Source organism: Enterobacteriaceae bacterium ESL0689, assembly GCA_029433525.1.
GTDB lineage: Bacteria > Pseudomonadota > Gammaproteobacteria > Enterobacterales > Enterobacteriaceae > JAQTIF01.
The window spans coordinates 2,018,503-2,076,173 of the sequence record JAQTIF010000001.1 but is presented as its reverse complement, the minus strand read 5'-3'; the positions used below and the strand labels follow the sequence as shown (position 1 = coordinate 2,076,173).

At 44.8% G+C, this 57,671-nt stretch carries 49 protein-coding genes and 3 pseudogenes (2 of these 52 only partly in view); 20 read left to right on the top strand and 32 right to left on the bottom strand.

Going from position 1 to position 57,671, the window contains the following annotated elements:
• From ruvB to aspS, 6 genes are all read right to left on the bottom strand, one after another.
• Nucleotides 1-975, bottom strand: the 5' portion of a protein-coding gene (gene ruvB / locus PT300_09995) for a Holliday junction branch migration DNA helicase RuvB (GenBank protein MDF7680891.1). It extends 36 nt beyond the left edge of the window; the window shows 975 of its 1,011 coding nt (coding positions 1-975); its start codon is at nt 973-975; the stop codon falls past the left edge of the window.
• An 8-nt stretch (nt 976-983) separates the two neighbouring features.
• Nucleotides 984-1,598, bottom strand: coding sequence for a Holliday junction branch migration protein RuvA (ruvA, locus tag PT300_09990; GenBank protein MDF7680890.1), 615 nt, complete (start codon nt 1,596-1,598; stop codon nt 984-986).
• Nucleotides 1,599-1,670: 72 nt separating this feature from the next.
• Nucleotides 1,671-2,192: a crossover junction endodeoxyribonuclease RuvC gene (gene ruvC, locus PT300_09985; protein MDF7680889.1), complete on the bottom strand. Its 522-nt coding sequence runs from the start codon at nt 2,190-2,192 to the stop codon at nt 1,671-1,673.
• A 30-nt stretch (nt 2,193-2,222) separates the two neighbouring features.
• Complete coding sequence (locus tag PT300_09980) at nt 2,223-2,963, bottom strand: YebC/PmpR family DNA-binding transcriptional regulator (GenBank protein ID MDF7680888.1); 741 nt, start codon at nt 2,961-2,963, stop codon at nt 2,223-2,225.
• Nucleotides 2,964-2,989: 26 nt separating this feature from the next.
• Entirely contained in the window at nt 2,990-3,433 is a 444-nt protein-coding gene (gene nudB / locus PT300_09975; GenBank protein MDF7680887.1) for a dihydroneopterin triphosphate diphosphatase, read from the bottom strand.
• A gap of 1 nt (nt 3,434) precedes the next feature.
• On the bottom strand, nt 3,435-5,222 hold the full coding sequence (aspS, locus tag PT300_09970) for an aspartate--tRNA ligase (GenBank protein MDF7680886.1): 1,788 nt from the start codon (nt 5,220-5,222) through the stop codon (nt 3,435-3,437).
• Nucleotides 5,223-5,448: 226 nt separating this feature from the next.
• Here aspS and PT300_09965 point away from each other — a divergent pair.
• The 4 genes and pseudogenes from PT300_09965 to cmoB all read left to right on the top strand — a co-directional run bounded on the left by PT300_09965 (nt 5,449) and on the right by cmoB (nt 10,313).
• Nucleotides 5,449-7,119 (top strand): annotated as a pseudogene (locus tag PT300_09965) (RHS domain-containing protein).
• 306 nt (nt 7,120-7,425) lie between these two features.
• On the top strand, nt 7,426-7,701 hold the full coding sequence (locus PT300_09960; protein ID MDF7680885.1) for an Imm53 family immunity protein: 276 nt from the start codon (nt 7,426-7,428) through the stop codon (nt 7,699-7,701).
• Between the two features lie 849 nt (nt 7,702-8,550).
• Nucleotides 8,551-9,294 carry a carboxy-S-adenosyl-L-methionine synthase CmoA gene (cmoA, locus tag PT300_09955; protein ID MDF7680884.1) on the top strand — a complete coding sequence of 248 codons (744 nt, stop codon included), beginning with the start codon at nt 8,551-8,553 and terminating at the stop codon, nt 9,292-9,294.
• The gene (gene cmoB / locus PT300_09950; GenBank protein MDF7680883.1) at nt 9,291-10,313 is read left to right on the top strand and encodes a tRNA 5-methoxyuridine(34)/uridine 5-oxyacetic acid(34) synthase CmoB; all 1,023 of its coding nucleotides are present in this window, start codon (nt 9,291-9,293) and stop codon (nt 10,311-10,313) included. Before cmoA ends, cmoB begins: the two co-directional genes overlap by 4 nt.
• Nucleotides 10,314-10,693: 380 nt before the next feature.
• Here the strand turns inward: cmoB and PT300_09945 are convergent.
• Nucleotides 10,694-11,731 (bottom strand): annotated as a pseudogene (locus tag PT300_09945) (IS630 family transposase).
• Nucleotides 11,732-11,887: 156 nt separating this feature from the next.
• Nucleotides 11,888-12,460: a VOC family protein gene (locus PT300_09940; GenBank protein ID MDF7680882.1), complete on the bottom strand. Its 573-nt coding sequence runs from the start codon at nt 12,458-12,460 to the stop codon at nt 11,888-11,890.
• Nucleotides 12,461-12,695: 235 nt separating this feature from the next.
• On the opposite strand from PT300_09940, the gene argS reads away from it, so the two are divergent.
• The 6 genes and pseudogenes from argS (at nt 12,696) to ansP (ending at nt 21,165) form a co-directional block, all read left to right on the top strand.
• A complete protein-coding gene (gene argS / locus PT300_09935; protein ID MDF7680881.1) occupies nt 12,696-14,429 on the top strand; it encodes an arginine--tRNA ligase in 1,734 nt (577 codons plus the stop codon).
• A 145-nt stretch (nt 14,430-14,574) separates the two neighbouring features.
• Nucleotides 14,575-14,997 carry a universal stress protein UspC gene (gene uspC, locus PT300_09930; protein MDF7680880.1) on the top strand — a complete coding sequence of 141 codons (423 nt, stop codon included), beginning with the start codon at nt 14,575-14,577 and terminating at the stop codon, nt 14,995-14,997.
• A gap of 394 nt (nt 14,998-15,391) precedes the next feature.
• Nucleotides 15,392-15,889, top strand: coding sequence for a non-heme ferritin (ftnA, locus tag PT300_09925; protein MDF7680879.1), 498 nt, complete (start codon nt 15,392-15,394; stop codon nt 15,887-15,889).
• A 307-nt stretch (nt 15,890-16,196) separates the two neighbouring features.
• A pseudogene (locus tag PT300_09920) lies at nt 16,197-17,069 on the top strand (IS3 family transposase).
• Between the two features lie 196 nt (nt 17,070-17,265).
• Nucleotides 17,266-19,443 carry a catalase/peroxidase HPI gene (katG, locus tag PT300_09915; protein ID MDF7680878.1) on the top strand — a complete coding sequence of 726 codons (2,178 nt, stop codon included), beginning with the start codon at nt 17,266-17,268 and terminating at the stop codon, nt 19,441-19,443.
• 273 nt (nt 19,444-19,716) lie between these two features.
• Nucleotides 19,717-21,165, top strand: a complete 1,449-nt coding sequence (gene ansP / locus PT300_09910; protein ID MDF7680877.1) for an L-asparagine permease — start codon at nt 19,717-19,719, stop codon at nt 21,163-21,165.
• Nucleotides 21,166-21,265: 100 nt separating this feature from the next.
• Here the strand turns inward: ansP and PT300_09905 are convergent, their stop codons facing one another.
• Nucleotides 21,266-22,336 carry a YncE family protein gene (locus PT300_09905; GenBank protein MDF7680876.1) on the bottom strand — a complete coding sequence of 357 codons (1,071 nt, stop codon included), beginning with the start codon at nt 22,334-22,336 and terminating at the stop codon, nt 21,266-21,268.
• Between the two features lie 404 nt (nt 22,337-22,740).
• On the opposite strand from PT300_09905, the gene PT300_09900 reads away from it, so the two are divergent.
• The 3 genes from PT300_09900 to PT300_09890 all read left to right on the top strand — a co-directional run bounded on the left by PT300_09900 (nt 22,741) and on the right by PT300_09890 (nt 25,053).
• Nucleotides 22,741-23,259, top strand: coding sequence for a GNAT family N-acetyltransferase (locus PT300_09900; GenBank protein ID MDF7680875.1), 519 nt, complete (start codon nt 22,741-22,743; stop codon nt 23,257-23,259).
• The gene (locus tag PT300_09895; GenBank protein ID MDF7680874.1) at nt 23,256-23,705 is read left to right on the top strand and encodes a DMT family transporter; all 450 of its coding nucleotides are present in this window, start codon (nt 23,256-23,258) and stop codon (nt 23,703-23,705) included. Before PT300_09900 ends, PT300_09895 begins: the two co-directional genes overlap by 4 nt.
• 178 nt (nt 23,706-23,883) lie before the next feature.
• Nucleotides 23,884-25,053, top strand: coding sequence for a sugar transporter (locus PT300_09890; GenBank protein MDF7680873.1), 1,170 nt, complete (start codon nt 23,884-23,886; stop codon nt 25,051-25,053).
• 29 nt (nt 25,054-25,082) lie between these two features.
• Here the strand turns inward: PT300_09890 and PT300_09885 are convergent, their stop codons facing one another.
• The 19 genes from PT300_09885 to PT300_09795 all read right to left on the bottom strand — a co-directional run bounded on the left by PT300_09885 (nt 25,083) and on the right by PT300_09795 (nt 42,322).
• Nucleotides 25,083-25,745: a lytic transglycosylase domain-containing protein gene (locus PT300_09885; protein ID MDF7680872.1), complete on the bottom strand. Its 663-nt coding sequence runs from the start codon at nt 25,743-25,745 to the stop codon at nt 25,083-25,085.
• 822 nt (nt 25,746-26,567) lie between these two features.
• A complete protein-coding gene (locus PT300_09880) occupies nt 26,568-28,364 on the bottom strand; it encodes a Tad domain-containing protein (GenBank protein ID MDF7680871.1) in 1,797 nt (598 codons plus the stop codon).
• Nucleotides 28,365-29,438: 1,074 nt separating this feature from the next.
• Entirely contained in the window at nt 29,439-30,023 is a 585-nt protein-coding gene (tadF, locus tag PT300_09875; protein MDF7680870.1) for a tight adherence pilus pseudopilin TadF, read from the bottom strand.
• Nucleotides 30,016-30,525: a pilus assembly protein gene (locus PT300_09870; GenBank protein ID MDF7680869.1), complete on the bottom strand. Its 510-nt coding sequence runs from the start codon at nt 30,523-30,525 to the stop codon at nt 30,016-30,018. Before PT300_09870 ends, tadF begins: the two co-directional genes overlap by 8 nt.
• Before the next feature lie 15 nt (nt 30,526-30,540).
• Nucleotides 30,541-30,969, bottom strand: coding sequence for a prepilin peptidase (locus PT300_09865; protein MDF7680868.1), 429 nt, complete (start codon nt 30,967-30,969; stop codon nt 30,541-30,543).
• A 95-nt stretch (nt 30,970-31,064) separates the two neighbouring features.
• Nucleotides 31,065-31,418: a hypothetical protein gene (locus PT300_09860; protein MDF7680867.1), complete on the bottom strand. Its 354-nt coding sequence runs from the start codon at nt 31,416-31,418 to the stop codon at nt 31,065-31,067.
• Nucleotides 31,419-31,428: 10 nt separating this feature from the next.
• Nucleotides 31,429-32,124: a roadblock/LC7 domain-containing protein gene (locus PT300_09855; GenBank protein ID MDF7680866.1), complete on the bottom strand. Its 696-nt coding sequence runs from the start codon at nt 32,122-32,124 to the stop codon at nt 31,429-31,431.
• Entirely contained in the window at nt 32,124-32,687 is a 564-nt protein-coding gene (locus PT300_09850) for an ATP/GTP-binding protein (protein ID MDF7680865.1), read from the bottom strand. Before PT300_09850 ends, PT300_09855 begins: the two co-directional genes overlap by 1 nt.
• Before the next feature lie 44 nt (nt 32,688-32,731).
• The gene (locus PT300_09845) at nt 32,732-33,097 is read right to left on the bottom strand and encodes a hypothetical protein (GenBank protein ID MDF7680864.1); all 366 of its coding nucleotides are present in this window, start codon (nt 33,095-33,097) and stop codon (nt 32,732-32,734) included.
• Between the two features lie 29 nt (nt 33,098-33,126).
• Complete coding sequence (locus tag PT300_09840) at nt 33,127-33,588, bottom strand: hypothetical protein (protein ID MDF7680863.1); 462 nt, start codon at nt 33,586-33,588, stop codon at nt 33,127-33,129.
• A gap of 35 nt (nt 33,589-33,623) precedes the next feature.
• A complete protein-coding gene (locus PT300_09835) occupies nt 33,624-34,964 on the bottom strand; it encodes an AMIN domain-containing protein (protein ID MDF7680862.1) in 1,341 nt (446 codons plus the stop codon).
• Nucleotides 34,952-35,800 carry a type II secretion system F family protein gene (locus PT300_09830; protein ID MDF7680861.1) on the bottom strand — a complete coding sequence of 283 codons (849 nt, stop codon included), beginning with the start codon at nt 35,798-35,800 and terminating at the stop codon, nt 34,952-34,954. The genes PT300_09835 and PT300_09830 overlap by 13 nt, the downstream gene beginning before the upstream one ends.
• 13 nt (nt 35,801-35,813) lie before the next feature.
• On the bottom strand, nt 35,814-36,641 hold the full coding sequence (locus PT300_09825) for a type II secretion system F family protein (GenBank protein ID MDF7680860.1): 828 nt from the start codon (nt 36,639-36,641) through the stop codon (nt 35,814-35,816).
• A 71-nt stretch (nt 36,642-36,712) separates the two neighbouring features.
• Nucleotides 36,713-38,002: a CpaF family protein gene (locus tag PT300_09820; protein MDF7680859.1), complete on the bottom strand. Its 1,290-nt coding sequence runs from the start codon at nt 38,000-38,002 to the stop codon at nt 36,713-36,715.
• 57 nt (nt 38,003-38,059) lie between these two features.
• On the bottom strand, nt 38,060-39,214 hold the full coding sequence (locus PT300_09815; GenBank protein ID MDF7680858.1) for a hypothetical protein: 1,155 nt from the start codon (nt 39,212-39,214) through the stop codon (nt 38,060-38,062).
• A 77-nt stretch (nt 39,215-39,291) separates the two neighbouring features.
• Nucleotides 39,292-40,704, bottom strand: a complete 1,413-nt coding sequence (locus PT300_09810) for a pilus assembly protein N-terminal domain-containing protein (GenBank protein ID MDF7680857.1) — start codon at nt 40,702-40,704, stop codon at nt 39,292-39,294.
• A gap of 54 nt (nt 40,705-40,758) precedes the next feature.
• Nucleotides 40,759-41,616 (bottom strand): SAF domain-containing protein, encoded by an 858-nt coding sequence (locus PT300_09805; protein MDF7680856.1) that lies wholly within the window; start codon nt 41,614-41,616, stop codon nt 40,759-40,761.
• Nucleotides 41,617-41,749: 133 nt separating this feature from the next.
• Nucleotides 41,750-41,980: a Flp family type IVb pilin gene (locus tag PT300_09800; protein MDF7680855.1), complete on the bottom strand. Its 231-nt coding sequence runs from the start codon at nt 41,978-41,980 to the stop codon at nt 41,750-41,752.
• 114 nt (nt 41,981-42,094) lie between these two features.
• Nucleotides 42,095-42,322 carry a Flp family type IVb pilin gene (locus tag PT300_09795; GenBank protein ID MDF7680854.1) on the bottom strand — a complete coding sequence of 76 codons (228 nt, stop codon included), beginning with the start codon at nt 42,320-42,322 and terminating at the stop codon, nt 42,095-42,097.
• Between the two features lie 1,294 nt (nt 42,323-43,616).
• Between PT300_09795 and fnr the strand changes: the two genes are divergently transcribed.
• Nucleotides 43,617-44,369, top strand: coding sequence for a fumarate/nitrate reduction transcriptional regulator Fnr (gene fnr / locus PT300_09790; protein MDF7680853.1), 753 nt, complete (start codon nt 43,617-43,619; stop codon nt 44,367-44,369).
• A gap of 130 nt (nt 44,370-44,499) precedes the next feature.
• Nucleotides 44,500-45,450: a universal stress protein UspE gene (uspE, locus tag PT300_09785; protein ID MDF7680852.1), complete on the top strand. Its 951-nt coding sequence runs from the start codon at nt 44,500-44,502 to the stop codon at nt 45,448-45,450.
• Between the two features lie 108 nt (nt 45,451-45,558).
• Here the strand turns inward: uspE and pntB are convergent, their stop codons facing one another.
• Entirely contained in the window at nt 45,559-46,947 is a 1,389-nt protein-coding gene (gene pntB, locus PT300_09780; protein MDF7680851.1) for a Re/Si-specific NAD(P)(+) transhydrogenase subunit beta, read from the bottom strand.
• A 10-nt stretch (nt 46,948-46,957) separates the two neighbouring features.
• Nucleotides 46,958-48,487, bottom strand: coding sequence for a Re/Si-specific NAD(P)(+) transhydrogenase subunit alpha (gene pntA / locus PT300_09775; GenBank protein ID MDF7680850.1), 1,530 nt, complete (start codon nt 48,485-48,487; stop codon nt 46,958-46,960).
• 355 nt (nt 48,488-48,842) lie between these two features.
• Between pntA and ydgH the strand changes: the two genes are divergently transcribed.
• Both ydgH and tus read left to right on the top strand, forming a co-directional pair.
• Nucleotides 48,843-49,793: a DUF1471 family protein YdgH gene (gene ydgH / locus PT300_09770; GenBank protein MDF7680849.1), complete on the top strand. Its 951-nt coding sequence runs from the start codon at nt 48,843-48,845 to the stop codon at nt 49,791-49,793.
• A gap of 181 nt (nt 49,794-49,974) precedes the next feature.
• Nucleotides 49,975-50,907, top strand: a complete 933-nt coding sequence (gene tus / locus PT300_09765; protein ID MDF7680848.1) for a DNA replication terminus site-binding protein — start codon at nt 49,975-49,977, stop codon at nt 50,905-50,907.
• 116 nt (nt 50,908-51,023) lie between these two features.
• On the opposite strand, the gene fumA is transcribed toward tus, so the two are convergent.
• Complete coding sequence (gene fumA / locus PT300_09760) at nt 51,024-52,679, bottom strand: class I fumarate hydratase FumA (protein MDF7680847.1); 1,656 nt, start codon at nt 52,677-52,679, stop codon at nt 51,024-51,026.
• Nucleotides 52,680-52,871: 192 nt separating this feature from the next.
• Here fumA and manA point away from each other — a divergent pair, with 192 nt between their 5' ends.
• Entirely contained in the window at nt 52,872-54,053 is a 1,182-nt protein-coding gene (gene manA / locus PT300_09755) for a mannose-6-phosphate isomerase (protein MDF7680846.1), read from the top strand.
• 201 nt (nt 54,054-54,254) lie between these two features.
• Nucleotides 54,255-55,733, top strand: a complete 1,479-nt coding sequence (locus PT300_09750; GenBank protein ID MDF7680845.1) for a YdgA family protein — start codon at nt 54,255-54,257, stop codon at nt 55,731-55,733.
• Between the two features lie 24 nt (nt 55,734-55,757).
• Here the strand turns inward: PT300_09750 and PT300_09745 are convergent, their stop codons facing one another.
• Entirely contained in the window at nt 55,758-56,792 is a 1,035-nt protein-coding gene (locus PT300_09745; GenBank protein MDF7680844.1) for a Mal regulon transcriptional regulator MalI, read from the bottom strand.
• Nucleotides 56,793-56,965: 173 nt separating this feature from the next.
• On the opposite strand from PT300_09745, the gene malX reads away from it, so the two are divergent.
• Nucleotides 56,966-57,671: the beginning of a maltose/glucose-specific PTS transporter subunit IIBC gene (gene malX / locus PT300_09740; protein ID MDF7680843.1), read on the top strand. 887 nt of this gene lie beyond the right edge of the window; 706 of the gene's 1,593 nt are visible here — the first part of the coding sequence; its start codon is at nt 56,966-56,968; the stop codon falls past the right edge of the window.

The window sequence follows — 57,671 nt, the reverse complement described above, 5'->3', positions numbered from 1 at the left end:
CCAGGCACGCACTGTCGCCATACGACCTCGTGGTGTACGCTGTAAAAAACCCTGCTGGATCAGATAGGGTTCCAGCACATCCTCGATGGTTTCCCGCTCTTCACCGATAGCCGCAGCCAGATTATCGAGCCCTACTGGCCCACCAAAGAATTTGTCAATCACCGCCAGTAACAGCTTGCGATCCATATAATCAAATCCTTCTACATCAACATTTAGCATATCCAGCGCCTGCGCCGCGATTTCTCGCGAAATCCGTCCATCGTGACGTACTTCTGCGAAATCACGCACCCGACGCAGTAAGCGATTCGCAATCCGCGGCGTTCCCCTCGCACGGCGGGCGACCTCCAGCGCGCCTTCATCGCTCATCTCCAGTCCCATAAAACTGGCGCTACGACTAACGATATATTGCAGATCAGCAACCTGATAAAACTCCAGCCGCTGGACAATACCAAAACGATCACGCAGCGGTGACGTTAACGAACCCGCGCGCGTAGTTGCGCCAATCAACGTAAAGGGCGGTAGATCAATTTTGATGGATCGAGCCGCCGGCCCTTCACCAATCATAATATCCAGCTGATAATCTTCCATTGCCGGGTAGAGCACCTCTTCCACTACTGGTGAAAGACGATGAATTTCATCAATAAACAACACATCATGCGGTTCGAGATTCGTCAGCATCGCCGCGAGATCACCCGCTTTTTCCAGCACCGGGCCAGAAGTGGTACGCAGATTGACGCCCATTTCATTGGCCACGATATTCGCCAGCGTTGTTTTCCCCAGCCCCGGCGGCCCGAAAATCAACAGATGATCCAGTGCATCGCCGCGTCGTTTCGCCGCCTGGATAAAAATTTCCATTTGTGAACGAACCTGTGGCTGGCCAATGTATTCCGCCAGCCATTTAGGACGAATAGCGCGATCTGCCGTTTCTTCCGGTTCGACGCTATCAGCCGATACCAGCCTGTCTGCTTCAATCATCCTTTACCTCACAATGCCGCTCGCAACGCATCACGAATCAGCGTTTCACTGCTTGCCCCTGGATGAACAACTTTGCTTATCATCCGGCTCGCTTCCTGCGGTTTATAACCCAATGCCGTCAGCGCAGCCACAGCTTCCTGTTCAGCATCATCATTGGCTAAACCTGAGGATAATGATGTTGGTATCGGTTGATCTGCCGATGTAAACAAATCACCATGCAATCCTTTAAAACGATCTTTCATTTCGACAATCAGGCGCTCGGCGGTTTTTTTACCAATCCCTGGCAATTTCACCAGTGCTGACAACGCTTCATGCTCAACCGCCTCAACAAACTGCTGAGCTGACATCCCCGACAGGATCGCCAGCGCCAGTTTTGGCCCGACCCCATTGGTTTTAATCAACTCTTTAAACAACGTGCGCTCTTGTTTATTGTTAAAACCATAGAGCAGTTGTGCATCTTCACGCACCACTAAATGTGTGAAAACAGTCGCTTCCTGCCCTGCTTCCGGCAGCTCATAAAAACAGGTCATTGGCATATAAACTTCATAGCCTACACCTGCGGTTTCCAGCAATACCAGTGGTGGTTGCTTTTCGAGAATGATACCTCTGAGTCGGCCTATCACGTACTTCTCCTGAATTGATGCATCCGCTGTATCATAAAAAAAGGCTGGATAAATATCCAGCCTGATTTATGGTTAACGCAGACGTCCACGCGCCAGATTAAGTCGTTTATCAGCAAGCTGTGCGACATTCTGGCTGATATGGCAGTGCGTGATCGCAATAGCCAACGCATCTGCGGCATCGGCCTGAGGATTGGCAGGGAGTTTAAGCAACGTGCGAACCATATGCTGTACCTGACTCTTATCGGCGCTACCGATGCCCACCACTGTTTGCTTGACCTGCCTTGCTGCATACTCAAAAACCGGCAGGTTCTGATTGGTTGCCGCCACAATCGCCACCCCTCGTGCCTGACCCAGTTTGAGCGCAGAACTGGCATTTTTAGCCATAAAAACCTGCTCGATTGCACAATAGTCTGGCTGAAATTGGGTGATAATTTCCGTCACCCCCGCATAGACCTGTTTCAGGCGTGATGGCAAATCATCCACTTTCATACGAATGCAGCCGCTGCCAAGATAACTCAACTGCCGTCCAAGCTGGCGAATAACACCATAACCGGTAATGCGTGACCCCGGATCAATCCCGAGAATAATCGCCATCGCGCATCTCCCGATAGAAAATCACAGCAATCACAGTGTAGCGGCGATCTCATCAGATATTTCACCATTATGGTAAACTTCCTGTACGTCGTCGCAATCTTCCAGCATATCGATGAGACGTAACAGTTTCGGTGCCGTTTCTGCATCCATATCTGCTTTGGTTGACGGGATCATCGAAACTTCTGCGTTGTCCGCTTTCAGCCCCGCTGCTTCCAGTGCATCATGTACCGCGCCCATCTCTTCCCATGCGGTATAGACATCTACTGCGCCATCATCATAGGCAATAACATCTTCCGCGCCCGCTTCCAGTGCGGCCTCCATAATGACATCTTCATCTCCCGCTTCAAAAGAGATCACCCCTTTTTTGCTGAAAATGTAGGCTACGGAACCATCGGTACCGAGATTGCCCCCGGTTTTACTGAAAGCGTGGCGAACCTCGGCAACAGTGCGGTTACGGTTGTCGCTTAGACATTCGACCATCACTGCCGTCCCCCCTGGGCCATAACCTTCATAGATGATGGTTTCCATATTGGCACCTTCATCCCCACCGACACCACGGGCAATCGCACGATTCAGGGTATCACGGGTCATATTATTAGACAGTGCCTTATCCACTGCAGCACGCAGACGGGGGTTGGAGGCGACATCCCCCCCGCCCAGGCGAGCGGCAGTCACCAGCTCACGAATGATTTTAGTAAAAATCTTACCGCGTTTAGCATCCTGTGCTGCTTTGCGGTGTTTAGTGTTGGCCCATTTACTATGACCTGCCATAAAAAACTCTCCAGAAGCGCGCCCTTTCAGACGACGTTAATTACAAATTCTTCAATCGCTTGTCGGTTATTCCACGATTTGGTCAATGCCGCAGCCTCCTCCGCATTAATCCAACGGTATGACAGATGCTCTGTCAGAGCAATTTGCCGCTGGTGAGGAAGCGCAAGGCAGAACCAATACTCGGTATTGCGTTCAACACCGGGCGCATAGCGATGACGAAACTGAGGAAATATATCAAACTCCACTTTGCGCTGGCAGTCGGTTAAGATCAGTTTCTCGCTGGCAATATCAATTGCCACCTCTTCCTTTACTTCGCGCATCGCGGCTTGTCTGGCGCTTTCTCCTGCCTCCTGGCTACCTGTTACCGATTGCCAGAAAGCAGGATCATCGCGCCGTTGCAGCATAAGCACCCGTTTGGTATCGGCGGCATAAATCACCACCAGCACAGAGACCGGGCGCTTAAATGTCATCTCATTCTTCACCGGCAGAAGTCGGCTTCTCTTTCACCGCCACCTGAATTCCCAGTTCAGTCAACATCACTGGATTGGCAACACTGGGCGCTTCAGTCATCAGACAAGCCGCAGCGGTCGTTTTCGGAAAAGCAATCACATCACGGATATTATCGGTCCCGGTCAGCAACATCGTCAGACGATCCAGACCAAATGCCAGGCCCGCGTGTGGCGGCGTGCCATATTTCAGGGCATCAAGCAGGAAACCAAATTTTTCACGTTGTTCCTGCTCCTCGATCCCCAGAATGCCAAAGACCGTCTGCTGCATATCACCATTATGGATACGAACCGAGCCACCGCCGACTTCATAACCGTTGATAACCATATCGTAAGCATTCGCGACTGCCTCTTCTGGCGCTGCCTGCAACTCGTCCGCAGTCATATCTTTCGGCGAAGTAAACGGATGATGCATTGCGCTCAGCCCACCGGCCCCATCGTCTTCGAACATCGGGAAATCGATGACCCACAACGGTGCCCAACGCGATTCGTCGGTCAGTTTCAGATCATTGCCCACTTTCAGGCGCAGCGCACCCAAAGCATCGGCAACCACTTTCTTATCGCCTGCCGCAAAGAAAATCAGATCGCCATCTTCGGCAGCCGTTCGTGCAAGGATAGCTTCGGTGATATTGGCAGTGAGGAATTTCGCCACCGGACTGTTAACACCTTCGATTCCTTTGCTCCGCTCATTGACCTTCATCCATGCCAGCCCTTTGGCGCCATAAACCTGAACAAACTTACCGTATTCATCAATTTGCTTGCGGGTCAGTGCGCTGCCGCCAGGTACACGCAGCGCAGCCACACGCCCTTTCGCATCATTTGCCGGGCCAGAGAATACAGCAAATTCCACCGTCTTAACCAGGTCAGCAATATCGATAAGCTCCAGCGGGTTACGCAGATCGGGTTTATCTGAACCATAACGACGTTCAGCTTCCGCAAAAGTCATTACCGGAAATGGCCCCAGATCAACCCCTTTTATTTCCAGCCACAACTGGCGGATAAGATCTTCCATCACTTCGCGTACCTGTGACGCGGTCATAAAGGAAGTTTCCACATCGATCTGGGTAAATTCTGGCTGGCGGTCAGCACGCAAATCCTCGTCGCGGAAACATTTGACTATCTGATAATAGCGATCGAATCCGGACATCATCAGCAGCTGCTTAAAAAGCTGGGGAGATTGCGGCAGAGCGTAGAACTTACCTTTATAAATGCGGCTCGGCACCAGATAATCGCGAGCACCTTCTGGCGTCGCTTTCGTCAGCATCGGGGTTTCAATATCAAGGAAACCATGATCATCCATAAAACGACGCACAAAACTAGTGATTTTCGCGCGTGTTTTCAAACGTTGTGCCATTTCAGGGCGACGCAGATCAAGGTAGCGATATTTCAGTCGGGCTTCTTCTGTATTGACGTGATTACTATCGAGTGGCAACGCTTCAGCACGATTAATAATCGTCAGGGAAGATGCCAGAATTTCAATCTCCCCGGTCGCCATATCTCTGTTGACGTTTTTGTCATCACGCGCACGTACCGTACCGGTGATTTGAATGCAGAACTCATTGCGCAGTTCAGATGCCAGCTTTAACACCTCTGCCCGATCCGGATCGAAAAAGACCTGGACAATACCTTCACGGTCACGCATATCAATAAAGATAAGGCTACCAAGATCACGGCGACGGTTGACCCAACCACACAGCGTCACCTGTTGCCCGACGTGAGACAGACCGAGCTGCCCACAATATTCTGTACGCATGAGATATCCCTTAACTTAGCCGTCGGTGGTAAATCACCGCGTTAGCCGAGTGTCACAACTGAATGAAAAAGACGATCATTATAATAGAATTTCCGTCACACGATAAGCCCGACCGCCTGATTACGCCGCTTGCATGAACAGTTCTTGTACATTAATGGATGGCTGATGTTACCCACCGCAGGTACGATGGCCAAAGCGTCAAAATATCGCTACACCCCGCTTAACCGCCGGACCGCTGACCCGCTGTTATTATGATGAACGCGGCAACCTGATGAAAATCATCGCCCCGGACGGTGAAACCACCGACTTCGACTGGCACCCGCGCTGGAACCTGCCGCGCAGTATTACTGACATGCACGGCAGCAGACAGGAGTTCACCTATGATGTTGTGGGCAATCTTATCCGCATGATGGACGAAGCGGGACGGATAACCGAATACAACCACGATGACCAGGGCAACCTGACCAGGATTTGCGATGCTGCTTCCGGTATTCAGCGTCCCACTTACAACAGTGCCGGGCTGGTCACCCGCCACACTGACTGCAGTGGTCGCACCACCACGTATGACTATGACCGTTATGGCTGGCTGAGGGAGCAGACTGACGCCGCAGGCAACCGCACACAGATGCTTCACCGTCAGGATGGCCTGCTGGTGAAAATCACTCACCCTGACGGCGGCACGGAAACCTTCAGTTATGACCGCTGGCAAAGGCTCACCGCCTGGCGCGACCCGCAGGGCCAGGTCACCCGCTGGCAGTATGCCGGCGATGGTCAGCCCCTGAGCCGCACCGATGCTGCCGGGCATCAGGTCAGGTATGAATATGACATCGCCCGCCGCCTGAGTGCGCTGGTCAGTGAAAACGGCGCCCGCTACACCCGCCAGTATGACCACAATGATAATCCTGTCTGCGAATGCGGCTTTGACGGCATCACCCGCCGTTACCGCTATGACCTGATGGGGCGACTGATAACCGCCATCACCCCCGGCGGACGGACAGAGTTTGAGTGGGACGCCACCAGCCAGCTTATCACTGAACGCCAGATGATTCGTAGCCACGATTATCTGTTACGCCATCACTATGACGAAACCGGCCACCGCACCCACACCATCCTGCCGGACGGCAGCTGAAAAACAGTTATTACGGAAACGGCCACCGTATTCAGGTCAACCTTGACCAGCGGATTATCTGCGAAAGTGAACGTGATGCCCTGCACCGGGAGGTGCGCCGCAGCCAGGGGGCGATTTACAGCCGCTATCAGTATGACCAGGCCGGACGACTGAGCCGCCAGATACAGTGACAGCAATCGCAACACCCGTCAGCAACTGCGCTGGAACGCCGAACATCAGCTGGAGCAAGTGGTCAGTATCCGCAACGGCAAAACCCAATGCTGCCGCTACGGCTATGATGGTTTTGGCCGCCGGACGTGGAAGCAGGACGCCAGCGGGGTCACGGTTTTCATCTGGGACAGCGACCAGCGCAGCCACTTATGGATTTATGAAGACGAGCACGGCTTCGCCCCGCTGGCCCTGGTCACCCACCGGGCGGGCAAGAACATAAAAGAGGCACGGATATACGGGTATCACAACGACGCCTCCGGCCTGCCGCGCGAACTGACCGATGCCCAGGGCAATATCGTCTGGTGGGCCGACTACCACGGCTGGGGCCACACTGCACAGGTGAGAGCCTGCAACGAAGAGGAAATCCACCAGCCGCTGCGTTATCAGGGACAATACCATGGCGCAGAAACAGGATTACACTATAATCGTTTTCGCTACTACGATCCGGAGTGCGGCCGCTTTATCAGCCAGGGCCCGACTGGTCTTACTGGCGGCCTGAATCCGTATCAGTATGCGCCAGAGCCGCTGACGTGGATTGATCCGTTGGGGCTGGCAAAGTGTCAGCCTGATCGTCGTCCTAAAGATGCTCAGGAGATGGCTGAGGAGTTATCAGATAGAATTAATAAGAACTCTGTTGATTTTTCGACTCCAGCAACAATTGGACATATTGATTTAAGAGGCCGCTCTCATTTCGATAAACTATCTCAAATGGATATTCCAACGCCACACGTACAATCATCGCAAGTAAATATCACACCAGATGGGCAACGATTTCCTTTAAAGAAAACGGAAATCGTACATGGGGCAACTAAGCAAGATATACGCGTTGCCAGGAAGTTGGCAAAATTAAAAAAGTTATTATAGATGCATCAGGATATATTGATTTTTTTGCAAAACTGGTATCAATCCAAATGCAATGGCAAATGGGAACATGAATATGGTTTTGACATCAGTACGATAGACAATCCAGGCTGGAAGGTTTCTATAAGTGGTGAGTATGGAAGAAAATCAAAGACAATTAATATAGACGAAGATGACGCCTGGATAGTTATAAATGCAAATGATAATCATTTTGATGGATATGGAAGTCCTGATAATCTTGTCGCAATTTTAAAATATGCTCAGGAATGGTTGACATAAAAGTGAGAACAGAAGAAAAAACTAAATATCTTTTCAGATATACCGTTCCTGTTGGTGGGATTGAGCGTTTTTCATCTATATGATAGTAAATTGCTATATCATTAATAATGATTGTTATATTAAATATCAAGGCAATATAGGCTTTGTTGAATAAATCGGATAACTGAATGTCAAACGACATTTTCTCGGTAGAAAAATTTGCACATCGTTGTTGGTCATCACATTCTGATATCTAACTGTTTGATTTTACATTATGCGAGAAACGATCTACCGAGAGGTGACAGCATAAAATCTATTTATTTAACAAAGCTGACAATATATACAATATAGCGCAATCAGGAAACAGGTATCTGGATGCATACTCTAAAAAACTGCCACAGCCACTTGTAGATGTACGAAGACGAGCACGGCTTCGCCCCGCTGGCGCAGGCCACCCACCGGGCAGGCAAGGACAAACAAGAGGCACGGATATACAGGCATCACAACGACGCCTCGTTAATAATAGCCTTCGGTTGCATAGTGTTATGCATATTTGATCACGATCGCTGATTATCGCCTGGCCGTCATGAAATCATGAGCATTTATTGGCTTGATTTTTCATCATTTTCCGAAATCATATGCTGATATTCATGATTATAAATGACGATCTTCATCGTGTCGATCTCCTGATGACTGTGCAAGGAGAGTCATTTTTTCGCTCATCGGTTATCCGGAAATAGTTCAGATAATAGCCTCCCCTCTTTCAGCCATTGGTCTGTGGTGTTATTTTTCACAACGTCATTAACGATGGTTGGCTTTCCCGCTGCATTAGCGCACAATACGCCGTTTTTATTTTTTCGGATCCCGATTATGCCTCACCGTGATACGCTCTTTGCCACACCGATTGCCAGCCTCGGCGACTGGACTTTTGATGAACGGGTTGCTGAAGTTTTTCCTGATATGATCCAGCGTTCCATTCCAGGTTATTCCAGTATTATTTCGATGATCGGCATGCTGGCTAAACGTTTTGTCCGACCCACCACCCGGATTTACGATCTCGGTTGCTCACTCGGTGCCGCAACGCTCTCTATCCGACGGAATATTATCCATACTGACTGTCAGATTATCGCTGTCGATAATTCCACCGCCATGATTGAGCGTTGTCGTCGTCATATTGATGCTTATAAAGCGCCCACACCTGTCACGGTTGTAGAAAGCGATATTCGTGATATTCGCATTGAAAATGCTTCACTGGTGGTGTTGAATTTTACCTTGCAGTTTCTTGCCCCCGCGGAACGTCAGGCTATTGTTGATAAAGTCTACAGCGGGCTGAATCCCGGTGGCGCGCTGGTACTGTCAGAGAAGTTCAGTTTTACCGATGCCCGGCTGGATGAATTGCTTTTCGATATGCACCATGATTTTAAGCGCGCTAATGGCTACAGCGAGCTGGAAATCAGCCAGAAGCGGAGTATGCTGGAAAACGTCATGTTGACGGACTCCGTGGATACCCATAAAGCTCGATTATATAAAGCGGGATTTACACATGCCGAATTATGGTTTCAATGCTTTAATTTTGGTTCACTGCTGGCGATAAAATCCGAAGAACAAGCATGATCGATTTCAGTCATTTCTATCAGCAAATCGCGAAAGGCCGGTTAACACACTGGCTGGAAACACTCCCCGCCCAGCTTGCCTGCTGGCAACGTGAAGCACAACACGGCCAGTTTGCGACGTGGTCACGCGCTGTCGACTTTCTGCCTGCCCTGACACCCTGTCAGCTGGATCTTCGTCATAGTGTGACAGCCGAAAGCCAGACGCCGTTAAGCGAAGGTCAGCGCCTGCGTATTGAGAATTTACTCAAAAATCTGATGCCGTGGCGCAAAGGGCCTTATTCGCTTTATGGCGTGGATATCGATACCGAGTGGCGTTCAGACTGGAAATGGCAGCGTGTATTACCGCACCTTTCCGATCTCCGGGGGCGGATCATTCTGGATGTCGGTTGTGGCAGTGGTTATCACTTATGGCGGATGATTGGCGCAGGTGCGCGCATGGCGGTGGGTATCGATCCGACCCCACTCTTTTTATGTCAGTTTGAAGCGGTACGAAAGTTACTGGGCAGTGATCAGCGTGCGCATTTGCTGCCTTTAGGCATTGAACAACTGCCTGCACTGAATGCTTTTGATACTGTGTTTTCTATGGGGGTACTTTATCACCGTCGCTCACCGCTCGATCATCTGTTACAGCTCAAAGATCAGCTCATTGAAGGTGGCGAACTGGTACTGGAAACCCTGGTGATTGAGGGGGATGAACAGTGTGTGCTGGTGCCCGGCGATCGTTACGCTCAAATGCGCAATGTTTACTTTATCCCGTCCACTGCGGCATTAAAAATATGGCTGGAAAAATGTGGTTTTATTGATGTCCGCATCGTTGATACCTGCGTGACAAGCTGTGAAGAACAGCGCCGGACAGCATGGATGAGCAGCGAGTCGCTGGCTGATTTTCTCGATCCTAACGATAAGCATAAAACCCTTGAGGGATATCCGGCGCCACAACGCGCCGTACTGATTGCCCATAAACCAGAAACCCAGCTATCGCTGGCAAAAAAAAGAGGTGAAAAAAAGACCCCTGTTTAAATGGCAGGGGTCTGGTACTGGCAAGCATCATATTGGGCAATATGATGCGCTGCAAAAAAATCCGGTTCATCCTATACAGCGAGTATTTTCTTCATAGCTGTCGCACTACCGTCAGTGGCGTTACATGAAGACTCATTTGGGTCGCGATATGCTGATATCGACAGAGCAAGACGGTAGTCGCTTTTCTCCCCGCCTGAAGAAACTTCACCACATTTGTGACTCTTATTCCTGTACCCGTCATGGTAATTGGAGTATCACTGGCAGTAATAAGTTCCGTAATTAATGCAAGTCCTTTTTCTGCTGACCGGATGCTGCTATTCGTGCCATACCGATGGCAATCCGTGAAGAGCCCTCTTCCTGGCACTAAATAACTTCTCATATTAACGCTCCACTTTCGCCAGCCCCAGACAGCTACCGGGAAATGGGGAGGCAACTTTCATAAACTGCTTTACCTGTTTCAGTAGTTGCCACATGTACCGGCACGAATGATTCCGTGTGACCGTTTCATGTAAGGACAGCCACAACCGTTCTACTGGATTCAGCCATGGTAAATATACCGGCAGGAACAACACCCTGAATTTTTTATTCCCGTCCAGCCAGTGCTCCACTTTCCGGCTTTTATGAATAACGTAGTTATCTGCTATCACCGTGATGGTCTTTGCCCGACGGTATGTGCGGCGGAGTGTTTCCAGCAAACGGATAAATAAATCAGAGTTCTTATTGCTGCCACTGACGTAATGAACTTTTCCTGTATCTGCATGCAGCGCCCCGGCCAGGTAATGCTTCTGATTCTGTCCCGGCGTGGCAACTCGTTTCTGTTGTCCTCTGAGCATCCAGTCAGCGCCGATTTTTGGGTTCAGGTCAATATCAACTTCATCCTGATAAAACACCGGATTTTCTGCCTGATCCTGAGCCAGAGCCTGCTCTATAGCGGACTGTTTTTCATCATAATGCGGGTCTCTGATTTTCAGCGTGGGCGCTGCTCTTCTCCAGACTATTCCCGCCTGTTTCAGGTAGCGGTGCAGCGTTGAACGATGAAGCGTTATATTAAAAACCTGGTTGACGATACGGGCCAGCAATTCTGTACTCCACCGTGAACGTAACCAGCCATAATCTTTCGGGGTACGCTGAATCAGCAATGGCAGAACCCGTAAGATATCGGTAACAGGCCAGTGCTGCTCTCGTCCGGGTCTGAGGCTTCTGAGGCCTTCAGTACCCTATAACGTGAACCCGTTTATCCAGCGGCCCACAGATGAACGGGCGGCACAGAGCAGCCGGGCGACATCGGTAACAGTCATTCCCTGATGCAACATAAGCATAGCGATTATCCGCCGTGCATCGTTTTTATCGCGAGTCTGCTGTGCTTCTTTACGCATAAAACGTCGTTCTTCAGGAGAAATAGCTGCTATGATCGGCATCGCTCAGTCCGGTTTGTGATTTGTGATGTCTGGCGATTGATCAGATCGCAAAATCCGGGCTGAGTTCCCTCAAAGTGATCTATTATTTTGCGAAGTTATTTAGTCAGGCGACTCAGGCGACAGTAACAGATTTCAAATCATGCGATGCCTTTTTATTTATTCTTCCGCAGGTTGCTCACTGGTAACAATTTGCATCAGTGACCAGGGATGAAATTTAATCGTTACATCGCCATTGGTCACTGCCAGTGTCGGATTGGCAAGGCTTTCGTTCTCAGCCCGCGGCATACTGGTTTTTATGTTAATTCCCGGTTGTTTCAGACCTTCATCCGCGAGCAACGCCAGCGCTCGCGCACTCAGTAAATCAGGCTCTCCAGGTAGCACAATTTCTATATGTTCCCAGCCTTCATGGGGATAGTGTTTTTCGCCAGGCCACGGTAATTCAACGATATAAAAACGCCAGTGTGCAACACAGATGGGTTTGTTAAGAATAAATAAGCAGATCGGACGACCATTGATGGTTTTTTCCGCAAGCAGCATACCACACTGTTCGAATCCCCGCCGCCAGCGTTCTGCGGTACTGATCTGGTGACAGCGAAGCGATATATGATCGGCATCAAGCGGCGCAATATTGAGCCCCACTCCCCCGGCGAGATCGTTTAGCGCTTTGCTAAAACGCGGCAAATCCGCGGCAATGTCATACAGTTCATCAATTTGCTGCCAATTTGCCATGTTTAACCTCAAACCAATAATATAAGGAATATTAATTTATCGCTTTTATCCACGATAACCAACAGCCGATCAAGGTCGACTTGAGTGTAATGATATTTACGCCAGGTCGCTTGTTCAATAACATGAGTAATACTGACGCCGGAAAGCAAATACAGTATACTCCGGGCAAACACTATCTCTCTTTCTGCGTCACTCTCTTTGCCGGGTGGTCGCATTTTCAATGTAAGGTATTTTGGTGAATATTCAGGCTCTTCTCTCAGAAAAAGTCAGCCAGGCACTGATTGCGGCAGGTGCGCCTGCCGATTGCGAACCTCAGGTGCGTCAGTCAGCAAAAGTCCAGTTCGGTGATTATCAGGCCAATGGGGTGATGGCCGTGGCGAAAAAACTGGCAATGGCACCACGGCAGTTTGCTGAGCAGGTATTATCTCATCTCGATCTTACGGGTATCGCAACGCGGGTAGAAATTGCCGGACCGGGTTTTATTAACATTTTTCTTGATCCCCAGTTTTTAGCCAAAAACATTAATGATGCACTGCAGTCTGAACGCCTTGGCGTCACTTCGCCCTCCCCACAAACTATCGTGGTTGATTACTCTGCGCCCAATGTCGCGAAGGAAATGCATGTCGGCCATCTGCGTTCCACTATCATTGGTGATGCTGCTGTACGTACTCTTGAGTTTCTTGGTCATAAAGTTATCCGCGCTAACCATGTTGGTGACTGGGGAACGCAATTCGGGATGCTGATCGCCTATCTGGAAAAACAGCAACAAGAGAATGCCGATGATATGGCGCTGGCAGATCTGGAAAGTTTTTATCGTGCGGCAAAGAAACACTACGATGAAGATGACGCTTTTGCCGAACGTGCCCGGAGCTACGTCGTCAAACTACAAAGTGGTGATGAATATTGCCGTCAAATGTGGCGTAAGCTTATCGATATTACCATGTCACAAAATCAGGCCACTTATAACCGTCTGAATGTCACTCTCACGCGCGATGATGTCATGGGAGAGAGCCTGTATAACCCCATGCTCGCTGAGATCGTCGCTGATCTGAAAAGCAAAGGTCTGGCTGTCGAGAGTGAAGGGGCAACCGTGGTGTTCCTCGATGAGTACAAAAATAAAGAAGGGGAAGCGATGGGGGTCATCATCCAGAAAAAGGATGGCGGCTATCTTTACACCACGACAGATATCGCCTGTGCGAAATATCGTTATGAAACCCTGCATGCTGACCGCATTCTTTATTATACCGACTCCCGTCAACATCAGCATTTGATGCAGGCATGGGCGATTGTGCGTAAAGCGGGCTACGTACCTGAGTTTGTATCGCTGGAACATCATATGTTCGGTATGATGCTCGGTAAAGATGGTAAGCCCTTTAAAACCCGCGCTGGCGGTACGGTAAAACTGACTGAACTGCTGGATGAGACCCTTGAGCGCGCACGTCGGCTGGTCGCAGCGAAAAACCCGGAGATGGCCGCCGATGAGCTGGAAAAACTGGCTAATGCGGTGGGTATTGGGGCGGTGAAATATGCCGATCTGTCGAAAAATCGTACTACCGATTATATCTTCGACTGGGATAATATGCTGACATTTGAGGGCAATACAGCTCCTTATATGCAATATGCTTATACCCGTGTGTTATCGATATTCCGCAAAGCCGATGTGGATGAAACCATCCTGAACACAGCGCCAGTGCTGATAACGGAAGATCGTGAAATGCAGCTTGCTGTACGTTTGCTACAATTTGAAGAAACCCTGACACTTGTTGCTCGTGAAGGAACACCTCATGTTATGTGTTCTTATTTGTATGATCTGGCTGGGTTATTCTCCGGATTTTACGAACACTGCCCCATTCTTACTGCGGAAAGTGAGGATATACGTAACAGCCGTCTGAAACTGGCACAGCTGACCGCTAGAACACTGAAATTGGGTCTTGATACCCTGGGTATTGAAACGGTCGAGCGCATGTAAAACCGACCGCTTCACCCCGGCGACAGAGTGCTAACAGGCCGGGGTGAGTCGCTCGCCAGAAAAGGACACCGGATAGCTGGCAAGACGCGGTGGTTGTGTGGTAGCGTAAAATTCAACGTCATGAGATATCACTTGAGGAGCTATGATGCCTTACTCACACCTGCTGGTTACCGTTGCCCCGACGCTGGAAAGCAGTCTGCTGGTCAGTAAAGCTGTCTCTATCGCACGACCTTATGCCGCCAGAATAAGCCTGATAACACTCAATACTGACCCTGAGTTATATAATCAGTTCGCCGCGCCGATGCTGGACAATCTGCGCGATTTAATGCAGGAAGAAACCCACCATTTCCTTTGCCGACTAGTGGAAGAGGCAAAGTATCCGATCGATAACGCGATCATTGCCAGTGGTGATCTCTGCGATTCTGTTAAAGACTTCTGCCTGCAGCAGCAGGTTGATCTGGTTGTTTGTGGCAATCATAATCACAGCCTGTTTTCCCGGGCCACGAGCGCGGCAAAAAGCATTGTCAGTCACTGTGGGGTCGATGTTTTGCTGGTTTCCCTCGAGTAAAACCAGCGGTTTTGTCCCGCATTGTGACGGTCTATAACCGCGTTTCGAGCCTGCTCTTTTATGTGCTGTTTTTCTCACAGCTGACCTGCCGAATTTTCACCCACGTTATGGATATTTCGCTTTCCCGCATTATTTATCAGCAATGAATTCTGGCGGTTCAGGCGCTTTATTTTCTGTGATCATCGGTATGATTTCTACCGGTTAACTATTTTCCATTGCCAGACTGAATTTTTTACTGATCATAATTGATTACTCTTATTACAATTGCCAATGCTTTTTATTCCTATTTACATTTCTGATATTTATTTTATGCTCTGAGTTATTTTGCAAATAAGCTAATAACAATTTATAATGCTGCGGAAAACTTTGTGACATTTATTTAGGGAGTAAATATATGCTAAAAGCAGAAATGATCGACAAATTAAATGAACAAATGAATCTTGAGCTTTATTCATCCCTGCTTTATCAACAAATGAGTGCGTGGTGTCATTACCATAGTTTCGAAGGGGCGGCCGCTTTTCTTCGTCGCCATGCGCAAGAAGAGATGAGCCATATGCAGCGCCTGTTTGACTATCTCATTGATACCGGTAACCTGCCACGGATTAATACGGTCCCCTCGCCTTTTGCTGAATATGCATCACTGGATGAACTCTTCCGGATCACCTATGATCATGAATTATTAATTTCACAGAAAATTAATGAGCTGGCTCACGCAGCGATGTCAAATCAGGACTACCCCAGTTTTAATTTTCTGCAATGGTATGTCGCAGAACAACATGAAGAAGAGAAACTGTTTAAATCCATTATTGATAAACTGAAGCTGGTCGGTAAAAGTGGCGAAGGGCTCTATTTTATTGATAAAGAACTGGCGACACTGGATACTCAAGACTAATCACCTGTCCCATCAGGCTATTTTACCTGCCATTTTGTTCCCCGGCAGCGCCTGAAATTTTCAGATACTACCTTCTCCGCGCTGTCCGTCTCCAGACGGTCAGCGCCGACAACATCTCATGGAATGGACGCTAAGAGAGAGAAAAATGCCGTTATTTCTTCCTTTGTCAGCCACCATTGCAACCTAATAATAGAATTATTGTGCTTTGCAAATAGCCCTCAGTGTCAGGATAGTTGTCACCTCCTCTGAAAAATCAGTCTGAGGGCATGGAGAAGATGGCAAAAAAGTCCGGAAGATGGCCGTCTGACCGGTACCGGTTAACCGCCTGAGTCCTGAGGAAGAGCAGCAGATACGGGAGATATGTCATCAGCCTGAATATGCCAGTCTGCCGCCGTCGCAAATCGTGCCGCGTCTGGCAGACAAAGGCGTTTATCTGGCGAGTGAATCGACCTTTTACCGCATACTGCGTCGTTCCGGCGAGGTTCACCGGCGGGGACGTCAGGCCCGGCGGCAGAAGGTGGCCGCCCCGACGACCTTTACGGCGACAGGTCCCTGCCAGGTGTGGACATGGGACATCACCTGGCTGCCCTCTGTGGTGAGTGGCCGCTGGTATTATCTGTATCTGATAACCGACCTGTACAGCCGAAAAATCACGGGTTACGAAGTGCATGAGACAGAAAGCGGTGAACAGGCAGCCGCCCTGATGCAGCGCAGTGTGATGCGGGAAGGCTGCTGGCGACAGCCGCTGGTCCTGCACGCCGATAACGGTCCGGCGATGAAATCGCAGACGCTGCAGGTGAAACTGCATGAGCTGAATATCACGCCATCCCACAGTCGGCCACGGGTGAGTAATGATAATGCGTATGTGGAATCGCTGTTCCGGACGCTGAAGTATGTGCCGCAGTGGCCATCATCGGGGTTCAGGACGCTGGAGGATGCCCGTACCTGGGTGGAGAAATTTACCCGGTGGTATAACGAAGAGCACCGTCACAGTGGAATACGCTATGTCACGCCAGCAGAACGGCATCGTGGTGAAGACAGGGCCCTGCTGAAACAGCGTGATGAACTGTATCGTCAGGCACAGAAAGCGCATCCGGAGCGCGGGTCAGGGAGGACAAGAAACTGGCAGCCGGAGGGCTCGGTAACATTAAATCCGGAACGGGAAAAACAGGCAGTTTAAATTAAACAGGGGTGACAACTGTCTTGACACTTACCGATAACGGCCTGATTTATCAATTATCAGTCATCCGGCACAAGGCGATCTTTTTGGCAGAATGGAAGATTATGACTATTGATTCTGTAGATTTATACGAATATTTATCACAAAAAACAGTGGATATGATAGTGACATTCACACCAACAAGCGGAGTTTTGATATGAGCATGCATGACGATTCATCAAATCCCTCTTCGACCGGAAAATGCCCTTTTCATACGGCGAAGCCAACCCAAAGCGCAGGTAGCGGTACAACTAATCGTGACTGGTGGCCCAATCAGCTCCGTGTCGATCTGCTCAACCAGCACTCCAGTCGCTCCAATCCACTCGGCGAACAATTTAACTATCGTGAAGCGTTTAAAACGCTCGATTATGCGGCACTGAAAGCGGATCTGAAAGCCTTGCTGACTGATTCACAAGAGTGGTGGCCAGCAGACTGGGGAAGTTACATTGGCTTGTTTATTCGTATGGCCTGGCATGGGGCCGGAACCTACCGTACGGTCGATGGCCGGGGCGGTGCCGGACGTGGTCAGCAACGTTTTGCCCCATTGAACTCATGGCCAGATAATGTGAGTCTGGATAAAGCCCGTCGTTTACTGTGGCCGATAAAACAAAAATATGGGCAGAAAATTTCATGGGCAGATCTGTATATGCTGGCCGGAAATGTTGCTCTCGAAAATGCCGGTTTCCGGACTTTTGGTTTTGCTGCCGGACGAGAAGATGTCTGGGAGCCTGATCTGGACGTTGACTGGGGGAATGAAAAAACCTGGCTTGAACATCGCCATCCAGAGAGCCTGGCCTATCAGGCCATGGGGGCGACCGAAATGGGGCTGATCTATGTCAACCCGGAAGGCCCTAATTCCTGTGGCGAGCCCCTCTCTGCCGCAGCGGCCATACGTGCCACATTTGGCAATATGGCCATGAATGATGAAGAAATCGTTGCGCTCATCGCGGGGGGCCATACATTAGGGAAGACACACGGCGCAGCACCCGCCAGCCACGTTGGCCCGGAGCCCGAAGCCGCGCCACTGGAAGCGCAAGGTCTCGGCTGGGCAAATGATTATGCCAGTGGTTCAGGCCATGATGCCATCACGTCAGGGCTGGAAGTGGTCTGGTCACAAACACCAACACAATGGAGTAATAATTTCTTTGAGAACCTGTTTAAGTATGAGTGGGTTCAGACACGGAGTCCTGCTGGTGCCATTCAGTTCGAAGCCAAAGATGCCCCTGATTTGATTCCTGATCCTTTCGATCCTGAGAAAAAACGCAAACCCACCATGTTAGTGACAGATCTGACACTACGGCTGGACCCTGAATTTAATAAAATTTCCCGCCATTTTCTTAATGATCCGCAGGCTTTCAATGAAGCCTTTGCCCGCGCGTGGTTCAAATTAATCCACCGTGATATGGGGCCGAAATCCCGTTATCTTGGCCCGGAAGTGCCAAAAGAAGATCTGCTCTGGCAGGACCCTTTACCTCCTGCCATCCATCATCCCGACGCAGATGATATTGCAGCACTGAAACGCGCGATCGCTGATGCAGGCCTTTCTGTCAGTGAACTGGTCTCCGTTGCGTGGGCTTCAGCTTCCACCTTCCGTGGCGGTGATAAACGTGGTGGCGCAAATGGTGCACGCCTGGCGCTGGCACCACAAAAAGAGTGGCCAGTCAATGCCATTGCTGCCAGGGTACTACCCGCTTTGCAGGCTATACAGCGCGCGTCAGGTAAAGCGTCGCTGGCTGATATTATTGTTCTCGCTGGGGCAGTCGGTATTGAGCAGGCAGCAGCAGCAGCCGGGGTACCGGTGAGTGTTCCTTTCGTTGCCGGCCGCGTTGATGCTCGTCAGGATCAGACCGATGTCCATTCGTTCAATAACCTTGAGCCAATGGCCGATGGCTTCCGTAACTATCGTCGCATTGCCGGTGGTATTACAACAGAAACATTGTTGATTGATAAAGCCCAGCAACTGACACTGACCGCACCAGAAATGACTGTATTGATCGGCGGCCTACGGGTTCTGGGTGCTAACTATGATGGCAGTCAGCATGGCGTATTCACCGATCGTGTAGGCGTTCTGAGTAATGATTTCTTCGTTAACTTACTGAGTATGGATACCGTATGGCAGGCGACTGATGAGCACAAAGAGCTGTTTGAAGGGCGGGATCGAAAAAGTGGTGAGTTAAAATATACCGCAACCCGCGTTGACCTGGTGTTCGGCTCCAATTCAGTTCTGCGCGCTCTGGCAGAAGTGTATGCCTGTCAGGATGCAAAACAGAAGATAGTGCATGATTTTGTTGCCGCCTGGACAAAAGTTATGAATCTTGATCGCTACGATCTGTAATGTCTGCTCCCGGTGGTTATGATGATCACCGGGAATTTATCCACTTTGACAATATAATATGAAGCTTTAGCATCCTGTGTAGTCATGCCCGCTGAATGGCGCTTCCTTCCTGCAATCCCTTTATTATAAAGCCATTGATATTTAAATAAGCCTCATGCATAAATGTCAGGTACAGGTGATACAACCTATTGCACCCTGCCCGGCTTATCTCTGACATCAGAGAGCAGTGAGATCAACAGCTGGCAGATATTGACTGGAAAACAGGTGGCCTTAATGAATACAAATGAAAATACCACAGCAGAACATCATGCTGCGAAGCGGCGCTGGCTTAACTCTCAGGAATCCGGTTACCACAAGGCGATGGGAAACCGTCAGATGCAGATGATTGCTATTGGTGGTGCTATTGGTACAGGTCTGTTTCTTGGTGCGGGTACGCGATTACAGATAGCCGGGCCATCACTGGCTCTGGTTTATCTGGTCTGCGGCATTTTCTCCTTTTTTATTTTACGTGCTCTTGGCGAACTGGTATTACATCGTCCCTCCAGCGGTAGCTTCGTCTCCTATGCACGTGAGTTTTTAGGTGAAAAAGCCGCTTATGTTGCGGGCTGGATGTATTTTATCAATTGGGCAACGACCGGTATTGTCGATATCACGGCCGTGGCTTTGTATATGCAGTACTGGGGCGCTTTCGGCGATATTCCCCAGTGGGTGTTTGCCTTCGCCGCACTGGCGATTGTCGGCACCATGAACATGATTGGCGTGAAATGGTTCGCTGAAATGGAATTCTGGTTTGCCTTAATTAAGGTACTGGCGATCGTTATCTTTATGCTTGTCGGCGTGCTATTCCTTGGCAGTGGTAAGCCACTGGACGGTAATGATACCGGCTTACATCTGATTATTGATAACGGTGGTCTGTTCCCGCATGGATTGATCGCCGCACTGGTACTTATTCAAGGGGTAGTGTTCGCCTTTGCTTCTATCGAATTTATTGGTACCGCTGCCGGTGAATGTAAAGATCCGCAGAAAATCGTGCCGCGTGCGATCAACAGTGTTATCTGGCGTATTGGTCTGTTTTATGTCGGCTCTGTTTTGTTACTGGTTCTGTTACTACCGTGGAATGCTTATCAAGCCGGGCAAAGTCCCTTTGTGACTTTTTTTTCAAAACTTGGCGTACCTTATATGGATAGCGTGATGAATATTGTGGTGTTAACTGCCGCGCTCTCCAGTCTGAATTCGGGTCTGTACTGCACAGGACGTATCCTGCGTTCAATGTCAATGGGCGGATCGGCACCCGCGTTTATGTCAAAGATGAGCCGCCATCATGTGCCCTATGCCGGAATTATCGCCACGCTGGCGGTATACGTTGTCGGGGTGTTTCTGAATTACCTGGTACCGAAACAGGTTTTTGAAATCGTCCTTAATTTTGCCTCACTGGGAATTATTGCCTCCTGGGGTTTTATCGTAGTCTGTCAGATGCGGCTACGTCAGGCCATTAAAGAAGGAAAAGTGGCTGATGTCAGTTTTAAGATGCCGGGCGCCCCTTTCACCGCGTGGCTGACACTGCTGTTTTTGCTTAGCGTGCTGGTGCTGATGGCCTGGGATTTCCCGAATGGCACGTATACTATCGCGTCTATTCCGTTACTTGCCGTGCTGCTATACGCAGGCTGGTTTGGTGTCCGTAAGCGTGTCACGGAAATACACCGCTCTTCACCCGACGCATAATTTCAAGACATCCGATCAACAAGCCGGAGGAAAAGTATCATTTTCCTCCGGCTTTATGAAAAGTTAACCAATTAGCTGTTTTACAACCGCCTTTGACGACTTATAGCGCAATACGGATAACGTCATCGGGTTGAGTTGCTTCTTGCTCCATTGAGGATGCCTGTTTTATCGTCACATACAGTGTATTGCCATCAGCGGAAAGTGCCAGGCTATTCGGGTGAGTCGGCGTTTTTAATGTTTTTATTACCTGCAAGGTTTGGCCATCAATCACGCTCACTTCCCCTGTCTGACGATGTGTGACATAAATTTGATTATGCACTGGGTTAAATAACACCGCCAGCGATTCGGGGACAGCAATTTTATGCAAAATTTTATTATCGCGAAGATCGATAACCAGCATCTCCGGCTGTTGACTGTCTGTAATAAAAGCACGGTGCTTAGCTGTATCGAGGCTCAGATTAAGATAGAAATGCTCTTTATCATCATCCTGTAGCTTCTTACGACTCAACACTTTGTGGTTCTCACTATCAATCGTCACCAGTTCACCAGCAAAATTGGTGCTATACAGGCGCTTCGCATTAACATCGATCGCCATGCCCGTCGCGATTAACCCCACACCAGTAATCGTGTTTTTCAGCCTGAGCTTTTCACCGTCAACGACCCAGATCACGCTTTCTTCACCACTACCGGAAATTCCGGCGATATATAGGGTATTCGTTTTTTCATTGACCACCAGCTCACGTGGTGCCAGCGGATGGACCGTTTCACTGCGCTTACGCTTATCAAGTATCAGATGACCTGTTACGTTACCCGTTTTCGCGTCAATTGCTGTTACTGCACTACTGGTAGTATTACTAAACCATAGCGTTTGCGTGGCATTGTTGATGGCTGCGCCATAAGGTTTGAGATCATTATGGATAATCTGTGTGATCGCCAGTGTGGCTGGGTCAAGACGATACACAATCCCCCCTTTGTCCAGCAAACGACTTTGTGCTGTTGCGACCCACAGTGCATTTTCCTGCTGGCTGTAAGCCATTTCGAATGCATTCATCCCCACCGCTTTACGCAACATTTCATCCGACGCATAGCTATTGAAACTGCCTGACAGTAACAAAATACTAACTAACAGTAATCGATACCGACAGGATGCGTACACATAACGTAATGACATAGCAATTCCCCTGAATAATTATCTTGATTTAGAGCCTATCCCACCAGGCGTTATTGACGCAGCCAGTCTGGACACGGACAGTGCGGAGAAACCGCAGCGTACAGGTCGTACGTGAGGATTTCGAGCACTGCCCAGGGCCAAAATGGCAAGTAAAATAGCCTAATGGGATAGGCTCTTATTTTTACCTGACATCGCCTGCACGACATACAGTGATGTTCGCGCAACGCGAATGAGAATAATAATTATTATTTTGTATAAAAGAGAGTCTTTTTTTGGTCATTGCGAGCAGAAAATGCGATTGTCATACCATCCTGTCATTCTGCCCTTAATGAAAGGTCGATTGCTTTAGCCTGGCGACTCGATTATTGTCATAACACTATGTTGTGCAACATTGAGATTTGCTTATGTCAATTCGTTATGCCTGCAAAGAAGACTGTGCAACTATTGCTGAAATTTACAATCATGCCGTGTTACATACTGCCACTCTCTGGAGTGAGATAACTGTTGACAGCGAAAACCGCATCGCGTGGCTTGAAGCACGTCAGCAAGCTGGTTTTCCTGTGCTGGTCAGTGAACAAAACGGCGTCGTCACTGGTTACGCCTCATTTGGCCCCTGGCGTGCATTTGATGGCTTTCGTCATACCGTGGAGCATTCTGTTTATGTGCATCCCGATTTCCAGGGCAAAGGCACGGGACGCGCTTTACTGATGGCGCTTATTGACGAGGCGCGTCAACAAAATAAGCATGTTATGGTTGCCGCTATCGAAGCACAAAATCACGCATCTTTACATCTGCATCAGACACTGGGGTTTGTGGTTAGCGGGCAAATGTCGCAGGTGGGGACTAAGTTTGGCCGCTGGCTCGATTTGACCTTTATGCAACGACGACTTGATCATTATCCCTCGCCGGATGCTGTTGTATGAATCAACCACTGACATTGATTTGCCTTATTGCCGCTGGAGTGGGACTGGTAATACAAAACATGCTGATGGTGCGCATTACGCAGTCTGCATCAACGATACTGATCGCTATGCTGCTTAACTCGTTAGTCGGTATAGTGATTTTTATTACTTTCTTATTAGTGTACCGTGGTATCGCCGGGATTCAGGAACTGGCAGACCATATCAAATGGTGGACGTTACTTCCGGGTTTACTGGGTTCTTTTTTTGTCTTTGCCAGTATTAGCGGCTATCAGAATATGGGTGCCGCAACGACCATTGCTTTATTGATTGCCAGTCAGCTTATCGGTGGTCTGGCGATAGATTTAGTACGTGCGCATAATCTGTCGTGGCGGGAGCTGTCAGGGCCACTGTGTGGTGCAGTAATGCTGGTGGCAGGTGCCTGGCTGATCGCCAGACGCCATTTTTAGCCAACAAACAGGCCTGAAGATACGTCAAAGACATTTTCTGCTCCGCAAAGGGATCTGTTGCTGAATAACAAGCCTGTCTTTTCATGAAGTCATCACGATACGATTGCACTATGCTACTCTATACAACATTCTATGTCTCCAGACTTATTGACTATGCCACCCCCTCAGTTCAGGAGCGATAATGACAAATATGGTTTCACGACGGGTCGCCTGGTTGCGGGTGTTTACGCTTGCGGTCGCTGCGTTTATTTTTAATACCACTGAATTTGCACCGGTTGGTCTGTTATCTGATATCGCTGATAGCTTTGACATGAAAAGCGAACAGGTAGGTATCATGCTAACTATCTATGCGTGGGTCGTTGCTTTAATGTCTCTGCCACTCATGCTACTGACCAGTCACATAGAACGACGTCGTTTACTGATTGGTCTGTTTATCCTGTTTACGGCCAGCCATATATTATCGGTGTTCGCCTGGAACTTTCATGTCCTGGTTATTAGCCGTATCGGCATTGCCTTTGCTCATTCGGTCTTCTGGTCAATCACTGCCGCCCTGGCTATTCGTATGGCACCAGCGGGTAAACGTGCCCAGGCGCTGAGTTTTATCGCGACAGGAACAGCGCTGGCAATGGTGTTTGGCATTCCGATCGGGCGAGTCATCGGACAATATTTCGGCTGGCGAACTACCTTTCTGGTCATTGCTCTTGGCGCATTAATTACACTTATCTGCCTGCATAAACTGCTGCCTACACTACCAAGCGAGCATTCAGGATCATTAAAAAGTGTCCCCGTGTTATTTCACCGGCCTAATCTGCTGAGTATCTACCTGTTAACTGTCATCGTGGTGACGGCACATTATACGGCCTACAGCTATATCGAACCCTTTGTCCAGACGGTAGCTGATTTGAACAGCCATTTTGCTACCCTGCTACTGCTATTACTGGGTACTGCCGGGATTATCGGCAGTATTCTGTTCAGTAAATTAGGCAATCATCATGCTTCTGGATTAATAAATATCGCTATTGCGCTGTTATTGATCTGCTTGTTGCTGTTGTTATCAGCATCGCGGAACGCTGATCATCTGATGTACCTGAGTATCATATGGGGCATCGCGATTATGATTATTGGCCTGGGATTACAGGTCAAAGTCCTGGCACTGGCATCAGATGCTACCGATGTCGCGATGTCGATATACTCAGGGATTTTTAATATTGGTATTGGTGCAGGCGCATTACTAGGAAGTGAAATTAGTATTCATTTATCAATGGATTATATTGGATATGCTGGTGCGATCCCGGCATTTGTTGCGCTTATCTGGACCATATTTATCTCCCGTCGCTGGCCAGGTTAATCGCCAGATTAAAACGGAATAGCACTATTTTAGTCACCCCGCAGCGATCTCACGCCATTACTTACCGGGGCGCCAGAAATCCGGGATATTCTGGCCCCATCCTGTTGGGATGACCCGCCTTTAGCAGCAGAGCTGGCCGTCTTTGAGGAGGATCCAGGCGATTTTACTACCGGACGTGATACGCCATTTGGGATCACCTCAATAGGAACAGCGCCTCCTGCCGTAAGCATGGGCTTAACCGCCATAATACGATCCACATAGCTGGTCTGTGATGCGCCTTCCGGAACAAATCCACGACTAAAATTACCACTGTAGTAGCAGGAAAATGCTGCCAACTGTGCCTGTTCAGCATTAAACTTTGCTGAAGCACGTTGCAAACATTCATTAAAAATACCTGCAGCTGCACGAGCGTTATGACAAGGTTCGAAAACAGTTTCGTAATCAAGGCCATATTTAGCAAGATTATAGCGATTTACCTGGGCCAATCCCATTGAAAAATTCCAGCCTGCCTGATGCAATGATCGTGCTGTAGCAACAGCCTCTTCTTTATCGCGGGGTTGACGCACCAGACGCCCTCCTACCACACCAATCGCATAAGGATTAAATGAAGACTCTACCTTCATTAAACGCTCCAGCACTTGTGGTGCGACATCCGGTGCACATTGATTAGCTAAATTAGCCAGATCTAACATTTTTCTTCCTGCATTATATTTAGCGCCTGACTCATGAGAACGATTTTATCCACAGGCCAAACAGATAAAGCTACGACGTATGATAGGTCAGGCTTTTTATGATTATTCTTTTTTATAGATATATCCGTTAAAGTAACTTTCTTACGGATGATACAGTTAGTTATATTATCAGAATCCTTCCTGTTTGCTCTCCTGGAATAATCTTAACGAGGCGGGATATAACCCTGCATATCTGCACAACCTTCACGTTACAGACTATATTTTATGACCAGTAGAAGTGAAAAAGTTTGCTTCTTCCACATTCAAACTGACTATATCTGACATGGAAAATATCAATCTCCCTATTCTATTACAAATGTTATAACTCGTAAATAACGCCTTAACGGGATAAAGTAAATCATCAATGCACCATTCTAATTAATATACAATGATAATTTAGAGGCCATGCCACCAGGTGTTCCTGACACAGTCAGTCTGGACACGGACAGCGTAGGGAAACCGCAGTGTACAGGCAGAATGAGGGTTTCTGGCGCTACCCAGGAGCAAAATGGCAACTAAAATAGCCTAACAGGCAGGCTATTAATCTCCATATGAATTGACATCACTCTCCTTAAAAGCGTACTCAGCCAATTTCCCTTAAGTAAACTGGCTGAGTAGATACTGACATCAGAGAGTTACTGTTTACTCTTTCTGCATTTCACTAATCCTGCAATATTTTATTTCCTTCTTCACCAAATATTCCTTCACCGTTTCCATAACAAATAAATAACACATTAATAATAAGATATATAAATTAATTAAATTAAAAAAATAATAACCACATTATTCATCACCATTGATAAAATTGACAGTATATTTATTTTTGATTGCCAGTAACACATTAAGTAGATCCTGATAATTAGTCGCAAGGTAAGTATTTTCTCTACCTGTACATTTTTCACGCCATAATCTAAGAGCAGACTCTGTATCTTTATCATTCACAGTGAAAATAAAGAACATATCAACATCTTTAGTCGGTGTTCCTGCTGGATAATGTTTCAACCCTTCTTTTATTCTATTACAGAGATCATAATTAACAAACAATCTTTCAGTCAGGTTACCTACATTATTAACAACGTCTGAGTCAAGACCATCAGAGATAACAATTATTGCTTTGCGTGGATTTTTTCCTTTAGCAATAACAGGTAATGACCGTAATAATCCTAAACTAACAGCTGTAGCACCAACTGTTATCTGCATATCATTGATCTGATTAATAATATTACGATTATTTGTCAGTTCAATAAGATAAGAAGGTGGCATAGCAGACTTATCTTTTAAATAATTAATAGCCCCTGCTGTATCATGTATATACTCGCTAAGAGCACGACAATCATAAGTAAACGCTGACTTAGATGATGGAATATCAAGTAAATATTTAAAAGTCACAATCGAGCTATCTGAAAACATATCGTCGCCATTGACTAAGCCAGCAATATCCATCGATTCCATATTAAAAATTGACAGGTATTTCCATGCATTTTCCATAAAGTCTTTAGCAACAAATAAATTATTATCATACTCAGTTTTATGCTTGAACAGACTGGAGCGAGGATCAGCATCACAACTATATGGTGCAAGACCTACAGATGATCCCGATGAACTGTTTTTTACACACCATCCTCTATCAACCATCTGATCCAGAGTATATCCAGTCGCCGGACTGACAATATTTCTATAAAAACTATAAAGTTTATTATCATCATCATAGGTATAATATGTATTGGTATTAAGACGTGAAGAAGAGTCATATTTCTTATTATACCAAAAATCAAGATCTAAATTAGCATATTTTCTAACAAACTTACCGACATAAGAACAACCAAAGTTTTTTCCACCAGCGATACTCTCTCCAGGCAGAATCTCTATTACACCCGATGTAAAAGGAACAATACCAACAGTACTAGTATTAGTTCCCCCATTCTCATCAAAAATAGCTTTTATAAATTCTGTCGATACTTTTTTCAATAATTCAATACGGCTCAGTCCTGGTTGATCTGATGCCCATCTCATTGAACCTGAAAAATCAAGAACCATAACATAATCAGTTGGGTTACTTTTCTCTTCTATCGTTCGTCTTATTGTTCCGCCCGAGCCGTCAGAATTGATGTGCACGATTCTATCAAACCCCTTAGGTGGAGCAGCAAAATCCGCGTCAACATTCACATTATTATGCTCGCTAAGCATTGGCCGCATATTGATCTGACCTTGAGCCAGATAATCAACGGAAACAAGCTTACTATTATCGGTTTTACTATAATTATTTCTTACTTTTACTATCAGCTTATTATCATCAATCGTTGCCTCTGGCACATAGTAAGCAAGATAGTTATGGAGCAGGGCAATATTATCCCTGTAATCTTCCCTGCTAACATTACGATTATCCATCATTGCTATAGCTAATGCCCCTTGATTAGTCCCATCCACCAGACGAGCTTTGCTACTTTGAAAGCTTGCACCATCAAATGCAACAGAATAAAAAAGCAATAATGCAGGAAACATGATGGCAAACATGGCAGATACCCCACCATACTCCTGATATCTGGCAATGGTGATAAAATTATATTTTAGATCCTTCATTATCTTACCTCTTCTTTCTTGATAAATAAAAACATCCTGTTCCTGGCAATATATAATGTTGAAAATCTTAATTTTTCATTATGCTATTTCTTACTTCAGGTTTGCACCTTTATTCTATTAATAAATTTAATATAGTAATATAAATTCTGATGACAATGCGATATATGTATATTTTTTATTATTTATAATCATCTTTCATCATAATAACATGACTATAATTGATTAAACTATATTCATCTCACCATCAAAAAACTTTGATTTATGACATTAAATTGTCAAAAATTCCCGCATATAAAAATACTCACTTTGGCAAAATAACAGAAGGCATTTCCACATATTAAAGCTTATTCATTCTGCCTGAATAAAATGATGATATTATAAAAAAATTTTATTACAGAAATTAAAAGGCCAGACTATGAATCACATAATCAGGACTTTTTAAAATCTGTAATATATATAGTATATAACATATTTTCAGAAAATTCGTATTTTTTCTTATCAGAAAGAAAAGTATATGATGATAAAAGCTAATCTGTTTTTTGTTAATGATGGAATAATATATTTTAAAATCAGGATGTTACATTGACTGGTATATCGAGCTATATATAACAGAATACACATACCATCCTGGTGTCTGAAACCTTCAGGTGGCTAATGTACTTGTTTGATATTATTAATATTATTCGGCAGACTGAAGATTATTGACAGGATTGCCATTTCACGATCATCTATAAATCAAGTAGTTATAAAAACTTACTCAATATATCCTTTTCATAGTTTCTGAATCAGAAAAGGTAATAAAAGATCTTTAAGGGGATATATCATAAAAAATCCACTAATAGATATTTAAATATCCATTAGTGGATTGTCATATTTATAATATGTCAAGAAATACTATTCTAAAAATAACAACAACCTAACTCTGATAATACATTCATATGACTATCATGATTGGTTAAAAATCAATAAGATAACTATCCTCGTGAGTTATAATTATCCTGTTTTTCAAACTTCATAAATAACTTCACTATCAATTTTATTTACAAAAGATCCTGATTTTTATCAAAAAAATATTTACCGAGGAATAACAGCATTACTAATCACCAGATTACCAAGTGGTACCCCCATATTCCCTATCGCCCGCTGAAATGCACTCGTGCCTTCGGGAAGACAAATAGTTATCTGATAAACTGGCATCCAGCGTTTCCCGTCTTTATCCCACGGTGATAACCTCTGTACCGCATCACTATTTATCGCCGATTGACTATGGCAGCTTACACTACCAGAAGTGAACGACTGCGTTTCTTTCACTATCTTTTCATCCCCTGGCTGAAAGAAAATACCATCAACAGCTATGCCATAACTGGCTCCTGCAAGCCGGCTATCTTTAAATAATACACCAGCAATTTTATAGAGTTTATCAACATCCTGTTGCTCCAGGCTTTCTCTGTGTTGATAAAAAGCATTTCTTTCTCGTAGTACAAGCGCCAGTGAATTATTGACACGTTCAAGATAGCTCTTATTTAAAAAGATAGTACTAAAATCCATTAATAAAGTACAAAGAATAGCGAATATAAGGAAATAAAATGCAGCTTCTATTGCTACAGCCCCTCGCTGTGCATACAAAAAACATTTTAAATATTTTATTATTTTAGTCATTATTATCTCTCGCCAATTCATGTTCCTGAACTAATAAAATGCGACGATTCAGCATTTTATCGATAGACTGCTGAGGAAAGAAAAAGAATAATGGTTTATACTCAGCTTCCATATTATAGAATGCCAGTGGCTCTGAATTGCCTGCAACGCTACTCTGGCTACAGGAGTCATTAATAACGGCATCAATATCATTACACCACTGCAAAGAAACTTTAACATGTGTATCTCTTGATATAAGCGGCCAGCTTTTCATGCGTTTATCTATTTCACTATTGAAATAAGTTTGATATCTGTCTGGCACAGTGGTGACTGCTGCAACATTACCTGACTCAGCAATAATCAAATCAACCGCTGATGAAATAAACACAATACGACACAATTCAATAATAAAAAATATTGATAATAAAAATGGAATAAGCACCAGAGAAAATTCTACAGCCGCAGTTCCACGCTCAATATAAAATTGATGACGCAGAGTAGTTTTAAGTTTTTTCAATAACATAATTTTCACCAATTCTCACTGAATTATAGCCTGCAACCAATAGCCACAGCTAATAGCGAGTGCATAAGGTACTGTTGCAGAACGATGGCGGGCGAAAAAATAAAAATATAACAAACAAATAATGGACACAGGAATGCCAGCCAATGCAGTCAATAATAAAAAGTTTCCTGTTTCAGACACACTCAGACCAACCGCCAATGCGCAAATTAACTTAACATCACCAGCACCAATCACTCTTAACGTAGCAGCAATAAATCCAAGTATCAACATAGCACCAGGCAATATTAATGACACAGTGTGCATACGATAAAAGCCTGATACTATAGAGAGTAACAAAACGATAAGTGCTACTCGATTAGGTATCCGGCGATAACGAATATCCATATAACAGATATAGATAAGAATTATAGATATTCCAGCGGTCAATCCCCATCCAATTCCCACAATACCTCCACTCTCCCTGCATTATATAAAGCTTATTTTTTATTTTATTCATTTGACCCATACTGAGCCGGAATAAGTTCTATATCACTATTCTATTAACCATCACAATTAATATCTGATTGCAACCAGGAAAAGTAAGTATTTACATTTTCTATTATTTTTTCATCACGATCGTAAAGTACTGGTGCTAGTGCAATTGCATCGCAGATAATATCTGCAGCCGTTAATTCAACTGCTTGCATCAATAAGTGTGAAAAAATTTCATCTGCAATTTGAGTTTCTTGCTGTAAACCGGCAAACCGTGAGTGAAACGAATCACGATACCACTTCAAACGTTGCTGAATTAATTCACTTCTGTTATCCAGAACAGGTGAAACAGAAATAAATCCACAGATCATATCTGCGCTACATAATTTAACGGAAAGAGCAGTAACTAATGACTCATCCATAAAGCATTTCCTATGATAACTGTTGCTCAGGCTGTGTATTACAAATTTCACTAATACTGGTTGCTAGTTGACGTAATAGCCAGAAAAGCTGCCCAAGTGGCTCATGAGTAGAGGCTATAACAGTCAAGCATAAAGGTAAGTGATGAGTCGCAATCTGCCATAGCAGGATATTATCCTTTTCACCTTCAACAGTAATAGCTTTTTGCTCTCCAGCATCAATTTCATTTAATATAGCCGAGCCAATACCTAATAAAGAACTGGTCATTGCGGCAATTTTACGCAGGCGACCAGAATCCTCCGTTTTAAGAACTGCTGCGACTTCATAGCCATCGCTAGTCGCAACCAACAATTCACTCATCACTGGATAATTCTGAGCAAACTCTGACAATAACTGTTGAATCTGTTGATTCATTTCAGTTGAGGTCACGATCGTATTTTGCTGAATTTCGCACTGACTAGACTCAGTTAAAACAGTGCTATTGCTCTGTTGAACCCCATTCTGACTAAATTCAGTAGTAACATCTACAACATCTTGCTGAGTCATATTATGACTGAATTCAGTAGCAATGTCTGCAGCATCTTGTTGCGTCATATCATAGCCAAACTCAGTAGCAATGTCTGCAGTATCTTGTTGCGTCATATCATGGTTGGATTCAACAGGGATACTCTCTGTATCATCAATAGCAAAAGGAAGTATACTTGTCATCAGGAATAAACCTCTTCATTTCTGGCATGCTTAAGTCGATAAAACAGAACTTTTAGCAATAATAAAACACTTTCCGGGTTACGTGCGTCCAGCGTCGCGACAGGAAAGCACTCACCTTCCTCACTCAACAACTGCTGATATTGTTTAATATCGGGAAACGGGGACAGATCACATTTAACAATGCCTAACATTATCACTACATTCTTATTTGCGAGTGAACCAGATTTCAATGTATGTAGCCAGTTACGCGCTTCAGTCAGTGGTTCCGGGCAGTGGTTATCGACTAATAATAAAATACCAACACTGCCACATTTCAGAATATCACGCATAAATGCGAAGCGTTCCTGTCCTGGAGTTCCATAAAGACGCATACGATATTGTTCGCCAGGAATAGTCAGCTCACCATAATCAAAGCCTACCGTCGTTGTCTCTTTTCCTATAATTAGGTGATCCGTTGCCTGTACGTCTGTTGAAATCGCTTTGATTTCACTGACGCTACGAATAGCGGTAGTCTTACCACTACCACTATTGCCTACCAGGATCACTTTATAGTCTCTCATCATCCCAACCCTTATGCCTATCATTCCATGTCATGGATGTTAGACATTTATAATACGACGATAGATTCTTCAACATCCGTTACTTTACGTCTGGCTAATGCTAAGTTTCCATTATGACGATCAAGAATAGTGTAAACAAAAATACCATCAATTGCTTTGACTGGTCTGACGATATGATATTGTTTTCCTAATGTAATCAGAATATCTTCTACCTCGTCAGTACTCGCCATTAATTTTAGCATTTTTATATTAGCACGAAGAACATCGGTGATTGAAGCTGCAGCGATTTCAATATCTAACCCCACAGAGCCTACACCATATAGCATCATACCATTACGTGCGTCGACTAATGCTGCACCTAAAGCGCCATCAAGATTCACCAGACTATCCAGTAACTTCTCGAATTCTGCCATTATTTTCTCCTGTGGCTTCCTGATTGTAATTAATTATTGGTCTGTAAGTCAAAAATTACTTCTTTGACACTTGCCAGCAAGATATTATCGATAGAAAGCCCATCAACTTTTAATTTTAATACCTGGCACCACGGTTTCATACCTGGAGTATAACAGCTCACCACTGCGTGAACCTCAGAAGTCAGGCAGAGCTCTTCATTGATTGTCGCTTTCAATGTATATTTATCACCGACATGGAAAGGCATTGTTCCTGGGGGTGCGAATTCATGGATAACAATGGGAGAATATTCCCGTAGCCCGCTAATATCACAAAGCGATTTATCCCAGTTAAGAACAACAGGCAGAACACTTTCGTATTTTTCCCAGGGTTTAGGTAATGATGTATCTGGTTTAGTACGATAACCGCGTAGTACGCCATCTGCCCCAATCATCAAATGAGTGATACCTTCTGGTACCTGAACAAGCTGGTCTTTATATTCATAGATCTTCATTGTACAATTTCCATCGTATAAACAAGTTGAATTAGCTAGCCATTGTAAATATCAAATACTAATTTCTTCCCTTGTGTTTTATTATTCGTTACTCTGAATACATTCTTTTTTGCCAGCGGATGAGTGAATTCAAACTCAACTAAAACAGTATCTGACTGACTCTGAAGAAATGTTAACTTACTAATATTTGAATGTTTTCTTGGAATATCATTAGCTGCACGGAGCAGTTCTTGATTTAACTTAACATTTTGCAACTCAAAAACACATTTGTTTTTTTCAGTACTGGGAATTTCACGGAAATTAATCATCTGTTGGGATTCCAGTGTCATACGAAAATATCCAGGATGTCGTCCAGAGCGTACCTCAGATATTTCTTTTAGTCCCCCCGTCTGTGATAAAGAAACTGTCTCCGGTGATCCCTGCATTTCATTCCCAGAACTCCGTGCAGATATAAGCGATTGAGTGCCTTTGTTCTGAGAAGGAGATACTGGCATATTTGCCACAGTTTGAGCCGTTGTTGCAGATGTACCGCTAATAATACCTTTTACTGCATCTGATGTTTGAGGTTTATCCTGCATACCCTGCTTTGCAGATGTCGTCATTGGCGCCACTGCCCCGGAAGCAAGAGAAAGTTGATCATAAGGACGTGGATTTACTTTTGCTAATGCCTCCATCAACTCATCAGTATGATCAGCCATTTTTTCCTGCTGCAGAATATTCGCTGCGGAGTTAACATCACCAAGTTTCACCAACACATAAACCAGATTATGTAACGCTTTTTGACTTGCGTGTCCCCTGTTATATAAGGGGAGAAGATAGTCTCTGGCTCTGGGGTAATCATTTTGCATGATAGCCAGCATCGCGAGATTATTCAGCACAACGTCATCATCAACAAAGTATTTTCTGGCATTATCAAATGAACGGTAAGCTCCGGTAAAATCACCACTCTGAGTCAACAGAATACCCTGCATGTTCCAGGCTTCACCATTTTTAACATTTTGTTTTAGTATCTCTGCAACTGTCTTCTGCGCTTCAGAATTATTCCCAAGCTCCATTAAGTTTTTACTTTCTAACAACAAAACCTTCTCATTAGGCTTACCTGCAACAAGTGGTTGTAGATACTGACGAGAAGAGTCAAAATCTTCCGCAAGATAATAATATTCAGCTAAGCGATAACGTGTATCCTTATCTTCTTTACGACTCAGTTTTTCACGATAAAGTTTAATTAAACCATTATAATTATTAACTTTACTGAGAATATACTCTCGCTGGCTATCATTAAGCTCCTCATTATTACTAAACGATCCACTACAGCCACTTAAAAAAAGTAGTGTCAGCAGTACTGTTGTGAACTTAAATCTGATTACACGCTCCATTGTGAGGCCATCCTTATTAACCCTGGGCCAGCAACAATAACAAGTAAAGGGAACATGATCAATATAATCATTGGCAATGACATTTTTGCTGACAAACTTGCAACTTTTTCTTCCGTATTCAGCAACTGTATCTCACGCATTTCCTGGGAGAGATCAATAAGAACCTGATAAACTGAAGAGCCGTATTTGATACTTTGTTGTAGCGTTGAACAAAGCATTCTGACTTCTTTTGACGGTACTTCTTCATAGAGTTGTTCCAGCGCAGCATTAATACCGTTTACTTCCGTTTTTAACACTGCTCTCTCAAACAGGGTCGCAATTGCAGGATTGATCATATAAAAATTTTCTGCAATGTGATGAATCGCCTTCTCAATTGACATTCCCGATTGCACACAAACAGCCATTAAATCAATGACAAATGGCAAATCCAAAGAAACAGATTTCATTTTTCTCTTTATAGCAGATTCCTTAATTCTGCTAGGTAATAAAATCACCAACGCTATGATGATCAATGCATAAACAGCTAACATATCACGAGCGATAGTATAGATGCCTGATAAATTAATAAATAGCAATATTACTATTAAAACCAGTGCAATTAGTACTTTAGCAAGAAAGTTTTTATCCAGCATGGCACTAACAGAAACGAGACGGCTGGATTTACGCATTATCCTTTCAATAGGCGTTACAATTTCCGTTGATGTATCATTTCTTTGCTGACTACTTTGCTGTATTAAAAAAGCAATTTGATCACGACGTTTCTTTTTCATGGCAAGATGCGATAAGCCACCTGCGCCTATCATCAAAAATATCAATGCAATCATATAAAACAGCATAATAGCTCACCTGTTACACTTTATTCATCATTGACCAGACTATTAACAATCCCAGTAAAATACTACCAGCCGCATAATATAACAATATCTGTCCTATCGGGTGATGAAGCAGTATTTCCATACTTTCTGGCGCCTGAAATTTTAGAAAAAGCAAAAAAAGCAATGGTATACAAGCCAGAATTTTAACTGACATACGTGCCTCAGACGTCATAGCGTATTTTTTCTTTTCCATTATTCTCGCATTTGAAATCAATTTACCAAGACGCGACATCACTTCTCTAACCTGACCACCACCTTTCATGTTAATCTGAACTGTAATAATAAAAAAGTAATATTCATGAAAGGGAAGTTTTTCCCAGGAATCCATAAAAACACGAGATATATCTTCACCAATCTCCAGTCGCTGCGATATGTTTTTGAACTCTTTACCCAACGTACCGTGTATCTTTTCACCACATTGCTCTATGCCCTGGATTACCGAATTACCAGCACGGATTGAACTATTAATAATATTTAAAGCTTCCGAAAACTGCTCTTCAAATTCCTGACGTAACTTTTTTTTACTTTTTAAATAAAGTACATATAGCGTTAACACAAAAACTATTGGCTGTACAAAAAGCGGGCTCATTGCGAGATAATTTTTATTAATATAGAGTCCGGCTATCTGAATACAAATTACAATAAAAACATGGCGAAGTAATCTGTTCTTATCATCACCAATAAAGTGAAAGTGTAATGTCGCAATATTATTCGATACCGCTTGTCCAAAAGGATTACGCTGGATTTTATTCCTGAATTCGGCCTTTTCACGTGCCGCTTCAGCAACCTGTAAGCGTTCCATGCGCTTTTGCTGGCGCGACCATAAAAACAGGTTAACTAACCCAGTCAGAAATAAAATACTAAATATAATTATCATAGCGCCCGATTTCCAAACAGCTGTTGTAAAGGTTCAAGTAAACCTTGTGTTATCGCCTGCCGATAAACAGCCGAGCGTTGCAACAAACCAAAACAGGTAAAAGTACCCTGTATTTTACCATATTCATTACGCTCAGAATCTGGTGTAAAGCTAAATATATCCTGCAGAATAATATTTTCACCTTCCATGCCCATAACTTCAGAAATATTGATCACTTTACGCGAGCCATCAGGCAAACGCGATACCTGAACAATGATGTTAACTGCCGAAGCAATATTACGACGTATTGCAACCAATGGTAATGTTGCACTGGACATCATGATCATACTTTCCAGACGAGATAGCGCATCACGTGGCGAGTTGGCATGCAAAGTAGACATGGAACCATCATGACCCGTATTCATTGCCTGTAACATTTCAAATGCTTCTTCGCCACGACATTCCCCCACAATAATCCTGTCCGGGCGCATACGTAATGCGTTAACTACCAGATTACGCATACTCACTACCCCTTTATTCTCCGAACCGGCCATTCGTGTTTCAAGGCGTACAACATGTGGTTGCTGTAAACGCAACTCTGCAGCATCCTCCAGCGTTAACACTCGCTCGTCTTCATTGATATATTGTGACATCGCGTTAAGTAATGTGGTTTTCCCTGAACCTGTACCCCCTGACACAATAATATTGACACGACAGCGGCTGGCAATGACCAGAAAATTAGCCATCATCTCATTAATACTGCCATATTCCACCAGGTCAGCCAGCGTTTTCTTTCCTTTACCAAATTTACGAATGGAGATCGCTGCACCATCCAAAGCAACAGGCGAAATAACTACATTTAAACGACTGCCATCGGGCATTCTGGCATCGACCAAAGGTTGCGAGTCATCTACACGACGTCCTACCCTTGATACTAATCGTCGGGCAATATCAGTAAGCTGCTCATTATTAAGAAAACTCTTATCAACCTGTTCAAGTTTACCAAATCGCTCAACAAAAATATGCTCAGGTCCATTAACTAAAATATCGCTAACGGTATCATCTTCCATTAATTCACGTAATGGTCCATAACCGGTTATTTCATCAGTAACCAGTTTACATAATTCCTCGCTATCTTTGGCTGATAAGTACTGACCAGTACTGGCTATCTGACGAGCAATGACACTACCGACTTCACGCAACAGAGCCTGATAATCATTACGCAATTGATCAATGCGTTCTAAATCAATACCCTTAAGCACCTGTTCACGAAGATAGAAAAAAGTTTCAAAATTCTCAGCATCCATCGCTACGATTACCCCTAAAAATTAATACCCAGCTGCTCTGTAGTAAAATACAAAATATTATCGTTTATTACCAGCACGTGATACTAAAAACGATGAAAGCAATGTTTTCTTCTCCGAATGATGATGTTCCGTCTTTCCTAATAAATTTTGCTCAGTAAAACGCCACAGTGGAGATGCCGTTAACCCCTGATTTTTATCTTTCTTCATATTCCAGGGATTGACCACTGCTATCGGAGAACCAAGATATTCTTCAATATCATCATTATATAACTCACCTTTTTGTACCGGGTGATTTTCATTCAAACAAATAAAAATACGCTGCGTTTTATTATTACGTGATATATCAAAACGCTGTTTTGCATCTAACAGATACTTTGCTAATCGTAGAGTACTTAGATCCCGATTGATAACAAGAATCAATGTATTTGATTCTGTGAACACAGGTTCAAGAGTCTCATAAGACTGAGCATGTGCATCATGATCGAAAATAACTAAATTAAAATGATTAAAACGATTATCTTCATAATTCCAGATATCATTCAATGTTTCAATGCGTACAGACTGGTTAGACTCTATTTCAACAATACCACCATCACGAGGTAATGGCTGAGCGGTGATCAAATCTAAATCACGACTACCACTTGCCCCCTGAACCAACAGAGAAGAAATCGACGACTGCATACCAATTGACTTAAAAATCTGCCATGCTACCGTCGAAGTACCTGCTCCCCCCTTACAACCCAATATACTAATTTTCATGATACTGCGCGACGCTGAAATGACAGTATCCGGTTGTTGCAGGTGCCCTATCAGCTGTGGTAGTTGCGATTTGATATGCAGATAATCGATACCTGCACTAATCAATGCCTGAGCAAAAGCAATAGAATCATTATTGCCTAAAAAAACCTGACGTGCACTGGCAGGAATTAATAAGGTAGCCGTTTCACAAATCTTAGGTATATCGATAAGATCGCCAATATCAATAATGACAACTGCAGCACCACGTAAAGCATTATCATCCTGTAAATTAAGAAAACTAACAGGGCGAGTAATTATATTATTGAAGTTATTAATCGATAGCAGATTAGTAATATTAGAAAGCAACTCTTCATTTGAAGATACAACGACAATGGATTGTCCACCAGCTCCCTTTTTGGGTTTTTGTGTGGCATCAGGTTCACTTTTCTTTTTTGTATCTGAAAATAGCTTCATTAAAATTTACTCCAGAAATAATTGACCACACCAATTAAATAATAAAAACATAATTGTTACAGCCAATTAAATAACAATTAGCGGGCAAAACCACCCTGTTCAAGAAAACGTCCCGCATTACCTTCTAAGCGATTTTCTCGTACCTTACTATCAACACCGACATTAAAAAACAGTTTATCTGACGAGGTACGACGAAATGCAGGCAATCTTATATTCGCTGATGATTTAGGATGTGGTTTAACCAGATTAACCGTCGCAAAAACCACCAGTTCAGTTTTATTTCTATCTGTTCCAGAATGACGTGCTAATGCCCCTAATATAGGAATATCACCAATAAATGGAACTTTAGTTAACGATTCCCGATCAGATTCACTTAACAAACCACCAATAACAAAGCTATCTCCATCGGCCAGTTCAATGGTTGAAACCGAACGACGAGTACGCAGCATGGGAACCTGGTATTCATTGTAAGAGTAGGAACCTGTAACACTGCTTAACTCATTGGCAACCATCAATCTTATCTTCTGACGTTTTTCTACTTTAGCGGTGACATTTAAACGAATACCATACTCTTTATATTCTACTGATGTTGTATCCTTATCTTTAACTAAAATAGGAATTTCTCCGCCAACAAGGAAACTTGCCGATTCACCAGATAGCACTGTTAAATTAGGTTGTGCCAGCACCCGTGCAATTTCATCGTTTTTAACTGCATTAATTAATGTACTGATATTATTAGCATCAAAACCATGACGAAAACCTAACAAATTAAAGGTACCTGGCGAGTTAACTGCATCATTACCGCTGACACCATTGATAATACTATCCAGTTTAAGGCTACTCCATTCGATCCCCAGATTATCTGTAAACTGTTTACTAACTTCCACCACTGTCAACTGCACATTGACTTGATTCGATGAGGGTATTTGCAAGTGATTAATGACGTTGTCGTAATATTTGTCATATGAAACAGGGATTTTATCAATACCTAACGCCTGATCTTTATATTCTTTTCTTTCCTCACGACCATCAGTTCCTACAAGGCTACCAACGAGTTGATAAATACCATCTCGCGTTTCTTCATCTGGGACTGTTCCCGTTAAAAGCCACGAAGCTTTTTCACCATTCTGGAACCGTTTTACCTCCACCGCACTGCCTGGATACTCATGTGCAATACGAGTACGAATATCACTCAGCAAAGGGTCAACATCAATACTGATATTCATTAATACTTTAGACTGGGAACCGTATACAATAAGTTGTGAAGTCCCCATTTTACGGGCATATAACACAAGATCTTTACTATTAACAATCTTATAATCAGCTACCGTAGGATCTGATACAAACACTGTACTGACTGGGCTATCAAAATGCAGGGTTTTGGTCTGCCCTGGCTTAAGATCAACAGCTTCCGCCCTGGTCACAAAGGAAACAACACAAAAAAACAATAATATAAATATCCTTTGCATACAGAATAATTTTTTAGTCATATTTTTAACATTCCTGTTTCCGTATGGAGCACAACACATATTATGCTGACCAGATTAACCACGTAACTCATCAATAGCAATAACAGATCCAGTAAATTTGTTAAAGATAGCATCACCACTGACTGGCCATGTTGATTCTTCTGCAGAAAGTTTAATGTTTGACTTACCATCCGCAGAAAGCACCGCAGGAAACAACACAAGGTTAGCATCGTCGTTCCCTATTCCTTTCAATATCTTTACTTCATTATCCTGCAACTCTATGATTATCTCGCTACCCCCTTGAGCAACTTCTACGCCTTTATCGTCTTTCACTACTTTCTTACCTGAACGAATAGCCAGCACGCGTTTATTGCCCATGAGTGGTTTTAAACGATTATAAAGTTTATTTTCCAGATCAATTTCGCCATCCATCGCTCTTATACGGGTATTGTCAGGCTGACGCAAATGGTAAGAAACATAAATATCCACTCCCTGGCCAGCCTTAAGATTATCCAGAAGATAATCATCAGATTTTTTCAATACTATTTTATAAAGAATATTCCCTGGCTTCAGAGACATAGCTATATATTCGTTAGTACCTGGTTCAACCAATATACTCGGAGGGATCCACGAACCAGCCTGAACAGGGTTTCTTAATATCCATTCGTTAAGATTTCTGCCAGTGAGATTAAATTTCACATCCGTACTATCAGCATCAACCTGAATACTCTTAATCTGGAAATCATCAGCTTTCAACAAAGTTTTAGGTTCTAGATCATGGTTGGCGACAGCAACACTGATAGTTTGTTTAGGTTTCACTTCTGCTTGTTGCTGGGATGGCGCTTTCGAAGGCTGACTGGAAGTGTAAAAATACAGGCCTAAAAGACCCACAACGATCATTACAATATAAACAACAAGGCCGCCCTTTTTCATATTGAGTTTATCCGTTTTGTTCCATTAATAAAAGATATTCAGGCGTCACTACGATCCTACAATAAAGGCGTTATGCCTCTCATTATAAGCAAAGAGACATAACACCTATTCTGATTACACTACATCATTCGACTTATGCTACCAGAGTAATAATCTTATCTTTGATCTTAGTAAAAATGTCGTTCAGCATAGTTTCTACAGTACCACCGCTACCAAAGATAACCATAACGACAGCGGCAACACCAGCAACAACGATTGCATATTCAATCGCAGTTACACCCTGTTCGTTCTTTTTGAATTCATTAACATTTGTTGCAACGTTAGCACAAGCTGCCAGATATTTGTTATAAACACGAGTTAACATATACTTATTTCTCCTTACTTAAAAAAGTAGTACCGCTAAGTACCGATACTACGGTTCCAGGTTACATTACCTGATTTATATTTAATAAAACCGTCGATAGTTATTACTCATAAACTACAATAAAGCAATAATTTTATCTCTTGTTTTGTCAAAAATGCCAGTCAACATTGTCATTACTTGTCCGTTATCACTGAAAATAGCTACAGTCGAAACCGCTACACAACCAACTACTATTGCATACTCGATTGCAGTGACACCTTTTTGACTATATTTAAAACTATAAATAATATCAATGATAAGACTAATATAGACTACCAGATACCGATTATAAATACGATTCAAGACAGCCCCTCCGCATTATCAGTAAGACAGCTTACAACAACACACTATCAGTAATTACGAAAACCGCTATTACTAATGAAGGCTCTCTTGCGTACCGTGGTGAAAATGATAAACCAATCGCCTTTTAACAAGCTAATATTTATAAACAATTGTTTATCGATACGCAATAGCCAAAAACTATCATTTAACATTTAAAACTATTTTTAATAACCTCCATTACCAGAATCTCTCCCAGGCAGCATGTAAACATATGTAAATTTAATATTTTTTATATACTAATTTTAGTTTTTTATAATTTATTCATTCAATGAGTAGCTATAAATTCAACTAAAAATTAACAAAATATAAACATTCAAAATTTACTGCTGATAGAAACCATAAATACGATATAAAAAACACATAACCGTTCATGTCATTAGTTATCATATTTATGATTATTTTTAATAAAAAAGATAACACACTATAAATTCTGCTACCTTTAGTTAAAGGTAAAAACATGCAAGCAACCTGAATGTGATAATTTTATTTAAAAAAGCAAATCTTTTGTCGGAAGTCTATTGTCAGACAGTGCATACGTTTTTTGACATCAGGTATTCGCACACTATCTGGCATCCAAATGGCAAGTAACCCAATATTTACCAATCACTCTTCGGCACAGTCTCATATCATGCCTGACGCCTGGCCGACAGATGCACCAGACCCACCTGTCTGGATACGCCCAGAGCAGAAAAACCACAGCATACAAGTCGTACGTGAGGATTCCGGACACTACCGGGAACCGGAATGGCAAACAAAATAGCACTAAAAACCAGCCTGCTGATATCATGATAACTATAGCTATGTCTGTCACTACCCTCTACGGCCTTCGGTGCACTCATTTAACAACACATCTCTTCGCTCTTGCACATCACTCTTTATGGCCCATTTATTTTCAGCAGCAATAGCAGATAGTGAATATGCAGCAAGCAACGCTAACAATGCTATTTCAACTACTAACGTTATACATTGCCATTGTGACACTGGCACGATGCCGATGCGGATAGGTACCAGCCCGTCGATACTATACATAGCTATCATACTATATGAAGAAATACAATATATATATGACAGTAATAGATTTTTACACAACCGCAAGCGCTATCGCCTCTGTCAGGCAGCACATGCATTTCTCAGGGTCACCATTTAAAAATCGATTTAACCTTTTAATCTGATATGTTTCATTGGTTCAATACTTACCTACCGAATAAAAAAATGTTAACATTGACTAATGTCAATTTATGGTTTGAGCTGACTTATGATCCCGGAAAAGAGAATTATTCGACGCATTCAATCTGGTGGCTGCGCAATTCACTGTCAGGATTGCAGTATTAACCAGCTTTGTATCCCTTTTACCTTGAACGAACATGAGCTTGATCAGCTGGATAACATCATTGAACGTAAAAAACCCATCCAGAAAGGACAAAATCTGTTCAAGGCTGGGGATGAGCTGAAATCACTGTATGCTATTCGCTCTGGTACGATCAAAAGCTATACGATAACCGAACAGGGCGATGAGCAGATTACAGGCTTCCATCTGGCAGGAGATTTAGTTGGTTTCGATGCGATTGGCACTGCTTCCCATCCCAGTTTTGCACAGGCGCTGGAAACTTCAATGGTTTGTGAGATCCCTTTTGAAACGCTGGATGACCTTTCCGGTAAAATGCCTAATTTGCGTCAGCAGATGATGCGCCTGATGAGCGGTGAAATTAAAGGCGATCAGGATATGATCCTGTTACTCTCTAAAAAGAATGCCGAAGAGCGCCTGGCGGCTTTTATCTATAATTTATCCCGTCGTTTCGCTCAGCGTGGTTTTTCACCCCGTGAATTTCGCCTGACAATGACCCGTGGCGATATTGGTAACTATCTGGGGCTGACCGTGGAAACGATCAGTCGCTTACTGGGTCGCTTCCAGAAAAGCAGAATGCTGGCGGTGAAAGGCAAGTATATCACTATTGAAAATAATGACTTACTAGCAGAACTGGCCGGACAAGGATGCCACAGTAGCTGAATAGAGTATTTCTTCTTTTCCTTGCCAGATTGTTTCTTTATTACCTTAATTCAGGCTCTCCTGTTTCATTTCATTAAGTTGGACTATCTTCTTAGAGGCGGACAGATGTTACTGTTTAAGGAGTCGCTATATGGCAAAGTATCAAAATATGCTGGTAGTTATCGACCCCAGCCAGAACGATCAGCCAGCATTACAGCGTGCGGTATATCTCCATCAGCAAGTTGGCGGGCGTATCAAAGCTTTTTTACCGATCCATGATTTTGCCTGTGAGATGCCCAACTTGCTGTCGCCTGATGAGCGGACAGCAATGCAACAAAACGCTATCCATCAGCGCAGTAACTGGGTTCAGGAGCAGGCACGATGTTATATTGAATCTGGCATCGCTGTAGATATTAAAGTGGTGTGGCATAATCGCCCTTTTGAGGCCATTATTCAGGAGGTGATTAACGGCAATCATGACTTACTACTGAAAATGGCACATCAGCATGATAAGCTGGAAGCGGCTATTTTTACGCCCACTGACTGGCATCTGTTACGCAAATGTCCCTGTCCAGTATGGATGGTAAAAAGCCAGCCGTGGCTGGAGGGAGGAAAAACACTGGTTGCTGTTAACCTTGCCAGCGAAGAAAATTATCATCATGCGTTAAATGAAAAGCTGGTAAGAGAAGCTATCGAACTGGCTGAACAGTTCAATAATACCGATGTCCATCTGGTTGACGCTTATCCTGTGACATCAATCAATATTGCCATTGATTTGCCCGATTTTGACCCTGCTATCTATAATGATGCCATTCGTGGTCAGCATCTGCTGGCGATGAAATCACTACGGCAAAAATTTGGCATTGATGAAAATCGAACCCATGTTGAGCAAGGTCTGCCAGATGAAGTGATTACTGGCTTATCAGAACATTTACAGGCTGCGATTGTCATTTTAGGTACATCCGGACGTACCGGGTTATCAGCGGCCTTCCTCGGCAATACGGCCGAACAGGTTATCGATCGCCTGTGTTGTGATCTCATGGTGGTCAAGTCAGAAGAACATCAGATACCGGAGATGATCAGTCAGCCAGATGCGATATAGTGGCTATCATCTTTACTTTCCCGCGCTGACAAATATCGATGTCGAATCCGGTTTCAGAAAATAAAAAAGCCGTCCCGACAGAGACGGCTGAAAAAACGAAATTCAATCTTACAACGCTTTCAGAATGGCATCGACACTTGCTTTGGCATCACCAAATAACATGAAGGTGTTATCTTTGAAGAACAAGGGGTTCTGAACACCTGCATAGCCTGTATTCATGGAACGTTTAAAAACGATAACATTTTGTGCTTTCCAGACTTCCAGCACCGGCATGCCGGCAATCGGGCTTTGCGGATCATCCTGTGCTGCCGGATTAACTGTGTCGTTAGCGCCGATAACCAGTACAGTATCTGTATCGCTAAAATCGTCGTTGATTTCATCCATTTCCAGTACGATATCATAAGGTACTTTCGCTTCTGCCAGTAAGACATTCATATGTCCAGGCAGACGTCCTGCTACCGGATGAATACCAAAACGCACCTTAATACCATGCGCACGTAGTTTTTCAGTGATCTCTGCAACCGGATATTGCGCCTGAGCGACCGCCATTCCGTAACCTGGCGTAATGATGACTGAATGTGAGTTTTTCAGCATTTCCGCTGTATCTTCGACGCTGATTTCACGATATTCTCCTGCCGGTTCATCACCGCCTGCTGCTGAACCATCGGTACCGAAGCCCCCCGCAATGACGCTTAAAAATGAGCGATTCATCGCTTTACACATAATATAAGAGAGGATTGCGCCAGAAGATCCAACCAATGCACCAGTAACAATTAACAAGTCATTACTGAGCATAAAACCAGCAGCAGCAGCGGCCCATCCGGAATAGGAGTTCAGCATGGATACCACCACCGGCATATCTGCGCCACCAATCGAGGCGACCAGGTGCCAGCCAAAGGCTAGCGCGATAACCGTCATCAGCAATAATGCCAGAACCTGAGTTGTCATGCTGTCAGTACGGACAAATATCACCAGCAACAGAAAGGCAACCACCAAAGCCGCAAGGTTCAGTTTATGACGGTGTGGCAACATTAACGGTTTGGATGAAATCTTACCACACAGTTTACCGAATGCGACGATCGATCCGGTAAAAGTCACTGCCCCGATGAAGATACCGAGAAACACTTCTGTCAGATGGATATTGACCAGAATTTGTTCCATCGCGGTTTCGTGATACAGGTAACTGTTAAAACCCACCAGTACCGCAGCCAGTCCAACAAAGCTATGTAATACCGCTACCAATTCTGGCATTTCAGTCATTTCGACTTTTTTTGCCAGATGAATGCCAATAGCACCACCGATTACCATCGCTAAAATGATCCACCCGGTATTGCCTGAATCTGGTCCCAGAATAGTTGCTATCAATGCGATAGCCATTCCGACTATGCCGTACAAATTTCCTTGTTTTGAGGTTTCGTGTTTTGACAGCCCTGCCAGACTAAAAATAAATAAAATAGCGGCAACAATATATGCTGCTGTTACTAATCCTTCAGACATATGCTACCCCTTAGTTTTTACGGAACATTTTCAGCATGCGCTGAGTGACAGTGAAACCACCAAAAATATTAATACTGGCGATCAGCACTGCAATAAAGCTGAGAAAACTCACCCAGCCGCCGTGTCCGATTTGTAATAGTGCCCCTACCACAATAATTCCGGAAATAGCATTAGTGACCGACATCAAAGGGGTATGTAACGCATGAGAAACATTCCATACGACGTAGTAACCCACAACGCAGGCGAGCGCGAACACCGTAAAGTGGCCCAAAAATTCTTTTGGTGACACACTGGCAAGCCAGGCAAACAGAATAATCGCTAATGCCATCCATCCATATTTACGCCACGGCGAAACAGGCGCATCTACTGCCTTTGGCACTTCAGCAGGTTTAGCTGTCGCGTTCGGTTGCGCAGAAACCTGAATCGGTGGCGCAGGCCAGGTCACTTCACCGTCACGAATAACTGTCACACCACGAACAACAACATCGTCAAAATCAATCGTGATATTGCCATCTTTTTCTTTACATAATAGCTTTATCAGGTTTACGAGATTGGTTCCATAGAGCTGTGAAGACTGGGTAGGTAAGCGGCACGGTAGATCGGTATAACCAATAATCTTCACACCATTCGCCGTAGTGACTACCTGGCCAGGCACGGTATACTCACAGTTACCGCCATTCTGTGCAGCCAAATCGACTACCACACTGCCGGGCGTCATAGTGTCAACCATTTCGCGCGTAATGAGTTTGGGCGCAGGTTTCCCGGGGATCAGTGCCGTTGTAACAATAATATCCACTTCTTTCGCTTGTGCGGCAAACAGCGCCATCTCGGCCTTGATAAAGGCTTCGGACATCACTTTGGCATAACCGTCGCCACTTCCGGCCTCTTCTTTGAAGTCCAGCTCAAGAAATTCAGCCCCCATGCTTTGAACCTGCTCTTTCACCTCAGGACGGGTATCAAACGCACGAACAATAGCACCAAGGCTATTCGCTGCTCCAATTGCAGCCAACCCAGCGACACCCGCACCAATGATCATCACTTTCGCTGGCGGAACTTTTCCCGCTGCGGTGATCTGTCCGGTAAAGAAACGACCAAATTCGTGAGCTGCTTCGACAATCGCACGATAACCAGCGATATTAGCCATAGAGCTCAATGCATCCAGCGGCTGTGCACGTGAAATGCGCGGGACCGAATCCATCGCCATAACATTAATATTACGTGCCGCTAATTTGGCCATTAACTGAGGATTTTGTGCTGGCCAGACAAAGCTTATCAGCGTGGTACCTGGGTTAAGTAAGGCGATTTCATCTTCTTCTGGCGCATTCACTTTAAGAATAATAGGTGACTGCCAGACGTCTGTACCCCCTACCACTTCAGCTCCGGCGCGGATAAAGGCTTCGTCATCAAAACTCGCCAGCTGGCCTGCACCGCTTTCAACGGCCACAGAAAATCCCAGTTTACGTAGCTGCTCCACCGTTTTTGGCGTGGCTGCTACGCGGGTCTCATGGATAAGTCGTTCTTTTGGTATCCCGATACGCATAATTTTCCCTCACATCAATTTTTGATGATGGTTTTCTGACAGAAAATACTTTAAAGAGACAAAAACTCTCTCTCCTGTTAGCTAAAACAAGTGAAGCTGCAATAGTCTTGCTATAACCTACTGAAAATGCCAGGCGTAATCTACTGTGATAACAAATAAATTTTCCTTCATCGGGGAAAACTTGCTGTAAATCATATCAGAGTGCAAACTGGCCTGTTTTTTCTGGCATATGGGATATAACCTGCGGAGCATCAGGCCAAAATGACGCAGACAACCCTATTCTTTAGATGTAATAATTGAACATTATCAGTTAATAAAACCACTGTATCGTTTGCGCACTACAAGGATCATAATTATGAAGCTTAAAAATTCACTGTTGACATCTGTTCTGCTGGCGACAGCAACATTATCAACCCATGCCGCCACTGAACTGACGCCTGAGCAGGCAGAAGCACTGAAACCCTATAATCGCATTGTGATCACAGGTCGTTTTAGTGCCATCAGTGATGCCGTTAAAGCTGTATCCCGTAAGGCTGATCGCGATGGCGCAGCCTCATTTTACGTTGTTGATACCTCTGATTATGGCAATAGTGGCAACTGGCGCGTTATCGCTGATCTATACAAAAATGATGCCCCACCCGCAGATGTACAGAAAAATCGATTATTCAATGGTGTCATGGAGTTGCCTAAAAATCAGGCTGTCATGCTGGAGCCTTATGATACCGTCACTGTCCATGGTTTCTATCGTAGCCAGCCGGAAGTTAACGACGCTATCAGTAAAGCGGCAAAAGAGAAAGGTGCAGCATCCTTTTTTATCGTTCGCCAGATTGATGTTAATGACGGAGGCAATCAGCGTATCACTGCCTATATTTTTAAAGCGGATGCGAGAAAACGTGTTCTGCAAAGTCCTGATGCCATTCCAGCCGCTTCTGAAGCAGGCCAGGCGGCATTAGCCAAAGGCGGAGAAGCGGCCAAAAGTGTTGAAATCCCTGGCGTTGCAACCACTACCGCTGTCGGGGCCGGTACAGGCATTGGTCGTTTCTTTGAAACTCAGACATCAAAAGGTGGACGTTACACCGTAACTCTTCCTGATGGTACTAAAATTGAAGAAGTGAACAAAATCACTGCCGCCAAAATGGTACCGTTTGATAGTATTAAGTTCACCGGCAACTACACAAATATGACCGAGGTCTCCTATCAGACAGCTAAACGTGCAGCAAAGAAAGGGGCCAAATATTACCATATTACCCGTCAGTGGCAGGAGCATGGCAGTAATCTGACCATCAGTGCCGATCTCTATAAATAACAGATTATCCTTAAAATCATTACTATTGTGACCAATAAGCGCCTGGCCCACCAGGCGTAGCAGCATAATCTGCTTTGTGAAATCTCCTGTCTGGTGGCGAGTTAATGCTATTGTTGCAGAAATATTGTCTCTGGCTTATAGTGTTATAAACTAAAAGTATGTTGTAACTAATTTGATAACGATGAATCGCTGTGATCTTGCTATCCAACTGAATAATACCTTTCGTCAACTGGAACATGAGTTACAGGCGTTACAGGTCAGCCTGCGTGCCTGTCGTTTATTAGCAGCGCGAGTGTTTGAACTTCCGGCCATCAGTAAAGAAGCGGAACATCTGCCGCTGGAAACCATTCATGTCATTCAGCATAGTGGCCAGAGCGCACTGGATCTGACGCTTCGTCACTATTGCCATCTGTTTATCCAGCAACAATCGGAGAACCGCAGCAGTAAAGCGGCCGTTCGCCTGCCAGGGGCGATTTGCCTGCAAGCTAATAACCGTGAGCAAGCTATCATCCAGCAAAAAATTAATGATATTAATAATCTGAAAGCGACTTTCGAAAAAATCATTACGGTGGATTCTGGCTTATCTGTCCCTGCGCGCTTTGAATGGGTGCATCACCACCTTCCCGGGCTCATTACACTGAACGCTTATCGTACCCTGACGTTATTGACAGATCCCAGTACCATTCGCTTTGGCTGGGCTAATAAACACGTTATTAAAAATTTCACCCGCGATCAGATACTCGAACAACTGAAAAAAAGTCTGCAATCTCCGCGCACGGTAGCGCCGTGGACACGCGAGCAGTGGCAAAATAAACTGGAACAGGAATATCAGGATATTGCCGCTTTACCCGCCACGGCAAAACTCAAGATTAAGCGACCGGTAAAAGTACAACCGGTCGCTCGCGTATGGTATGCCCGTCAACAAAAGCAGGTACAGTACGCCTGTTCAGGCCCATTGATTACCCTCGTTCCTGATGCTTCCGCTGCAGAGGTGCCAGATATAGGTGAATTACTGAACTATAACGCTGATAATGTGCACTATCGCTACAAACCACAGGCACAGCCACTGCGTTTATTGATCCCCCGATTACATCTGTGGCTGGTGAGTGATTAATCATACTCACCTGCTCCTCAATGATTCGCCGCAAAGTGTTTTTCTGTTCGTTCATCACCCATCACCATGTTGTCAGAAGGCAGAGAGGCGCATTCCAGCGTTCACTTCACTGCTGATCATGATGACCCTTTCATACATTGTGCACACTGTGCTGTCTGAATTTGCTGGTAAAAGTCATTGCCTTTATCATCCACCAGAATAAATGCCGGAAAGTCCTGTACTTCGATTTTCCAGATAGCTTCCATACCTAACTCCGGATACGCCACACATTCAAGGTGCCTGATGCTCTGTTGCGCGAGAATAGCGGCCGGGCCACCGATACTGCCAAGATAAAATCCACCATGCTTATGACAGGAGTCAGTGACCTGTTGGCTGCGATTGCCTTTTGCCAGCATGACCATACTGGCACCATGAGACTGCAACAGATCGACATAGGAATCCATCCTGCCAGCCGTGGTTGGGCCAAATGAACCGGATGCATATCCTTCCGGCGTCTTTGCCGGTCCGGCGTAGTAAATCGGATGATCTTTCACATATTGTGGTAGTGGCTCGCCATTATCGAGCAATGCTTTTAGCCTGGCGTGTGCAATATCACGTGCCACAATAATCGTTCCACTGAGAGACAATCGGGTCGATACCGGATACTGCGACAGCAATGCCAGGATCTGTTTCATTGGCTGATTGAGGTTTATCTTCACAGCATCCCCTTCACCCGTCTGACGTAAGTTTTGTGGAATATATTTGCCCGGATTACTTTCCAGCTTTTCGAGCCAGATGCCTTCGCGGTTAATCTTCGCTTTGATATTCCGGTCAGCGGAACAGGAAACCCCCATGCCTATCGGACAGGAGGCACCGTGGCGTGGCAGACGGATAACGCGAATATCATGTGCGAAGTATTTCCCGCCAAACTGTGCGCCAGGCCCCGACTCCTGCGCTGCCTGAAGTAACGCTTGTTCCAGCTGAATATCACGGAACGCCCGTCCATATTCGTTCCCCGTTTCTGGCAGGCTGTCATAATATTTGGTCGAGGCCAGTTTGACGGTTTTTAGCGTCGCCTCCGCCGAGGTACCGCCAATCACAAAAGCAATATGATAGGGGGGGCAAGCGGCTGTGCCCAGGCTGCGCATTTTGTTAATCAGATAATTTTTCAGTTTTTCTGGCGTAATCAGCGCTTTAGTTTCCTGGTAAAGATAGGTTTTATTTGCCGATCCTCCCCCTTTCGCAATACAGAGAAACTGGTATTCATCACCATCGGTAGCATAGAGATCGATCTGGGCAGGCAGATTGGTACCGGTGTTGACCTCCTGATACATATCCACGGGCGCATTCTGTGAATAACGCAGATTATCCTGAATATAAGTGTTATAAACTCCCCGTGTCAACGCAACCTCATCACCGCCACCCGTCCATACCCGTTGACCTTTTTTACCAACAATAATGGCCGTTCCGGTATCCTGACAAGTTGGTAAAATACCTTTAGCCGCTATCTCTGAATTACGCAGAAATTGCAAAGCAACATATTTGTCATTCTCACTGGCTTGTGGATCGCTGAGGATAGTGGCAACCTGTTGCTGATGTGCCGGACGCAGCAGAAATGACGCATCATGAAAAGCCTGTTGTGCTAACAGTGTGAGTGCCTGAGGATCCACTTTCAGGATTTCCTGGCCCGCAAATTGGGCGACAGAGACATAATCACGGCTGAGAAGATAATACTCAGTATCATCTTTTGCTAAGGGGAAAGGGTTCTGGTAAACAAACGGTTTATTCGACATGGTAATCTCACTGGCGATGAGCAAATTAGGTTTCAGGCATAATCTATCTCCCTGTTAAAAACAAGGGAGTTATTTTTACACCAAAAATTCAACAAAAAATGCGACCAGTCCGACTTTTTCCTTCAGTAGTTGCTTCTTAGCAGATTACTGATTTAATAGCCTGATTAACATTGAATGTAAGCAGGACAAAAAATGCAAAAACTGATTAACTCAGTGCAAAACTACGCCTGGGGTAGTTATACAGCATTAACCGAGTTGTATGGCATTGCCAACCCTGATAATCAACCGATGGCTGAGCTATGGATGGGCGCACACCCTAAGAGCAGTTCACACATACGCAATGCCGATGGTCATCTCCAATCTTTGCGTGACGCGATTAATAACGATAAATCGGCCCTGCTCGGCGAAAAAACAGCACAACGTTTTGGTGAGCTACCTTTTCTGTTTAAAGTATTGTGTGCTGAACAGCCATTATCCATTCAGGTTCATCCTGATAAGCAGGCTGCCATCAAAGGCTTTGCGAAAGAAAATACAGCGGGAATTGCGCTCAACGCGGCTGAACGCAACTATAAAGATCCGAATCATAAGCCGGAATTAGTTTTTGCCTTAACGCCATTTCTGGCAATGAACGCTTTTCGCGAATTTAGCGAGATTGCGACACTACTGCGCCCCGTCATCGCTGCGCATCCGCTGATCAGCGCCTTTATTCATCATCCTGATGCCCTTCATCTGAGCCAGTTATTCGCCGGTTTATTGAATATGCAAGGCGAGGAAAAAACGCACGCCCTAAACGTATTGCAAACAGTAATCAGAGAGCAATCGGGTGAACCCTGGCAAACGATTCGTTTTATCGCCAGATTCTATCCCGCTGACAGCGGGTTGTTTTCCCCGCTATTGTTAAATGTGGTGAAACTGAACCCCGGTGAGGCCATGTTCCTGTGCGCCAAAACACCTCATGCTTACCTGCATGGGGTTGCACTGGAAGTTATGGCTAACTCTGATAATGTATTACGTGCTGGTTTAACAACAAAGCATATTGATATCCCGGAGCTGATTGCTAATGTAACGTTTGTCGCTAAACCCACGGACGAACTGCTTACTCATCCCCAGCAAAACGGTGCTGAACTGAGTTTTCCCATCCCGGTGGATGATTTTGCTTTCTCTTTACATCAGCTATCAGCGCAAAAAGCGACGCTGACACAAGGGAGCGCAGCTATTCTTTTCTGTGTTGAAGGTGAGGCGAATCTCTGCCATGGTCAACAACAATTAACGCTTATTCCCGGTGAGTCGGCGTTTATTGCCTGTCATGAATCGCCGGTGCAGATAAGTGGTCATGGCCGTCTGGCGCGGGTGTTTAATAAACTTAGCGCCTGACCTCTGGCAGTGTCAGTCGGAACACAGATAGTGCGGGGAAACCGCAGCAGAAATGCGTATTTCATGTGCAGTCCTGGCCTAAAATAGCCTGATGGGCAGGGAACTCACTGAATTTTTATCTATATATGCTAAACTTTTATCCATCATAGCCACAATAACCTGGCGATTTGTATCGCCTGGTTTTATTCAGGGATCATATTTATGAAGAAATCGTTAGTCGCAGTCGGAATTATCGTCGCTCTGGGCATCATAGAAATCGGTGGCGCCTGCCATAGCGGGAAAAAAATAGAAGCCAGCATGCCTGATATCATAAAGCAGGTCAACACACAGATTCAGAAAGATGCCCCTGATGCAGGTATCGAACTGGTCGTGCAGAATTATCAGCGTGAGCTATTGAGCAGCCACTTTCAGCTTATCATTCAGCCGATTGCGGGTCATGCCAAAAATGCAGTTATTGACGGAGAAAAGTTGGTACTTGATGGCGTCATTGATCACGGTCCTTTCCCGTTAGGTTCGCTGAAATCAGGAAATCTCATTCCGGCAGCCGCCTCGGTTAAAACGACACTGGCTAATAATGATACTAATAAAAAATTGTTTGCCATCGCTAATGGTGAATCCCCCATCGTCACCAACACCCGTATCGCCTATGGTGGTAATAGCAAGACAGTCATCGATCTGAAGCCACTCAATTATGCTGAAAATAATACCAAAATAACTTTTAATGGCGGTAAGTTCGATGTCAACGTCGACCATCATAATAAAGAGATTAACCTGAGCGGCTACCTTGACGCAGCTCAACTCTCTACTTTCAACGAGTATAATCAGAAAATACAACTGAGCTTCAATAAGCTGAAAAGCGAGGGGTCCAGCCTGCCCAGTCGTTTTGATATGCGCAGTGGTACCCAGAATATGACCATTGATAACCTGGCCATCAGTATCAATGATCAACAGCTTGCTGTGCTGGAAGAGATGGAAATGTCGGCAAAAACCGCGCTGACTAACGACGGTAAAGCGATTAATAGTCAAATGGACTACATCGCTAATAAGCTGAAAATTAAAGATCAGGATCTCGGAAATGGCAAACTGACCATCAAACTGGAAAATCTTGATGGTCAGGCATGGAGTCAGTTCATTCAGGTATATAATGAGAAAGTACAGTCAATAATGGGACAGCCTGGTGTGGCAGAAAACCCTGAACTCTACCGGCAGGCACTGATAAACGCTTTGAGCGATACAGTTCCTGTGTTGCTAAAAGGCTCCCCTTCTCTCGCTATCGCTCCCCTCAGCTGGAGCAATGCTAAGGGAGAAAGCACTTTCTCACTCGCTCTGGCATTACAGGACCCGTCCCAAAACAACAGCACGGGATCACAAACATTAATGGATACCGCGAATTCTGCTATTAAATCCATTGATGGTAAACTGATCATTCCGGTCGATATGGCAACGGCTTTTATGGCTCAGATTGCCACGATTCAGGGTGTTCGGCCATCCGATGCCGAAAAACAGGCTAAACAACAGATCGACGCTCTGGCGGCAATGGGGCAGGCTTTCCATATTACGACGATGGATAACAACGCCATCACCTCGCATTTGCAATACACTAATGGCCAGGTAACGCTCAATGGCAACAAAATATCAATTGATGACTTTGCTGAAATATTTGGCTTTATGGAACAGTAATCGCCATCATAGCGTTTAACGCGTTCAGGACATGTTCGGTATCACCAGCCGCGGAGGCATAATATGGCTTCTCGCGGCAGGGGAGCCTTGCTCGCGACGGTGCAGAATATATCTGGCCAGATGATGTCCCATTTCTCTTGCCGGTGCGGTCACCCAGGTCAATGGAACATTATCCACGGCATTTTCAGGCACATCCGCAAATGCCGCCAATGCCACTCGCGACTCAAAATAACTTTCAACGCTGTCTTCACCACTTTGCCGTCCGGCGCGTATCAAACCAAACCAGGCACCGGTGGCAATCACGCTGTTGTAACATAAAACAGCAGTAATCGTCGGGTTCTTGCGTAACAGGGAAACCATCGCTTCGGCGGCCAGCTTCTGCCCTGATTCACACTCCACGACCCATTCACTATGAAATGGCAAACCATACTTCAATAATGTTGCGCAGTAACCCCCTACCCGTTCTGCGCGCGGTAATGATGAACTTTGCCCGCCCAGCCAGGCGATACGCTGATGACCACGACGAATAAGATGTTCGGTCACCATCTGAGCCGCCTGCATATTATCCGGACGAAAAAGATCAACATCATCGAAATAACTCGCTCGCGATGCAAACACCAGCGGGATCCCCATTTCTGCAGCCCGATGACGCAATTCCGTTCCTTTATTGATAGCACCAGCGATAATCACGCCATCGACGCCTTGCGCCACCAGCGCATCAAAACGCTGGCATATTTTTTCACCGTCGTACCCCCCCTGGGTGAGGAAAACAATTTTCCCTTCTGACTCAAGAACAGCGGTTAATCCCATGGTGAACTCGGCGTAAAACTGTTTTGATATATCACTGACAATCAAGCCAATCACACCGCTCTGGCCACCGCGTAACGACGCGGCCTGATGGTTACGCACAAATCCCAGTTGCTCAATTGCCTGATTAACTCGTTCACTGGTTGCCGTTGATATCCGCCCTTTACCACTCAGCACCAGTGAAACTGTACTGACTGAAACACCTGCCCTTTGTGCCACATCGTTGATCGTGATTTTTTTTACATTTGTCATAATTTGCTATTCCTCCCTGTCGCGGAAGATAAAACGTTTTATCAATTCGTTATCTTTACAGGCATAGTCATCACATGACTATGTGACATTTATCGCACTAAAAAATGATAAAACGTTTTATCATTTTATGATATATAAGCCAGTCTATCATTCAAATATCAGGATTTGTGCACATGACTGCTCAAACAACACCCAAAATTACACTGTGGGAATTTTTCCAGCAGTTAGGAAAAACGTTTATGCTGCCGGTGGCGTTGCTCTCTTTCTGTGGGATCATCATGGGGATTGGCAGCTCCTTAAGTAGCCATGATGTTCTTACCCTGTTGCCGTGGCTGGATATTCCACTGCTACAGGCCATGTTTATCTGGATGAGCAAAATAGGTTCCTTTGCTTTTAGTTTTCTGCCGGTCATGTTCTGTATTGCTATTCCTCTTGGCCTGGCTCGTGAAAATAAAGGCGTCGCCGCTTTCGCGGGGTTTGTTGGTTATGCGGTTATGAATCTGGCCGTTAACTTCTGGCTTACTGCGAAGGGAATACTCCCCACCAGTGATGCTGCTGTATTAAAAGCGCATAATATTCAAAACATTATTGGTATTCAATCCATCGATACCGGGATACTCGGTGCCGTGATCGCCGGGATTATTGTCTGGATGCTGCATGAACGTTTTCATAGCATCCGCCTGCCCGATGCCCTGGCCTTCTTTGGTGGAACCCGATTTGTTCCGATTATTACCACCCTTGTTCTTGGTCTGCTCGGCCTGATTATTCCGCTGATATGGCCAGTATTTGCAATCGGCATTAATGCCCTTGGCCACGTCATTAATAGCACGGGTAATCTGGGCCCGATGATTTTCGGCGCGGGTGAACGTTTATTGTTAC

What these genes read in the sequence shown, in the direction of transcription:
- manA (MDF7680846.1), top strand. Translation starts at nt 52,872, where the DNA reads ATGCAAAAACTGATTAACTCAGTGCAAAACTACGCCTGGGGTAGTTAT.
- ansP (MDF7680877.1), top strand. Translation starts at nt 19,717, where the DNA reads ATGAATACAAATGAAAATACCACAGCAGAACATCATGCTGCGAAGCGG.
- ydgH (MDF7680849.1), top strand. Translation starts at nt 48,843, where the DNA reads ATGAAGCTTAAAAATTCACTGTTGACATCTGTTCTGCTGGCGACAGCA.
- uspE (MDF7680852.1), top strand. Translation starts at nt 44,500, where the DNA reads ATGGCAAAGTATCAAAATATGCTGGTAGTTATCGACCCCAGCCAGAAC.
- PT300_09815 (MDF7680858.1), bottom strand. Translation starts at nt 39,214, where the DNA reads ATGAAGCTATTTTCAGATACAAAAAAGAAAAGTGAACCTGATGCCACA.
- PT300_09860 (MDF7680867.1), bottom strand. Translation starts at nt 31,418, where the DNA reads ATGGATGAGTCATTAGTTACTGCTCTTTCCGTTAAATTATGTAGCGCA.
- PT300_09845 (MDF7680864.1), bottom strand. Translation starts at nt 33,097, where the DNA reads ATGGCAGAATTCGAGAAGTTACTGGATAGTCTGGTGAATCTTGATGGC.
- PT300_09805 (MDF7680856.1), bottom strand. Translation starts at nt 41,616, where the DNA reads ATGAAAAAGGGCGGCCTTGTTGTTTATATTGTAATGATCGTTGTGGGT.
- PT300_09895 (MDF7680874.1), top strand. Translation starts at nt 23,256, where the DNA reads ATGAATCAACCACTGACATTGATTTGCCTTATTGCCGCTGGAGTGGGA.
- tus (MDF7680848.1), top strand. Translation starts at nt 49,975, where the DNA reads ATGAATCGCTGTGATCTTGCTATCCAACTGAATAATACCTTTCGTCAA.
- PT300_09900 (MDF7680875.1), top strand. Translation starts at nt 22,741, where the DNA reads ATGTCAATTCGTTATGCCTGCAAAGAAGACTGTGCAACTATTGCTGAA.
- aspS (MDF7680886.1), bottom strand. Translation starts at nt 5,222, where the DNA reads ATGCGTACAGAATATTGTGGGCAGCTCGGTCTGTCTCACGTCGGGCAA.
- PT300_09980 (MDF7680888.1), bottom strand. Translation starts at nt 2,963, where the DNA reads ATGGCAGGTCATAGTAAATGGGCCAACACTAAACACCGCAAAGCAGCA.
- PT300_09800 (MDF7680855.1), bottom strand. Translation starts at nt 41,980, where the DNA reads ATGTTAACTCGTGTTTATAACAAATATCTGGCAGCTTGTGCTAACGTT.
- fnr (MDF7680853.1), top strand. Translation starts at nt 43,617, where the DNA reads ATGATCCCGGAAAAGAGAATTATTCGACGCATTCAATCTGGTGGCTGC.
- katG (MDF7680878.1), top strand. Translation starts at nt 17,266, where the DNA reads ATGAGCATGCATGACGATTCATCAAATCCCTCTTCGACCGGAAAATGC.
- PT300_09880 (MDF7680871.1), bottom strand. Translation starts at nt 28,364, where the DNA reads ATGAAGGATCTAAAATATAATTTTATCACCATTGCCAGATATCAGGAG.
- PT300_09750 (MDF7680845.1), top strand. Translation starts at nt 54,255, where the DNA reads ATGAAGAAATCGTTAGTCGCAGTCGGAATTATCGTCGCTCTGGGCATC.
- cmoA (MDF7680884.1), top strand. Translation starts at nt 8,551, where the DNA reads ATGCCTCACCGTGATACGCTCTTTGCCACACCGATTGCCAGCCTCGGC.
- PT300_09885 (MDF7680872.1), bottom strand. Translation starts at nt 25,745, where the DNA reads ATGTTAGATCTGGCTAATTTAGCTAATCAATGTGCACCGGATGTCGCA.
- ftnA (MDF7680879.1), top strand. Translation starts at nt 15,392, where the DNA reads ATGCTAAAAGCAGAAATGATCGACAAATTAAATGAACAAATGAATCTT.
- fumA (MDF7680847.1), bottom strand. Translation starts at nt 52,679, where the DNA reads ATGTCGAATAAACCGTTTGTTTACCAGAACCCTTTCCCCTTAGCAAAA.
- nudB (MDF7680887.1), bottom strand. Translation starts at nt 3,433, where the DNA reads ATGACATTTAAGCGCCCGGTCTCTGTGCTGGTGGTGATTTATGCCGCC.
- PT300_09745 (MDF7680844.1), bottom strand. Translation starts at nt 56,792, where the DNA reads ATGACAAATGTAAAAAAAATCACGATCAACGATGTGGCACAAAGGGCA.
- PT300_09830 (MDF7680861.1), bottom strand. Translation starts at nt 35,800, where the DNA reads ATGCTGTTTTATATGATTGCATTGATATTTTTGATGATAGGCGCAGGT.
- pntB (MDF7680851.1), bottom strand. Translation starts at nt 46,947, where the DNA reads ATGTCTGAAGGATTAGTAACAGCAGCATATATTGTTGCCGCTATTTTA.
- PT300_09940 (MDF7680882.1), bottom strand. Translation starts at nt 12,460, where the DNA reads ATGGCAAATTGGCAGCAAATTGATGAACTGTATGACATTGCCGCGGAT.
- pntA (MDF7680850.1), bottom strand. Translation starts at nt 48,487, where the DNA reads ATGCGTATCGGGATACCAAAAGAACGACTTATCCATGAGACCCGCGTA.
- ruvC (MDF7680889.1), bottom strand. Translation starts at nt 2,192, where the DNA reads ATGGCGATTATTCTCGGGATTGATCCGGGGTCACGCATTACCGGTTAT.
- tadF (MDF7680870.1), bottom strand. Translation starts at nt 30,023, where the DNA reads ATGACTAAAATAATAAAATATTTAAAATGTTTTTTGTATGCACAGCGA.
- uspC (MDF7680880.1), top strand. Translation starts at nt 14,575, where the DNA reads ATGCCTTACTCACACCTGCTGGTTACCGTTGCCCCGACGCTGGAAAGC.
- PT300_09840 (MDF7680863.1), bottom strand. Translation starts at nt 33,588, where the DNA reads ATGAAGATCTATGAATATAAAGACCAGCTTGTTCAGGTACCAGAAGGT.
- PT300_09855 (MDF7680866.1), bottom strand. Translation starts at nt 32,124, where the DNA reads ATGACAAGTATACTTCCTTTTGCTATTGATGATACAGAGAGTATCCCT.
- PT300_09850 (MDF7680865.1), bottom strand. Translation starts at nt 32,687, where the DNA reads ATGATGAGAGACTATAAAGTGATCCTGGTAGGCAATAGTGGTAGTGGT.
- PT300_09835 (MDF7680862.1), bottom strand. Translation starts at nt 34,964, where the DNA reads ATGGAGCGTGTAATCAGATTTAAGTTCACAACAGTACTGCTGACACTA.
- cmoB (MDF7680883.1), top strand. Translation starts at nt 9,291, where the DNA reads ATGATCGATTTCAGTCATTTCTATCAGCAAATCGCGAAAGGCCGGTTA.
- PT300_09905 (MDF7680876.1), bottom strand. Translation starts at nt 22,336, where the DNA reads ATGTCATTACGTTATGTGTACGCATCCTGTCGGTATCGATTACTGTTA.
- PT300_09960 (MDF7680885.1), top strand. Translation starts at nt 7,426, where the DNA reads ATGCATCAGGATATATTGATTTTTTTGCAAAACTGGTATCAATCCAAA.
- PT300_09820 (MDF7680859.1), bottom strand. Translation starts at nt 38,002, where the DNA reads ATGGATGCTGAGAATTTTGAAACTTTTTTCTATCTTCGTGAACAGGTG.
- PT300_09870 (MDF7680869.1), bottom strand. Translation starts at nt 30,525, where the DNA reads ATGTTATTGAAAAAACTTAAAACTACTCTGCGTCATCAATTTTATATT.
- PT300_09825 (MDF7680860.1), bottom strand. Translation starts at nt 36,641, where the DNA reads ATGGAACGCTTACAGGTTGCTGAAGCGGCACGTGAAAAGGCCGAATTC.
- PT300_09810 (MDF7680857.1), bottom strand. Translation starts at nt 40,704, where the DNA reads ATGACTAAAAAATTATTCTGTATGCAAAGGATATTTATATTATTGTTT.